Origin of the sequence: Amycolatopsis acidicola (assembly GCF_007713735.2) — a bacterium.
GTDB classification, from domain to species: Bacteria; Actinomycetota; Actinomycetes; order Mycobacteriales; family Pseudonocardiaceae; genus Amycolatopsis_E; species Amycolatopsis_E acidicola.
This window is the reverse complement of sequence record NZ_VMNW02000013.1, coordinates 55,803-111,708: the sequence shown is the minus strand read 5'-3', so window position 1 is coordinate 111,708 and position 55,906 is coordinate 55,803. Positions and strand designations below refer to the sequence as shown.

The window sequence follows — 55,906 nt, the reverse complement described above, 5'->3', positions numbered from 1 at the left end:
CCGCCGAGCGTCTCGGCCTGCCCGCCGACAACTGCGTCTTCGTGGACGACTCGCGCGGCAACGTCGCGGGCGCCGTGGCGGCGGGTATGACGGGGGTGCACCACACGTCCGTCGAGGCCACGCTGGCGGAGCTCAGCGCTTTGTTCCCCGCCTGACCAGCTCGAAGCACAGCACGGCCGCGGCGGCCGAAACGTTGAGCGATTCGACGTCGCCGGGCATCGGGATGGACACCCAGCCGGTCAGGTACTCCTCGACGTCCGGGGAGATCCCCGCCGTCTCGCCGCCCAGCACGAAAGCCGCCCGCTCCGGCAGCTCGGCGTCGAAGAGCCCTTCGCCACCGGTCGCGCCGAGGCCGTAGAGGCGGTAGCCCGCATCGCTCAGCAGGCCGGCGGCCTCGGCGGCCGTCGCGCAGCGCAGCACGGGAGCGCGGAACGCGACCCCGGCGGAAGCCTTGACCACCAAGGGATCCAGGGCCGCCACACCCCGCCGCGGCACCACGATGCCGCCGACCCCGGCGGCCGTCGCGCTGCGCAGGATCATGCCCACGTTCGCCGGCGTGGTGATGCCGTCCAGCACCAGCACGCGCTCCGGCAGCGGCGCCGACGACAGTGCCGCGGTGAGCGGGCGCATCCTCGGCGCGACCACGTCGGCCAGTACGCCCTGGTCCTGTTTTCCGTTGCCCGCCAGCACTTTCACCCGATGCGCGCTCGCCCGCCGCACCTGCACTCCGGCGGCCTTCGCGGCACGCTGGATCTCCGCCGCGCCCGGCCCGCGCGCGGTGTCGGCGAGGATCACCTTGTCGACCCGCAGCTCCGGATCGTCCAGCGCTTCCAGTACCGGCTTACGGCCGTAGACGGTCAGGAAACGATCTTTGGGGGACACCGTGGTGTTGCTTTCGTGCACGGGCTTAGTACACCAGGGTGTGCAACGGGCCGGCCGCTTCCCCACCGCCACCCTCAACGGAGACGCGTTCGCGCCGCTAGATTGACCCATATGCCCGACCGCCTTTCCGCGCTGGACGCCTCCTTCCTGTACCTGGAAGACGCCGTGACGCCCATGCACGTCGGCGGGGTGGCGGTCTTCGAGAGACCACGTGACGGCTTCGACTACGAGCAGCTGCTCTACCTGGTTTCCCAGCGTCTCGGCTACCTCCCGCGCTACCGCCAGCGCGTGCTGAACGTGCCGGGACACCTGGCAAGGCCGGTGTGGGTGGACGACGCCGACTTCGACCTGAACTACCACGTCCGCCGCTCCGCGCTGCCCGGCCCCGGCACCGACGAGCAGCTGTTCGACCTGGTCGCGCGGCTGATGGCCCGCCCGATGGACCACGAGCGCCCGCTGTGGGAGGCGTACTTCGTGGAGGGGCTGGAGCACGGCCGGGTGGCGCTGGTGACCAAGACGCACCAGGCCATGGTCGACGGGATCGGCACCGTCGAGCTGGGGCAGCTGATCCTCGAGGCGACGCCGCAGATCTGCGAGCCCTACGAGGACACCTGGAGCGCGCGGCGGGCCCCGTCGACGAGCCAGCTGGTGCTCGACGCGATCAGCGAAACCGTGCAGCAGCCCGGCGCGCTGGTGGAAAACGTCCGCGCCGTGCTGGGCGACGCGGCCGCGACGGCGGACAAGGTAGCGGACGCGGTGGGCGGGGTGGTTTCCGCCCTGCGCACGATCGTCAAACCCGCCCCGGCGGGCCCGCTGAACACGCACGTGTCCGGCGGCCGGGTGTTCGCGGTGGTCCGTACGAAGCTGGAGGACTACCGCAAGATCCGGGCCGAACAGGGCGGCACGATCAACGACATCGTGCTGGCGGCCATCACCGGCGCGCTGCGGGAGTGGCTGCTTTCGCGCGGCGTCGCGATGCACGCCGGCGAAACCGTGCGCGCGCTGGTGCCGATGGCGGTGCTGGAGCCCGACACCTTCGAGTTCTCCACTGCCGGCCTGGTGAACAACCAGGTCGAGGCCCATCTCGTCGAGTTGCCGGTCGGCGAGCCCAACCCGACCCTGCGGCTCCAGCACATCAGCCACGGCATGCGCGCCCACACCGATCCGAACCGTTCGGTCGCCGCCCGTGCCATGCTGAAGGTCGGAGGGTTCGCGCCCGCCACGATGCACTCGCTGGCGGCGCGGGCCGCCGGGTCGTTCTCCGGCCGCATCTTCAACCTGGTGATCACGAACTCGCCGGGGCCGCAGGTGCCGTTGTACGCGGGGCAGGCGAGGATGACGGAGATGTACCCGGTGATTCCGCTGGCTCGCAACCAGGCGCTGGCCATCGGGGTCACGTCGTACCACGGGAACGTCTACTTCGGACTGAACGGGGACCGCAAGGCCGTGTCCGACGTCGGCAACCTCGCCATCATGGTCGAGGAAGCACTGGAAGAACTGAAGGGTGCGCACTGGTGAGGGTTTATCTGCCTGCGACGATCGACATGCTGCGCAAGCTGGTCTCCGATGGCAAGCTGCAGCCGATCGGTGGCACGGGGTTCGCGCTCACCCCCGCGCTGCGGGAGTCCTACGTCAGCGGGGACACCGAGGAGCTGGAGTACGCCGCGCTGCTCGACGCCGCGCGGGCGTCACTGCGGCTGCTGGGCGCGGACGAGAAGGAGCGCCCGCGCCGGGTCGTCATCTCGGTGGACACCGAGCACGCCACGGTCCGGCCGGACCTCGACGCGGCCGCGGTGAAGGTGTCCGGCCCGATCCTGCTGGACGACATCGCGGCGGTGCACGTCGACGCCGAGGAGGCCGAGGACGCCGTCCGCGCGGCCGCGGAGATCATCGACGCCGCCGATCTCGGCGATCTGGACGCCGAGTTCACCCTCGGGGAGGCCGAGGACCACGAACTCGCCTGGTACGCCCCGCAGGAGCTGCCGTTCCTGCTTGAGCTGCTCTAACTTGGGTAGACAGGCCACAAGCCCGTCGCTCAGGGAGGTAGCCCGATGGATGCCATTACCAGCGTGCCCGCGCCCCGCAATGAGCCGGTCCGGGGTTATGTGCCTGGGAGTCCCGAACGGGAGTCGCTGCAACGCCGGATAGCCGAGCTGGCGGGGACCAAACACGAGCTGCCGCAGACCATCGGCGGCCGGAAACGGCTCGGTGGCGGGGATTCCTTCGACGTGGTGCAGCCGCACGAGCACGCGCACGTACTCGGCGTCGCCGCGCAGGCGAGCCGGGAGGACGTGGCGGACGCGGTTTCGGCGGCGAAGCAGGCCGCGCCCGCCTGGCGTGACCTGCCCTTCGACGAGCGCGCCGCGATCTTCCTGCGCGCCGCGGACCTGATCGCCGGCCCGTACCGGGACACGCTGAACGCGGCCACCATGCTCGGCCAGTCGAAATCCGTGCAGCAGGCCGAGATCGACGCCGCCTGCGAGCTGATCGACTTCCTGCGGTTCAACGTCCACTACGCGCGGCGCATCCTCGCCGAGCAGCCGAACTCGGTGCCGGGCGCGTGGAACAGGATGGAGTACCGCCCGCTGGACGGGTTCGTCGTGGCGATCACCCCGTTCAACTTCACCGCGATAGCCGGGAACCTGCCGACGGCACCGGCGATGCTGGGCAACACGGTGGTGTGGAAGCCGACGCCGACGCAGCAGCTCGCGGCGCATTTCACCCTGCAGGCGCTGGAAGAGGCGGGCCTGCCACCCGGCGTGGTCAACCTGGTCACCGGTGACGGGCAGGCGGTCAGCGAGGTCGCGCTGGCCGACCCTGGCTTCGCCGGACTGCATTTCACCGGTTCCACGGCCACGTTCAAGTTCCTGTGGCGGCGTATCGCGGAGAACCTGGACCACTACGGCAGCTATCCGCGCATCGTCGGCGAGACCGGCGGCAAGGACTTCGTGGTCGCGCATTCCTCGGCGAACCGGGAAAAGCTCGCGGCGGCCCTGGTGCGCGGTGCTTTCGAGTACCAGGGCCAGAAGTGCTCGGCGGCGTCACGGGCGTACCTGCCGCGCTCGCTGTGGGAAAGCGGTTTCCGTGACGAGCTGGCGGACCTGACCCGCACCGTGAAATACGGTGACATCTCGGACTTCTCGCTGTTCGGCGGCGCGGTGATCGACGCACGCGCGTTCGCCAAGCACGACCGCCTGTTGTCCGGTGTGGACGGTGACCCGGCGCTGGAAACGTTGGTGGGCGGGCATTGTGACGATTCGATCGGTTACTTCGTGGAGCCGACCGTGCTGCTGTCGGAGGATCCGCGCCACGAGGTGTTCAGCACCGAGTACTTCGGCCCGATCCTCGCCGTGCACGTCTACGAAGACAGCGAGTACCAGCAGATCCTCGAGACAGTGGACAGCACGGCGCCGTACGCGCTGACCGGCGCGGTGTTCGCCGACGACCGCCATGCGGTGCGGCAGGCGCACCACGCGCTGCGGTTCACGGCCGGCAACTTCTACGTCAACGACAAGCCGACCGGGTCGATCGTCGGCCAGCAGCCGTTCGGCGGCTCGCGTGCCTCGGGCACGAACGACAAGGCGGGCTCGCTGTTCAACCTGATGCGCTGGGCCAGCCCGCGTTCGATCAAGGAAACCTTCGACGCGCCAACGGGAATCGGCTACCCGCACATGGGCTGAGCCGCCGGGCGCCCGCGCGGGACGCCCGGCTGGGAGTGCTCAGCCGGGGAGCTTGAGCTCGCCGACCTGGTCCGCGGGCGGAGCCTGCACGTCGACCGGGGTGCCCCAGTCGCTGTACTTCATGGTCAGCGTGGCAGGCCCGGTGCCGCCGCCCGCCGCCTTCATGACCTCGGTCAGGTTCTCGGTGAACTGCATCGGCAGCTGGTCCTTGTCCAGCCACACCTCGACCGGGATCGTGCTGACCTTGCCCTTCAGCTGCGCGATCGCCGCCTGCGACAGGCTGCCCTCGGCCAGCTTGTCCGCGACCTTCGCGAGGTCCATGTCGATCCAGTAGTGCGTGGCCTGCTGCCCGTCGAGGGTGGTCTCCTCGCTGCGCTTGATGGTGCCCGCTTCCTGGATCTGCTGGAGCGTCTGGCTCGGGTCGTTCTGCTGCGCCTGCGCCGCGCCCATCTCCTTGCCCAGCGCGCTGTCCGGGTCGACCTTGCCCCAGGGCTTGCCCCCGGTCATCCGCGCCCGGGTCTGCTCCGGGAGCTGGATGTACATGGTCTTGTCCACGTACCGGATCTCTTCGTCGACCGTGGCCACGTGCATGGTCATCCGCATCGCCGTGTTCTCGCCGTCGAACCGGCCCGCGCCCTGGCCGTTCATGTCCAAGCCCGCGATCGAGGACTCCATCGAGAACTTCGCGGACTTCGCCTTCTCGGTGCCGTTCGTGGCGGCGCGGACCAGCTCCTGCGCATTGCCGAACAACTGCGGGTCCGTGCTCGCCGTGCCGTTGATGGCGTGCGCGCCGCAGCCGCTGAGCGAGATCACCAATGCGGCCGCGCCCGTGGCGAGAGCCGTTTTCTTCATCCTGCAGCCCCTGTCTACTGAATGTGACAGAGGATCATGTTTCCAGACCGGCCCGCGACGCAAGCAATCTCCGCAAAGATCGCAGCCGTTTGTTTTCCCCGACCTCGTCGAGCATGCAGTCAGGGTCCTCCGGCGCACCCAGATGGCCACAACCCGGCGGGCATTCCTCGGCGGCTTCGGCGAATTCCGGAAACGCGGAGACGATGTCGTCGGCCGTGATGTGGGCCAGCCCGAAACTGCGCACGCCGGGGGTGTCGACCACCCAGCCGCCGCCGGGCAGCGGCAGCGCGACGGCCGCGACCGAGGTGTGCCGCCCCTTGCCGACCGCGCTGACTTCCCCCGTCGCCAGTTCCGCGTCCGGCACGAGGCGGTTCACCAACGTCGATTTGCCCACCCCGGAATGACCGACCAGCGCCGACACCCGGTCCCGCACGGTTTCGGTCAGTGGCAAGGAATCCTCGTCGAACCGGGTGACCAGCGTCGGCACGTCGAGATCGGCGTACAGCTCGAGCAGCTCGTCCGGCGAGGCGAGATCGGCCTTGGTCAGGCACAGCACGGGGCGCAGGCCACCGGCGTAGCAGGCGACCAGGCAGCGGTCGATGAACCCCGTGCGCGGCGGCGGATCGGCGAGCGCGGTGACGATCAGCAGCTGCTCGGCGTTCGCCACCACGATCCGCTCATACGGGTCGGTGTCGTCGGCCGTGCGGCGCAGCACGCTGGTGCGCTCCTCGACGCGGACGATGCGGGCCAGCGTGTCCGGCTTGCCGCTCACGTCGCCGACCAGGCCCACCTGATCGCCCACGACGACCGGGGTGCGGCCCAGCTCGCGGGCTCGCATCGCCGTCACGATCCGGCCGGGATCGTCCTCGACCGCGCACGTCCATCGGCCGCGGTCGACCGCGGTGACCAGGGCGCGGACGGCGTCGGCGTGCTCCGGACGGCGCTTGCTCCTCGGCCGCGTGCCGCGCCCGGGGCGCACCCGGACGTCGCTTTCGTCGAGCTTGCGCCAGTCCCTGCCGCCCAAACCGTCACCTCTTCCCGGCGAGTATGTCCGCAACGATGATCCCGCATCTGTGTCACGATGGTTTTCCGAGCACCTGCGAGAAGGAGATGGGCGGATGTGCGGTCGCTATTCGGCGACGAAGAATCCCGCGGCCCTGGTCCAGGAGTTCGACGCGGTGGACGAGACCGGCGGGAAGGCGCGCGACGAGGACTACAACGTCGCCCCTACCAAGAACGTGGTCACCGTGGTGCAGCGCCACCCGCGTGACGCCGAGGGCAACGTGCTGGACGAGGAGCCCGCGGTCCGCAGCCTGCGGGTGATGCGCTGGGGCCTGGTGCCGTTCTGGGCGAAGGACCCGTCGGTCGGCAACCGGATGATCAACACCCGGGCCGAGACGGCGACGGAGAAACCGGCGTTCAAACGCGCGCTCGCCAAGCGGCGGTGCCTGGTGCCCGCCGACGGCTGGTACGAATGGCGCCGGGCCGGCAAGCAGAAGGAACCGTTCTTCATGACGGGCGAGGACCTCGCCTTCGCCGGGATCTGGGAGAGCTGGCGCGACAAGAAGGACGCCGACGCCGAGCCGCTGATCACGTTCTCGATCATCACCACCGACGCGATCGGCAGGCTCACCGACATCCACGACCGGATGCCGCTGCTGATGACCAAGGACCGCTGGAGCACCTGGCTCGACCCCGACCGCGACGACGTCGGCGAGCTGCTCACCCCGCCCGCCGACTTGGTGGACAAGCTCGAGCTGCGGCCGGTCTCGGACAGGGTGAACAACGTGCGCAACAACGGCCCCGAGCTCGTCGAGCGGGTCGAAGCCGGGCAGGCCGACCTCGACGCGCCCCTGTTCGATCTGCCGAAATGACCCGGATCGACATCGAGACGCCGCACGGGCCCGCCCGCGCCGAACTGCACTGCGCGGAAGAAGGCGCGGCGGTGCTGATGCTCGGACACGGTGCCGGCGGCGGGATCGAAGCCAAGGACCTGGTCGCTGTCACGCGTGCCGCGCAGGCGGCCGGCGCGCACGTCGCGCTGGTGGAGCAGCCGTATCGCGTCGCGGGCAGGCGCGCGCCGGCGCCCGCGAAGCAGCTCGACGCGGCGTGGCTCGCGGTGGCCGAGGACCTGGCGAAGCGGTTCGACGGGCTCCCGCAGGTGTTCGGCGGGCGCTCGTCGGGCGCCCGTGTTGCCTGCCGGACGGCGGGCGACGGCCAGGCGGCGGCGGTGCTGTGCCTGGCGTTCCCGGAACATCCGCCGGGCAAGCCGGAGAAGTCGCGTCAGCCCGAGCTGGACGCGGTGACCGTGCCGACGCTCGTCGTGCAGGGGGAGACGGATCCGTTCGGGCGCCCGGAAGCGGGGCCACACCACGAAGTCGTGGTCATCCCCGGCACGCACGCGCTGGACAAGGATCTCGACGGGCTTTCGCGGACCGTCTCGGAGTGGCTCTCGCGGGTGTTGCGCCCGCTCAGCTGACCGCGATCGACGCGACGGTCGCCGAGGCCAGGTCGATCAGGTCTGTCGGCGCGAGCTCGATTTCCAGGCCGCGCCGCCCGCCCGAACAGAAGATCGTTTCGAAGTCCTTCGCGGACTCGTCGATCACGACGGGCAGCCGGGTGCGCTGGCCGAGCGGGGAAATCCCGCCGAGCACATAGCCGGTGGCGCGCTGGGCCGCGGCCGCTTCGGCCATCTTCGCGCGTTTCCCGCCGGCCGCGGCGGCCAGCGCCTTGAGGTCGAGCGAGCCGGTGACCGGGACCACCCCGACGGTCAGCCTGCCGTCGACGTCCGCGACCAGGGTCTTGAACACCCTCGCGGGTTCGACGCCCAGCGCCTCCGCGGCTTCGAGCCCGTAGGACTCGTGCTTCGGGTCGTGGTCGTAGGTGTGCAGCGTGTGCGCGATCTTCCGCTTCGCGAGCGCCGCCGTCGCCGGAGTTCCCTTGCCTGCCATGGGAGCCGACCATATGCCGGGACGTCGCCGGTGAGGGGAATGCACCCGGCCGTGTCTTCGTTATGGAGATCGTGATGACGAAACTGGCTCATCCCAGCGACCGGCTCGGGGTGTTTCCCCTCACCGGTCGGCCTGCCGTGCCCGGCCAGGTCAAACGGTCCCGCGTATCCTCGGAGGCGTCCTACGCGCACGGGGAAGGGAAAGGTTTGCCGAGCACGCCGAACGACGAGACATCGGGCTCCGACCAGGAGCGCCCCGAGGAGCGCGCCGAGCGTTTCGAGCGGGACGCGATGCCGTTGCTGGACCAGTTGTACTCGGCCGCCATGCGGATGACACGCAACCCCGCCGACGCCGAGGACCTGGTGCAGGAGACCTACCTCAAGGCCTATGGGGCGTTCAACTCCTTCAAGGAGGGGACGAACCTCAAGGCCTGGATGTACCGCATCCTGACCAACACCTACATCAACGGCTACCGGAAGCGCCAGCGCCAGCCGGTGCAGCAGCCCACCGAGGAGATTTCCGACTGGCAGATCGCCCAGGCGGAGAGCCACACCTCGAGCGGGCTCCGGTCGGCCGAGGTGGAGGCGATGGACCGTCTCCCGGACAGCGACGTCAAGGCGGCTTTGCAACAGCTGCCCGAAGAGTTCCGGCTGGCGGTGTACCTTGCCGACGTCGAGGGATTCGCCTACAAGGAAATCGCCGAGATCATGGACACACCGATCGGCACCGTGATGTCGCGGCTGCACCGCGGCCGCGCCCAGCTGCGCAACCTGCTCGCTGACGTCGCGCGGGAGCGTGGCTTCATCCGTGGTCAGCAGCAGGAGGTGGCGCGATGAACGCCCCGGAGCCCGCGAAGGACACGGTCCACTGCGAGGAAGCGCTCGCGGAGATCTACCTGCTCCTGGATCGTGAATGCAGCCCGGAGCGGGACGCGGAGCTGCGCAGGCACATCGACGACTGCCCGCCGTGCCTCGAGGAGTACGGCATCGACGAGCAGCTCAAGCAGCTGCTGGCGCGTAAGTGCGGGGGCGAGCACGCCCCGGCCGAGCTGAAGCACAAGCTGCGCGCGTCGATCAGGCAGACGGTGGAGCGCCGCGGTGGGGTCACCGTCGAGCGCACCGAGGTGCGGGTCGAGCGGCAGGACTGAGGGCTTCGACGAGAAAGGCCCCGGCGGGATCGCCGGGGCCTTCTTCTTGCCCGGAACGCCTCAGGCGTTGGGCTTCTTGCCGTGGTTCGCGCCGTTCTTCTTGCGGTCGCGACGCTTACGGGCACGCTTCGACATGAGCACTCCTCGGTCTGACTTGCACCGTCCAGTGTGGCAGGCGGCGCCCGGCGAGTGCCCGGGTGGTCGGCCCACTGGTTAAATTGGGGCGACATCCCTCGCCGTAGTGGAGACTTTCTTGTCCACCCTTTCCGACCTGCTGGCCGAGAACACGGGCCTGCCAGGTGAGGCAGCCGACCACCTGCAGGCCGTGGTCGCCGAATGGCAGCTGCTCGCGGACCTGTCCTTCGCCGATTTCCTGATGTGGGTGCCGGTCTCGCCGGAGCTCAACGCACAGGGCGGCGACTTCGTGTGCGTCGCGCAGGCCAGGCCCACCACCGCGCCCACCGCGCACCCCGAGGACGTGGTCGGCACCCGCTTCACCGTCGAGGAGCATCCGCAGCTGGCGCGGGCGATGCGAGAGGTGCGGATCTGCCGCGAGGAGGATCCGCACTGGTACCGGGACCTGCCGATGCGGCGGGAGGCGATCCCGGTGGTGTTCGGCGGGAACGTGATCGCGGTGCTCAGCCGCGAGACGAACCTCGCGGCGCCACGCGTGCCGAGCCCGCTCGAAGTGGCGTACCTGGGTAGCGCGGGCGACCTGTGCCAGATGATCGTCGACGGCACCTTCCCCAGCCCGGATTCGCAGAGCGACGTGCACACGAGCCCCCGCGTCGGGGACGGGCTGATCCGCTTGGATGCGACCGGCAACGTGGTGTTCGTGAGCCCCAACGGGCTCTCGGCGTACCACCGGATGGGCCACGAGTCGGATCTGGTGGGCACGCGGCTGGCCCCGGTCACGCGGTCATTGATCCGCGACCCGTTCGACGCGACGGAGGTCGCGCACCGGATCCTGGACGCGCTCGACGGCAAACCGGGCAGCCGCACGGAGGCCGACTCGCGTCGTGGCGCCGTCGTGCTCTTCCGGGCGCTGCCGCTGCGCCCGCACGGCCAGCCGGCGGGCGCGCTCGTGCTGGTGCGCGATGTCACGGAGGTCAAGCGGCGGGACAGGGCGCTACTGTCCAAGGACGCGACCATCCGGGAGATCCATCACCGGGTGAAGAACAACCTGCAGACGGTGGCTGCCTTGCTGCGCCTGCAATCCCGGCGCACGGCGAGCGCGGAGGCGAAGCAGGCATTGACGGAGTCCGTCCGCCGCGTCGCGTCCATCGCGATGGTGCACGAGGCCCTTTCGGTGTCGGTGGACGAGCGGGTCGAGCTGGATGAGTTGCTGGACAAGGTGCTGCCGATGGTCGGCGAGGTGGCCACCGCCGAGTCGCGTGTGAGCATCCGGAGGTCTGGCTCGTTCGGGGTGGTCGTCGCGGAGATCGCGACGCCGCTCGTGATGGTGCTGGCGGAGCTGGTGCAGAACGCCGTGGAACACGCCTTCCCCGATGGCCGTCCCGGCACGGTCGAGATCGCGGTGACGCGTTCGGCGCGGTGGCTGGACGTGCTCATCCGGGACAACGGCCGTGGCCTGCCCGCGGGCTTCTCCCTGGAGCGGGCCGATGGGCTCGGGCTGCAGATCGTGCGCACCCTCATCGAGTCGGAACTGCGTGGCTCCCTCTCGATCCGCAAACTGCGCGACGCCGACACCAAAGGCACCGAAGCCGCCCTACGGATCCCCCTAAGCCGACGCCTCTAGCCGGCCGTCCGGTGGCTCGACCGCTCGCGCGGCCCAGGGCGCTGACCCGCTGACCGCCCCCACCGAGCCGCGGACGGCCGACGGCCAACTCACGCGCGCTCGGTCAGTCGCCAACACACACGCGCCGGGTGCCAACACGCCAGCGCCGCGGGCCAACACGCCAGCGCCGGGGGCCAACACGCCAGCGCCGGGGGCCAACACGCCAGCGTGAGCGGCCAACAAAACCCCACAACGCCGAAAGGGCTGGTACCCACCTAGGTACCAGCCCTTTGAGCTGTGTCCGGACTTTCAGTCAGTCCGGGTTCCGGACCTCGAGCGGTCCGGTTTGCGGGCTTCGGACGGGCCGGTGCAAGGCCGCGTCGTGCCGCGCCGTATCGTTGTGTTCAGGCGTTGCTGCGCATGCCGATGTGAGCGCGACGGCGCTTGAGGGCGCGCCGCTCGTCCTCGCTCATACCGCCCCACACACCGGCGTCCTGTCCGCTGGCCAGAGCCCAGGCCAGGCAGTCGGAGGCGACGGTGCAGCGGTGGCATACGGTCTTCGCCTCGGCGATCTGCGAGAGGGCGGGACCGCTGTTTCCCACGGGGAAGAACAGTTCCGGGTCCTCGTCTCGGCAGGCCGCGTCGTGGCGCCAGTCCATTTCTGTGAGCTCCTTCTAAGGGCGCAAGCGTGTTGCGCCACAGTCGTCATGGCGGTCGTTTTTTGGGGTGCTTGTGAATGCTTTCACGAAGCACCGCGTTCGACAAGGGTTTTTTGCAGATCGGTGAGTCAGCTCACCTGGTCGAGCGACTCGCTGACCTGCGGTTTCTCTCCGAAACGGTGTTCCGGGGGGAAGAGGCGTGCGGTGAACGGGGGCCTGGAGTCGACGAGCGGCAAGTTGCACTTTGCCGCCCCTGATCACCGGAAACGGCTCGGTGGCGGGCGCCGGTCATACCAGCACGGTCAGCGCGCCGGGCACGCTGGTGAACTCGACCCTGGTCCGCGGGCCCACCGGGTCCCCGTCCACCTGGAAGTTCACCGGCTCCTCGGCCTCGACGCGGAGTTTCGCGAGGTCGTCGTGGCGGACCAGGCGGCGGCCGCGATGCTTGGCCTCCGTGCGCAGCGCCTGCCGCACGTGCCGGTAAACGGTCGGCAGGCCCAGCGTGCGCGGCGCGAACAGGCCGAGTCCGCCGTCGAACGAGGTGCCGGTGTTGAGGTGCACCGGGCGCGGGCCGAGGTAGCTCCACGGGTCGGTGTTGGAGACGAAGGCCGTGCGCACCTCGACCGGCTCTTCGCCGGGGATGTGCACGGTGAGCGGCGTTTTGCCGCGGGGCGGGTGGAAGTAGCAGCTGACGGCGGCGCGCATGTACAACAGCGCGTTGGTCTGCTTGCCGCGGCGGTCGGCGACGGTGGCGACCACGTCCGCGTCCCAGCCGAGGCCGGCGTTGAAGGTGAACCACTGCTTGTCCGCGAGGCCCAGCCCCACCGTCCGGCTCTGGCCGCCCTCGATGGCGCGCAGCAGCTGGTGGGTGGCCTCCATCGGATCCCGCGAAATGCCCAGCGCACGCGCGAACACGTTGGCCGAGCCGCCCGGCACGACGCCGAGCGCCGGCACGTCACCGGGCCCGTCCGTGAGGAGCCCGTTGACCACCTCGTTCACCGTGCCGTCCCCGCCGTGCGCCACGACGAGGTCGATGCCCTCCCGCGCGGCGCCGCGTGCCACCGCCAGCGCGTGGCCGCGGTAGTCCGTCTCGACCACCTCGAGCTTCACCTGGCTGGCGAGGGCGTGCGCGAGCACGTCCCGCCCGCCGGCGGTGGTCGAGGTGGCCTGAGGATTGACGACGAGAATCGCGCGCACCACCGCAGGGTAGGTCAAGAACCGGTCCGCGGGCGGGCCCCGGAGTGCGAAGTCACTGCGGAGCCACGGGCACGCGAGCGGCCCGGTGGCGGCGAAGTCACGGTAACCGTTGCGAGTGCCGGGAGGACCTCCGATCGCCGGTGCCGAACCGCTCGTCGTGACAAGTGCACCCGGACCGACCGCCCGCTCGTCGACGACACCCCGATCTTCGCCCGGGCGGCGGCGGTTCGAAAACGGCCGACCGGGTGGCATACCATCGAAAGCGCTTACGCAAGGTCACAGCCGCAGGTGGAAGGCCCGTTTCCGTGTCGATCTCAGACAAGATCCGTCCGGCGCCCCGTGAGGTCCGGCTGGCCGGGCTGGTCACCGCGCTGCCGGGGCTGGGGCTGCTGGTGTTCGGCATCGTGGTGCTCGCCGCGTCGGGCAGCGCCGGCACGCCGAAGAACAACGTGTGGGCCGAGGGCGCGTTCTACATCCTCTTCGCGCTGGCGGTGCTGGGGTGCGCCGTGGGACTGGGGCTCGGGCACACCTGGGCGCGCTCGCCGGGCGTCGTGATGGCGCTGATCACCGTGGGCATCGGCTGGTACATGGCCGCGCCTTCGGGACACCCGGGGCCGGGGGTGCCGATCATCCTCGTCGGCCTGCTGATCCTGGTGTTGCTGTTCCGTCAGCCTTCGCGCGCGTGGGCGCTGGGGCAGCAGGAGGGCGAGACCGAGGAGGAGGCCGCCGAGCGGGGCGGCCTCGAAGGCCGCGCCGCCAGGCGGGAGAAGGAGCAGGACAAGCCGTAGGGCTTCAGGCCGATTTGGCGAGCTTCTCCAGCGACGTGTCGGTGAGCCGGTACACGGTCCACTCGTCCATCGGGATCGCGCCGAGCGATTTGTAGAAGCCGGTGGCCGGGTTCCAGTCCAGCACCGACCATTCGAGCCGCTGGTAGCCGTTCCGCACGCACTCGTCGGCGAGTGTGGCCAGTAGTTTCTTGCCGAGCCCGGTCCCGCGCATCTCCGGGCGCACGTACAGGTCCTCCAGGTAGATGCCGTGCACCCCGCGCCACGTGGAGAAGTTCAGGAACCACAACATGAATCCGACGATCTCGCCATCGGACTCGGCGACGTGCCCGAACACCGCGGGGCGCTCGCCGAACAGCGCGACGCGCAGTTTTTCGGCGTCGAGGCGGCATTCCGCCGGGGCCTTCTCGTAGGTGGCCAGATCGTGCACCAGCTGCACGACAGTGTCTACATCGGACTCTTCGACGCGGCGGATCTGGACCAAGGGGGACCTACCTAGGACGGGGGGATGTTCAGGTTCTCGATCTTGGGTTCGCCCCGTTCGTCGCCGAGTACCGTGACCCCGGCCGGGTCCAGTCCGAAGTGGACACCCGCGGTGGCTGGCAGGCCGATCCAGCGGGCGACCAGCACCCGGCTGAAATGTCCGTGCCCGATCAGGATCACCTCTGTCTCGGCGAGAGCGGCGCGCACCCGCGCGAGGAGCTTATCGGCACGGGCGCTCACTTCGTCACTGGTTTCTCCGCCCGGCATCGTGCCGGTCCAGACCGTCCAGTCCGGGACCGTTTCCCGGATCTTGGCCGTGGTGATGCCCTCGTAGTCGCCGTAGTCCCATTCGGCGAGGTCCTCGGTGGTCTCGTTCACCACCAGCCCGGCGAGCTCCGCCGTGCGTACCGCGCGTTGGCGCGGGCTCGAAAGCACCAGCGCGTCACCGCTGCGCAACCCGTTCAGCGTCAGCCCGGCCGACCGGGCCTGGCTTTCGCCTGCCGCGGTCAGCGGAACGTCGGTGCGACCGGTGTGCCGTCCGTTGACGGACCACTCGGTCTGGCCATGGCGGAGGAGGAAGAGCTCGTGGTCCACGCTTGCGAATATAGCCACAGGTCTGCTTTGCTACCGACGAGTAACAAGGCGGTGTGAGATGTCTCGAACGTTCACCATGTGGCGTGGACTGGCGAAGGTGCCGGGCGGCAGGCAGCTTTTCTCGACGGCAATGTGCCTGCGTGTGCCGTATTTCCGCACTGTGCTGCCGAGTGTGCGCGAACTGCGGGCCGGGCACTGCGAGGTGACCGCGCCGCTGTGGTGGGGTGTGCGCAACCACATAGGCACTTTTCACGCGATCGCGGCATGCAACCTCGCGGAGATCGCGATGGGGATGCTGGCCGAGGCGACGGTGCCGAACACGCATCGCTGGCTGCCGAAGGGGATGACGGTCTCCTACGTCGCCAAGGCGAAGACCGGTTTACGTGCCGTCGCCGACCTTCCGGAGATCCCGGAGTTCGGGGACGAGGGTTTCGATCTCGACGTACCGGTGACGATCACGGACAACGTGGGGCAACCGGTCGTGACCGCCGTGATCACGATCTGGATTACCGCAAAGAAATAGGACCACCGGAAAGACGCATGACTACCGGAAAGAAGTAGTGTCTCGTGATCTTGTGGTCCTTACGCGCGGGTGTGTTTGCCCGCCAGGGCGCCGAGTTGGCCCCTGGCGTCGCCGAGTTGGCTCGGGGCGTGGCCGAGTTGGCCGACCGCTGCCGCCGTGGGCAAACTCAGCGACCGGACCGGCAAAATCAGTGACGCAGCGGGCAAACTCACCGACCGCAGGGGCAAACACGGCAACGTAAACCGGACAGGGTCACGAAACACTAGGACGGCGCCGATTGTTAGCGATCCGACCACAGCCACGGCGGAGACGGGTGTCGGCGGGTGGGGCGGCTGCGGACCGTATCCGCCTCCTTTCGGGTCGGATCGCTAAACGCCGTTTACAGGCGAGCTGAACGCGAATATTGTTCGCGTCATGTCCCTCTCCTTGTCTCGTAGGCGTTTTCTCGGTGTGGCCGCGCTGAACTCGGCGGCGGCGTTGGGTCTGTCCTCGATTTCCCTGCCTGGTACCGCCTCGGCCGCGCAGGCCGCGGACTACTCCCCGGCGGTGATCATCGGCACCGGCTACGGCGCCGCCGTCACCGCGCTTCGCCTTGGCGCGGCGGGGATTCCGGTCGTCATGCTGGAAATGGGGCAGCTGTGGAACACCCCCGGCAGCGACGGCAAGATCTTCGCGAACATGCTCAGCCCCGACAAGCGCTCGATGTGGTTCAAGAAGCGCACCGAGGCGCCGCTGGCTTCCTTCCTGTGGCTGGACTTCGCCAACCACGACATCGACCCGTACGCCGGCGTGCTCGATCGTGTCCACTTTGGAGACATGTCGGTGTTCGTCGGCCGCGGCGTCGGCGGTGGTTCCCTGGTCAACGGGGCGATGGCGGTGGTGCCGAAGCGTTCGTACTTCGAGCAGATCCTGCCCGAGGTCGATGCCGACGAGATGTACGGCACCTATTATCCGCGCGCCAATGCGGGCCTCGGCGTGAACAACGTCGACCCGGCCTGGTTCGAAAGTTGCGATTCCTACCAGTTCGCCCGTGTTTCGCGCAAAGCCGCGCACAATGCGGGACTGACGACCACGTTCGTGCCCAGTGTTTATGACTTCGGTTATCTGCAGCGGGAAGAGGCGAACGAGGTGCCGCGCTCGGCGCTGGCGTCGGAAGTGATCTACGGGAACAACTACGGAAAGCGCTCGCTGGACAAGACCTACCTCGCCGCCGCGCTGGGCACCGGCAACGTCACCATCCGGACGCTGCACGAAGTCCGGGACATCGCGCAGCAGCCGGACGGCACGTACCTGCTGACGGTGCGCCAGAGCGACGTCGACGGGAATGTCCTGGCCACCAAGCAGATCGGCGCGAAGTACCTGTTCCTCGGCGCCGGCAGCCTCGGGTCGACCGAACTGCTCGTGCGGGCGCGCGAGACCGGCAAGCTCCCCGCGCTGAACGACGCGGTCGGCCAGGGTTGGGGCACCAACGGCAACGTGATGCTGGGGCGTGCCAACCACATCTGGGATCCGGTCGGCTCGCTGGAGTCCGGGATGCCAGCGCTGGGTATCGACGCGTGGGACGACCCGCAGTACCCGGTGTTCGCCGAGATCGCGCCCGTGCCCGCCGGGCTCGAAACGTGGGCGAGTCTGTACCTCGCGATCACGCGCAACCCCGAGCGCGGCTACTTCAGCTACGACGCCGCAAGCGATTCAGCCCGGCTGCAGTGGGAGATCTCGCAGGGCCAGCCGTCCATCGACGCGGCGAAGCACCTGTTCGACAAGGTCAACTCGGCGAACGGCACGATCTACCGCTACGACCTGTTCGGCGACACGCGCGCCTTCGAGAACCGGTTCACCTATCACCCGCTGGGCGGCCTGGTGCTGGGCGAGGCGACCGACCTCTACGGCCGCGTGAAGGGGTACTCGAACCTGTACGTGACCGACGGTTCGCTGATCCCCGGCAGCACCGGGGTGAACCCCTTCGTCACCATCACGGCGCTGGCCGAGCGGAACATCGAGCGGATCATCGCGCAGGACGTCAGGTGACGTTCTCGCCCAAGGCCTTGTAGTACGTGACGCAGGCGTGGTAGTCCGGCAGCAGGCCGGACTCCCGCGCCTGCGCGAGCGTCGGGGCCGCAGTGTCCTTTTCGGACAGAATCGGGCGCACGTCCTCGGGCCAGGGCAGCGCGAGCTCCGGGTCCAGTGGCGTGATCCCGTGCTCCGCCCCGGGGTTGTAGCCCGTGGAGCAGAGGTACGCCATCGCGGTGTCTTCCTCCAGCGCGACGAAGGCGTGCCCGAGGCCCTCGGCCACGTAAACCGCGTGGAACTCGACGGAGTCGAGCCGGACCGCGTCCCATTTGCCGAACGTGGGTGAGCCCACGCGCAGGTCGACGATCACGTCCAGCAGCGCGCCGCGCGGGCAGTACACGTACTTCGCCTGCCCTGGCGGAGTGTCGGCGAAGTGCACGCCGCGGATGGTGCCGCGCCGGGAAACGCTGTGGTTGGTCTGGCCGAGACGCAATCGGTGCCCGATCGTTTCGGTGACCGCTTTTTCCTGGAACGGGGCGACGAACAGCCCGCGGTGGTCGGGGAACTTGGGCGGGGAGAACTCGTAGGCGTCCAGGACGGCCAGCTCGCGGACCTGCATGCGGTTCACCTTATCCATGGACAACCAAGCCGGACGGACGTCTTGCTAACAGGCGCCTGACCTGCCCTTTTTTGTGATGTGAGCCGCACCTGAGGATCACAACCCATGGCGGGCCTGCCACACTGGTGGGACCGCCGCGTCCGCGGCCGTCGCCTCACCAAGGGCTGGGACGGCCGAGCCGGACGCCTGGCCGGTAGGCGGCGCCACCGCGCCGGGCTGCCGAGCAGCAGGAGCAAGAGCTTTTCACGGGGATCGGGGAGGTCCCCGCTCGCAGTCCCGGGAGGGATTTTTCATGACTTCGACGACAGGGAAAGTGATGCAGGACCAGGACACGTCGCCGGTCACCGACGACGAGATCTTCGGCGGGCACGAGGGCGGCAAGCTCTCCGTGGCCGCCGCCAGGCCGATCTCGCGACCGCGCGACCTGTCCATCGCCTACACGCCCGGCGTGGCCAAGGTCAGCCGCGCCATCGCCGAGCAGGCCTCGCTCGCCCAGCGCTACACGTGGGCGGACAGGCTGGTGGTCGTGGTCAGTGACGGCACCGCCGTGCTGGGCCTCGGCGACATCGGCGCGAGCGCGTCGCTGCCCGTCATGGAGGGCAAGTCGGTGCTGTTCAAGACGTTCGGCGGGCTCGACTCGATCCCGCTGGTGCTGGACACCACCGACGTGGACGAGATCGTCGAGACGCTGGTGCGGCTGCGCCCGTCGTACGGCGCGGTGAACCTCGAGGACATCTCCGCCCCGCGCTGCTTCGAGCTGGAGGACAAGCTCAAGCAGGTGCTGGACTGCCCGGTCATGCACGACGACCAGCACGGCACGGCGATCGTCACGCTCGCCGCGCTGCGCGGCGCGAACCTGGTGCTGGGGCGCGACATCGCGGATCAGCGCGTGGTGATCTCCGGTGCGGGCGCGGCCGGCGTCGCCTGCGCGCGGATCCTGCAGGAGGCCGGCATCGGGGACGTCACGCTGCTGGACTCGAAGGGCATCATCCACCGCGGCCGCGCGGGGCTGAACCCGATCAAGGAGCAGCTGGCGGCGAGCACGAACGCGGCCGGGCTGCAGGGCGGTCTCGCCGAGGCGCTGCGTGGTGCCGACGTGTTCCTCGGGCTGTCCGGTTCCACCATCGAGGCCGAGCTGCTGGGCGAGATGGCGGAGGACCCGATCGTCTTCGCGCTGTCGAACCCGGATCCCGAGGTGCACCCGGACGACGCGGCCAAGCACGCGGCGATCGTGGCCACCGGGCGCAGCGACTTCCCCAACCAGATCAACAACGTGCTGGCGTTCCCCGGGGTTTTCCGCGGCGCGCTGGACGCCGGGGCGCGCGCGATCACCGAGGGCATGAAGCTCGCCGCCGCGGAGGCGATCGTCGCCGTCGCGCAGGATGATCTCGGCCCGGACCGGATCGTGCCCAGCCCGCTGGACCCGCGGGTGGCCCCCGAGGTCGCGGCCGCGGTGGCGAAGGCCGCTGTGGAGGATGGAGTAGCAGGCTAGTGTGAAGCCGATGGCTGTGATGAACGGCCGGTCTCCCTCGGGAGACCGGCCGTTTTCCGCAAACAGGAGGCTGGCGTGGGGATCGAGTTCCGGGGCGTCACCAAGCAGTACCCCGGCGGCACCGTCGCGGTCGACGACCTGAGCCTGACCGTCGAGGACGGCACGATCACGGTGTTCGTCGGCCCTTCCGGCTGCGGCAAGACCACGTCGCTGCGGATGATCAACCGGATGGTCGAGCCGACCGGCGGCTCGGTGCTGCTTGACGGCAAGGACGTGCGGGAGTCCGACCCGCCGGTGCTGCGGCGCGGTATCGGTTACGTGATCCAGAACGCCGGTCTCTTCCCGCACCGCACGGTGCTCGACAACGTGGCCACCGTGCCGCTGCTGTCGGGCTGGGGCAAGCGCAAGGCGCGCGAACGGGCGGCCGAGCTGCTGGACACCGTCGGCCTGCCCGCCGAGCTCGCAAAGCGTTATCCCGCACAGCTTTCCGGCGGCCAGCAGCAGCGCGTCGGGGTGGCCCGCGCGCTCGCCGCGGACTCGCCGGTGCTGCTGATGGACGAGCCGTTCTCGGCCGTCGACCCGATCGTCCGGGAGGGCCTGCAGGACGAGCTGCTGCGCGTGCAGTCGCAGCTGGGCAAGACGATCGTGTTCGTCACGCACGACATCGACGAGGCCGTGCGGCTGGGTGACAAGGTGGCCGTGATGCGGGTGGGCGGCAAGCTCGCGCAGTACGGCACGCCCGCGGACGTGCTGCGGCATCCGGTGGACGACTTCGTGGCCTCGTTCGTCGGCAGGGACCGGGGCTACCGTGGTCTGTCCTTTGTGGATTCCACCGGGGTCGAGGTGAAGGACCTCGCCACCGTGGAGCTCGGGGAGCAGGTCTCCGGGCCGGTGCAGGACTGGCTGCTCGCCGTCAACGCCGAGCGCCAGCCGCGTGGCTGGCTCGCCCCGGAGTCCACTGTGGAGGGTGAGCTCGCCGAGGCCGATCTCGTCGCGGGCGGTTCGCTGTACCAGCAGGGCACGGCGATCCGCGGCGCGCTGGACGCCGCACTCTCGTCGCCCGCCGGGCTGGGCGTGGTCGTGGACGACGACGGCCGTGTTGTTGGCGCGGTGACGGCACGGCAGATCCTCGACGTGCTGGAAACCCGCCCCTGATCCTTCGCCCTACTTTCGGGTGGGGCTGTTCGAGTGCTGCCCCTTCCGGGGCGGGAATGTCGCTTTTACGCTCGGCTTCGCATTCACCACATGAATGCTTTTCACCCCTTGCGGTCCGGTATGCCTCTGCCGGGCCGGCCCTGCCAAGGAGGAACGGACCGTGCGCAAACCCACTCGCAGCAAGCGCAGATCCCTCGCCACGTTCGGCCTGGCGTCCGCCGTGGCCGTGGTCGCGGCCGTCGCCACGAGCGCGCCCGCGATGGCGAAGGAAGGTTCCATCGTCGGTGCCGACGGCATCGGCGCGATCAAGGACAGCTACATCGTGGTGTTCAAGGACGGCTCCTCGGCCGTCGACGCGCTCGCCGGGAAGCTCGGCGGCGTGGTGCACCAGAAGTTTTCCACGGCACTGCACGGATACTCGGCCACGATGTCCGAGGCGCAGGCCAAACGCGCCGCGGCAGACCCTGCGGTGGCCTACGTCGAGCAGGACCACGTGTTCAGCATCGCCGCCACCCAGACCAACCCGCCGTCGTGGGGGCTGGACCGGGTGGACCAGCGTTCACTCCCGCTGGACAGCTCGTACACGTACTCGACGACGGCTTCCAACGTGCACGCTTACATCATCGACACCGGGATCAACCTGACCCACACCGATTTCGGTGGGCGGGCGAAGTCGGGTTATGACTTCGTCGACAACGACAGCAACGCCACCGACTGCAACGGCCACGGCACGCACGTCGCCGGGACCGTCGGCGGCAGTACTTACGGCCTCGCGAAGGGCGTGCAGCTGACCGCGGTGCGCGTGCTCGACTGCTCCGGCTCGGGCTCGTACGCCGGGGTCATCGCCGGGATCGACTGGGTGGCGCAGAACGCCGTCAAACCGGCCGTCGCGAACATGTCGCTCGGCGGCAGCGCCTCGACGTCGGTGGACAACGCGGTGAAGAGCGCCATCGCCGCGGGCGTCACCTTCGCCGTCGCGGGTGGCAACGAAAGCACCAGCGCGTGCAACAGTTCCCCGGCACGTACGGCCGAAGCGATCACCGTGGGCGCCACCACGAGTACCGATGCCAGGGCCAGCTACTCCAACTACGGGAGCTGCCTGGACATCTTCGCGCCGGGCAGCAGCATCAAGTCGGACTGGATCGGCAGCACCACCGCCACGAACACGATCAGCGGCACGTCCATGGCGACGCCGCATGTGACGGGCGCGGCGGCGCTCTATCTAGCTACGCACACCACCGCGACGCCGGCGACGGTCCGGAACGCGCTGGTGGCAGCCGGAACCACGGGCAAGGTGACCAGCGCCGGCTCGGGTTCGCCGAACGTGCTGCTCTACACCGGGAGTTAAGGGGGGAGACCTGTGGCCCGTCCGTGCGCATGCGCGGACGGGCCGCGGTGTTTTTTGAGGGGGCGGGCCGCGCCAGCGGACCGCCCCTTCTCCCCAGCCACGCCGAAAACCGCCGCCCGAGCTACGAAACCCCTGTCCATCCTTGAGCTTGCCCGTCCGGCGAGGACAATCTCTTAATCTTTTCCCCTCGGCTTTTTGCGTCCTCGACTTGAGACAGCAACGGACGCGCGTAGCGCGCGCTGTGTGCACCCCACCCCCGCCCCGATCGCGCAGTGTTCAACGGTCGCCGCACCGCGTCAAGGCGGGAAAGATGCCTTGACCCGGCACACCGACCGCTGAAGAGCGCTGGGGATCGGAACGATGGTGGGGTGTGGTCGTGGGGCGGCTCGCTTCGCGTTGCCGGGTCCCGGAGCGAAGCGGAGGGGGTGCGTAAAAGAAAAAGCCCTTCCCTGAATGTTCGGGGAAGGGCTTTTTCTGGTGGGGTCGTCAGGCCTTCATTCGGCGCTGGCGCGGGTCGAAGGCGTCCCGCAGACCGTCACCGATGAAGTTGATCGACAAGGAAATCAGCACCAGCACCACGAACGGCCCGAAGAACAGCCACGGCCGGTTCTGCACCTGCGCGTAGTTCTCCAGGATGATCCGGCCGAGCGAGGTGTCCGGTGGTTGCACACCGAGGCCGATGAAGCTCAGCGCGGCCTCGACCAGCACCGCCTGCGCCACGGCCAGGGTGGCGTTCACCGTGATGCTGCCGACCATGTTGGGCACCAGGTGGCGGAAGATGATCCGCCCGGTACCCGCGCCCGCCGCCCGCGCGGCTTCGACGAACTCGCGCTGGGACAAGGCCATCGCCTCGGCCCGGGTGATCCGCGCGATCGGCATCCACGCGAACAGCGCCAGCACCATCGCGACGACGAACCAGCTGCCGTGGCCGAAGACCTTCGCCATGATGGCCGCGGCCGCGATCTGCGGGATGATCAGGAACAGGTCGGTCAGCCGGGACAGCGACGAGTCGGTGAACCCGCGCAGATATCCGGCCAGCGCACCGAAAATCACGCCGATGAAGGTGGCCACGATCGACACGATGACCGCGATCAGCAACGAGAACTGGGTGCCGCGCAACACCTGCGACACCATGTCCTTGCCGACCTGGGTGGTGCCCAGCGGGAAGTCCCCGCTCGGCGACGCGAACGACGGGAAGCTCGCGTCCTCGTAATTGTGCTTCCAGAATATCGGCATCAGCAGCGCGATCAGCACGATGAGCAGGAGCACCACCGTGCTGACCATGGCCAGCTTGTGCCGCAGGAACTTGCGCAGGACCAGTTTGCCCTGGCTGACCGGTTCCGGAAGTGCCTCGGGAGGCAGGGTGCCTTCGCGCTGGGCGGCCGAGGCCGCCTCGCCGGCAACCAAAGAGTTCATGTCAGCCAACGCGAATCCTCGGGTCCATGATGCCGTACAGCAGATCTGCGATCAGGTTCGCGGCCACCACCATCACGGCGACGACCACCAGCCAGCCCATCAACGTGTTCGGGTCGTTGTGCGACACCGATTGGACGAGCAGCGTGCCCATCCCGTGCCAGTTGAACACGGTCTCGGTGATGATCGCGCCGGTCAGCACCTGGCCGAAGTTCACCGAGAAGAGCGTGGCCACCGGAATCAGCGCGTTACGGAATGCGTGCCGGAACACGACACGGGAGCCGGAAAGCCCCTTTGCCCGCGCTGTCCGCACATAATCCATGTTGAGCGTTTCCAGCATCGAAGCACGCTGGAAACGGCTGTACGCGGCGAAACTGATCGCCATGATGGACAAAGTCGGCAAAAGATACGCGCCCGTGTATTTCGCCAGGAAATCGCCGAATCCGGTGGAACTCAGCGTTTCCGGACTCGTCGTGCGCAACCATGGATTACCGAGCAGATCGGTCAGCCCGAGGTCACGAATCCAGACGTTGATCTGGATGGCGTAGGTCTTGAGCACGATCGCGACGCAGAAGATCGGCATCGAGAACAGGAAGAACGCCAGCGTGGTCGCGACGTAGTCGACGATCGAGTACTGCTTGACCGCCGCCAGCACCCCGACGGCCACCCCGACGATGAGCGCCAGGATCTCGGCGCCGACCACCAGTTTGATCGTGACGTCGAAGGCGCCCATGACCTTCGGGAACACCGGCTGCATGGCATTGCCCTGCGCGACCGAAACGCCCCAGTCACCGGTCAGGAAGTGCCCGAGCCAGTAGAAGTAGCGTTCGATGATCGGCTTGTCCAGACCAAGCTGGCGGGCCGTTTCCGCGATGGCTTCCGGGTTGATGTTCGGCCTGCCCCGGAGCTCCGCCAGCGGGTCCCCGGCTGCCGCGACCATCATGAACACCAGAAAGGTCCCCACCAGCAGGACGGGGATCGATATCGCCAGACGGCGAAGAATATAGATAACCAGGTTCAACGAGAATGCTCCTCATCCGGGCCTGGCCGGAAGTATGCAGCCGCGCCCGGTGTCCACCGTAGCGGGGGTTGCCCAACGGTCGACAGCTACTTCCGGAGGAAGTCCGGGGGCCGGGTTCGTGACCCGGCCCCCGGACTCCACCAGGGTTCTGCCTAGAGCCGCAGCTTACTTCTGCGCCCACTCACCGGCGTTCCACAGCGCACCGAGGTACGACTGCATGTACACCCTGTCGATGCCCTGGAAGGCCCACATCGACGGCACCGCGTAGAGCGGCAGCGACGCGTAGTCCTGGGCGATCTGCGAGTCGGCCTGCTGGTACAGCTTCGTCGCGGTGGCTTCGTCCGTGGCGACCACGGCCTGCTTGAAGGTGTCGTCCACCTTCGGGTCGCTGAAGTTCTGCCAGTTCTGGTTACCGCCCGTGGAGTAGAGCGGCTGCGACTGCGACTTGAACGGCGGCTGCGACCACGCGAAGAGCGCGATGTCGTAGTTACCCGTGCTGACCCGGCCACCGGAGAGGAAGTTCGGGTCGTTGTCGTTCTTGACCTCGATGCCCGCGGCCTTGGCCTGGGACTGGATCAGCTCGACCGTCTGGTCACGACGCGCGTTGTTGTTGTGCGAGATCGTGACCGAGAACCGCTGCCCGTTCTTCTGGTAGATGCCGTCCGCGCCGAGCGTCCAGCCGTCGGCCTCGAGGGTCTTCTTGGCCTCGGCCGCGCCCTTGCCCGCCTTGTCGCTGTAGACGTCCTGGTACCCCTGGTCCGTCGGCAGGTAGATCAGGCTGTTCATCGGGGTGATGTCCGACTGGACTTCCTTGAGCAGCTTGTCCGTGATCGCCGACCGGTCGATCACCTGGAACAGGGCCTTGCGTGCGGCCTCGTCCTTCAGGATCGGGTTCTTGTACTGCATGTCCAGGTGCTCGTACGACAGCTGCGGCGCCGAACCGTAGGTGACGCCCTGCGCCGAGAGGCCCTTGAGGGTGTCGGCCGCGGTCGCGTCGGGCTGCGTCGAAGCGACGACCTGGATCTCACCGTTCTGCAGCGCGGTGGCCATCGCCTTGGTGTCGGAGAACGACTTGACGATGATCTTGTTCGGGCCGCCCTTGGCGCCGATCCAGTTCGGGTTCTTCTCCAAGGTCACCGCGCCCTGGTTCTGGTCGAAAGCGGTGATCATGTACGGCCCGGAGGCCGGCATGATGTCCTTGTTGAAGCCCTTCCACTCATTGGTCCAGAAGTCGCCGGCCTTCTTGAGCAGTGCCGGGTCGCTGTTCGGGTTCAGCTGAGTGATGTCCGGGATGCCGGTCTTCGCCTCGAGGACGTGCGCCGGCAGCATGGCCGCGCCGTCGAACAGGCCCTTGTAGTCGATGTAGGGCTGCTTGTACGTGGTGACGAAGGTCTGGTCGTCGGTGCACTTGGCGCTGTCGATCAGGTCATAGCCCGCCGTCGCCGCCGCGTTGAACCCGGTGGTGCCCCGGTTCGCCAGGTACGCGAGGTAGTAGTCCTTGCAGTTCCACGGCGCGCCGTCGGACCACTTGACACCCGGCTTGATCTTGTAGGTGACGGTGTACGGGCTGGTGGAGGTCACGTCCCACGAGTCCAGCACGTCGGTGTTGAGCAGGGGCTTGTTGTTGCCGTCGAGCATGTTCGAACCGGCAAGGACAGCAACGATCACGTAGTAGTTGTACGAGGTGTTGGTGTCCGGAGTCTGGTTGTTGTACGCCGAGTAGGCGTCATCGATCCCGACCGTGACAGGGCCGTCCCACGAGGGAGCGTCGCCCAGTTTGAACGTGCCGGCTTGGGCGTTTTCCGCCTTGCCGACAGCCATGCTCTTGACGTCGGTGCTCGAACCGTTCTGGTCCGTGCTCCCGTTGTCGCCGCCTCCGCCGCAAGCGCTCAGCACGAGCGCTGCAGTCACGGCCATCGTTAAGGCCGAGGCTGCTTTCCATCTGCTCATTTACGTGTGCCCTCCTAGCACTGGACCCATGGTCCACACCACTCCGGCGTTAGGCCGGAGCTTATGTCACACCGGATGCACGCGTCCGGCGCACTGCCGGAGAACGCTAGAAAGATGTGCACACCGAGTCACCACTCTCAGAGTGATTGTGACCAAAGGGTGACTTCCAGATAACATGAGGACATACGTTGGTTACTTGCCGCCACGTGTCCAATTCACGGCTGACCCGAACGGCCCAACCATCGCCGGTCCCGGCGTCACGCCGGAAATGCCTGAACCAATCGCCAGCGTGTCGGCGAGCTGGAAGAGCGGGAGCACCGTGTGCTGCGCCCACAGCTTCGGTTCCACTTCGGACAGTGCCTCGGCCATCGTCTTGGTACCGGCGAGCGCGGCGTCGATGGTCGGCTGAAGTTCGGCGTCGCACACCGCGGCCGGGTTCGCCGGGGTCACCGTCGCCGTGGAGGAAGTGGTGTCCTGCCCGGGACGGCAGCCGAACTCCGAGGCCAGCACCGTCGCCGGGTCGCCGCCGACCGCCGTCGGGACCACCGCGATGTCGACACCGACCGTGCCGGAGCCGTCGGTGGTGGTCTGCCCGTTCTTGGTGACCGGCATGGCCAGCAGGTTCGAGAAGAGGTCGCGCGGCTGCGGGTTGATCACGCTGACCTGCACCCCGGCCGCGGTCAGCTCGGTGGACAGCTCCTTCGCGATGCTCGCGTACGGCTCCTGCGTGCCGGGCGAGGCGATGACGAGCGTCAGCGGTTTGCCGTCCTTGCGCCAGGTGCCGGCTTCCTTGGTGTAGCCCGCGCTCTTCAGCAGCGCCTCCGCCGCGGCCGGGTCCGGCGCCGACGCGTTGGCCGGAATCGTTGCGGTGTAACCGGATTCGGACGGCGGGAGCACCTGGGCGTCGGCGCGGAGACCGGCCGAGGGGCCCCCGTTGGTGCCTTCGTCGATCAGCTTGTTGCGGTCGATGAGCGCGGCCACGCCGGCACGCACGTCGTTGTCCACCAACGGTCCGTTGGCCGGGCGCAGCAGCACGCTCGCGACGCGCGGGCTCGCGACGGTGCTCAGCTGGACCGAGCTGCCCAACGCCTGCAGCTGCTGGAGGCCGACGCTGTCGGTACGGGACATCACGAACTGGTCGTTACCGCTGCGCAGCGCCGTGGCGAGCCCGGCCTGGTCGGACCGGCGCAGCACGATCTGGTCCACCGCCGCCGGCTTGTCCCAGTAGCGCTCGTTGCGTTCCAGGATGATCTCGCCGCGCGCGTTGTCCAGCTGCTTGATGGAGAACGGTCCGCCATAGGCCGGAAAACTGCCCTGCAGAGCCCCCTGCCAGCCACCTGGAGCGTCTTTCAGCAGATGCTGGGGCAGGAGGTTCGAGAACAGCGTCCGCCAGCCGGGATAGGCCTGTGAGAACGTGACCTGGACCTTCTTGCCGCCCTCGCCGGGCTGGATGTTCGAGATGAGCCGGTAGCCGGCGGGCTCGACCACGCCGGGCTGGTCGCGCATCGCGTCGGCGAGGTAGACGAAGTCCTCCACCGCGATCGGGGCGCCGTCCGACCAGGACGCGTCCTGGCGGATCTCGTAGGTGACCGTGAACGGCTCCTGCGAGGTGACCTCGGCCGAGCGCATCAGCGTGGTGTCGAGCTGATACTGGCCGTCGTCGGACTGGCGGAACACCGAAGGCAGCAGCAGCTGCGAGAGCGCCGTGGTGATCGTGGACTGGTCCGCGAGGTTGTGCGGGTTGTAGCCGCCCGCGATGTCGTCCATGCCGATCACGATCTGTGACGGGCTGGGTGTGGTGGATGTGGTGGACTGCGCGACCGGCGAAGTGACGATCGGCGCCGGCGGGGTGTTCGTGCAAGCGGCGAGCACGGCAGCCAGCAGCAGGATCAACGCTGCCGCTTTGCCTTTCCGCACACTGCCTCCCCTGGCGCTGAGCCCACGATGGTGCCACAAGCCCTGTTGGCGTGGTACCGAGATTGCCAGACAGCTGTCCGGTGCTCCGCACCGGATCAGGTACCGCCAAAAGGTGGACGTTCGCGGCCTGCCCGGGGTTCCCCCCACTTGCCGGAACCCGGCCTACCAGGCTGGACAACCGTGACTGACGGTCGGATCGGCAAACCGTGGGTACAGTACGGCCCGGCGTGTGGCCGGGCCGTAAAGAAGGATCAACCCTGGTCGCGGCTCTTCGCGCGGGAGCGCTCCTTGGCGCGCTGGGAGATGTCGAGCGTCACCTTGCGCACGCGCACGACGTCCGGCGCCACCTCGACGCATTCGTCGACGGCGCAGAACTCCAGCGCTTCCTCCAGGCCCAGCTTGCGCGGGCGGGCGAGGCGCTCGAGCTCGTCACCGGTGGACGAGCGCATGTTGGTGAGCTTCTTCTCCTTGGTGATGTTGATGTCGAGGTCCTCGGCGCGCGGGTTCTCGCCGACGACCATGCCCTCGTACACCTCGGCGCCGGGCTCGACGAAGAACGTGCCGCGGTCGGCGAGCTGGATCATCGCGTACGCGGTGATCGGGCCGGACCGGTCGGCGACCAGCGAACCGCTGTGCCGGGTGCGGATCTCGCCCGCCCACGGGAAGTAGCCCTCGAACACGTGGTTCGCGATGCCGGTGCCGCGGGTCTCGGTGAGGAAGTCGGTGCGGAAGCCGATCAGCCCGCGTGCGGGCAGCACGTACTCCATCCGGATCCGGCCGGTGCCGTTGCCGCCCATGTGTTCCATGCGGCCCTTGCGCGCGGCCATCAGCTGCGTGATCGAGCCGAGGTGCTCCTCCGGCGAGTCGATCGTCAGCCGCTCGAACGGCTCGTGCAGCTTGCCGTCGATGGTGCGGGTGACCACCTGCGGCTTGCCGACGGTCAGCTCGAAGCCCTCGCGGCGCATCTGCTCGACGAGGATGGCCAGCGCCAGCTCACCGCGGCCCTGCACCTCCCAGGTGTCCGGACGCTCGGTGGGCAGCACCTTGATGCTCACGTTGCCGACCAGTTCCTGGTCCAGCCGCGCCTTCACCAGGCGGGCGGTGACCTTGTCGCCGCCGTTGCGCCCGGCCAGCGGCGAGGTGTTCACGCCGATGGTCATCGAGATGGCAGGCTCGTCCACGGTGATCCGCGGCAGCGCCTCCGGGTCCTCCACGTCGGCGAGGGTGTCGCCGATCGTGATGTCCGGGATTCCCGCGATGGCAACGAGATCGCCCGCTTCGGCCTCCTGCGCGGGGACGCGCTCGAGCGCCTCGGTGACCAGCAGCTCGGAGATGCGCACGTTGTGCACCGAGCCGTCGGCGCGCAGCCACGCCACGGTCTGGCCCTTGCGGAGCTTGCCGGAGTGGATGCGGATCAGCGCGATGCGGCCGAGGAAGTTCGACGCGTCGAGGTTGGTGACCAGCGCGCGCAGCGGGCCGTCGACGTCCGCCTGCGGCGGCGGCACGTGGCGCAGCAGGGTCTCGAAGAGCGGGTCGAGGTTTTCACTGTCCGGCAGTGCGCCGTCGGCGGGCCGCTCCAGGCTGGCCTTGCCGGCGCGCGCGGAGGCGTAGACGACCGGCAGGTCGAGCACCGCGTCCAGGTCGGCGTCCTCGATGTCGCCGGCCAGATCGAGCAGGAGGTCGTGGGTTTCCTCGACGACCTCGGCGATCCGGGCGTCGGGGCGGTCGACCTTGTTGACCACCAGCACGACCGGCAGGCCGGCCTCAAGGGTCTTGCGGAGCACGAACCGCGTCTGCGGCAGCGGGCCCTCGCTGGCGTCCACCAGCAGCACCACTCCGTCGACCATCGCGAGCCCGCGCTCGACCTCGCCACCGAAGTCGGCGTGGCCGGGGGTGTCGATCACGTTGATGGTGACCGCGCCGTCCGGGGTCTTGCGGTGGATGGCCGTGTTCTTGGCCAGGATCGTGATGCCCTTTTCCCGCTCCAGCTCGCCGGAGTCCATCACGCGGTCGACGAGCTCGGCCCGCTCGGCGAACGCGCCGGACTGCCTGAGCATGGCGTCGACCAGGGTGGTCTTGCCGTGGTCGACGTGCGCCACGATGGCCACATTGCGGAGGTCGGTGCGGACCTTCTCGGCGGTTGCTGCGGGCACGCGAGGGCTCCTGTACTAAAAGGGGTGAAGGTGGAGAACGCCCCGGCCGGCTTTGGCCATAGGCGGTCGCCCCTCAGGATACCCTGCGGCCTGCTGTGACCATCGCCACGCCGCGATCAAGGTTAGGTTCACCTACCCTAACCCTCGTGGGCAAGAAGGACGCGGACCCCAAGGCTGTAGTCCGCAAACTGATGAAATCCGGCAAGGTCAAGAAGAAGTGCTGCCGGTCGAAGCCCCGCTGCCGCAAGTGTCCCGTGCTCGCGCTGCAGCAGGCGAAGACGGGTGTGAAGAAGGCAGCCTGAGGCGGGATGTTCACCCCGGCTGGAGCGAACATCCCCTGCTGACGCTCAGGCGCTCTGCGCGATCGCCTCGTTGAGCAGACGCACCTCCGGCGCGGTCCGCGTCGCGGCGAACTCGACCACCTCGTAGGAAGCGAGGTGCCCGACCGAGAACGGATCGGTGGCGAGGATGGCGTCCAGCTTCCCGCGCGCCATCGGGCGCGTGATGATCACGCCCCCGTTCCGCGGGTTCCGGCGTCCGGCGGCGAGGAACTCCCCCGCCTGGAAATGCTTTTCGAGCCACTTCGCGTGGTCCGGCAGCGCGAGATCGACTTCTTCCAATGGCGCGGTGTAAGTGAGCAGGACGACGTACATACCTCGACGGTAACCCCGCGCGGCGCCCGTGACAGCTGTTAACCGCGGCGTGCCGTAGCTGGTTCGTCACCTCGGCAAAGCCCAGGTAAAGAGGGGTGCGGCGAGGTTCTCGCTCCGGCTAAGGTGGACCCATGCGCAGCTTCGCGGGACTGTGGTGGCCGCCCCCGGCGGCCGTCGTTCCCGTGCGCTGAATTCCAGTGTCCGAAGGCCGCCCGCGTGGCGGCCTTCGTCGTTTCCCGCGGGTGGCGAGAACCCCGAGGGAAAGATCATGAAGTTCTCCGGAATCACCCCGTCCGGCCACACCCAGCTCGGCAACCACCTCGGCGCGGTCAGCCGCTGGGTCGCCGACGGTGGCGAGGAGGACCTGTACTTCATCGCCGACCTGCACGCGATGACCACCACGCACAACCCGGCCGGCCTGCGCGGCCGCGCAGCCGAGATGCTGGCCGTGCTCGTCGCCGCCGGGATCCCGCCCGAGCGGGTCTTCGTGCAGTCCGACCTCGCCCGCGAGCTCGGGGCACTGACCTGGATCCTCGAATGCACCTGCTCCTACGGCGAGGCCGCGCGGATGATCCAGTTCAAGGAGAAGGCGGACGGCCAGGCAGGCGTGCGGCTGAGCCTGCTGACGTACCCGGTGCTGATGGCGGCGGACATCCTGTTGCAGGGCGCTTCCGAGGTACCGGTCGGGGAAGACCAGCGCCAGCACGTCGAACTGGCCAGGGCGCTCGCGCGGCGGTTCAACGCCACCTACGGCGAGGTGTTCACCGTGCCCGAGGCCGTGCTGCCGCTCACCGGTGCGCGGGTGCGCGACCTCGCGGACCCCACCCGCAAGATGTCGAAGTCCACACGGGACTCCGCCGGGGTGGTGTTCGTGCTCGACGAGCCGGACCTGATCCGCCGCAAGTTCCGCAAGGCGGTCACCGACGGCGAAACGGTGCCGGCCTACGAGCCGGAAACACGGCCAGGGGTGTCGAACCTGCTGGAGATCCTGGCCGCCTGCACCGGGACCACGCCGAAGGAAGTGGCCACCCGGTATTCATCGTATGGACGGCTGAAGGACGCCACGGCGGACGCGGTGATCGAGACGCTGCGGCCGATCCGGGAGCGCACGATCGAGCTGCTCTCCGATCCCGGGGAGCTCGCACGCATCCGCAAAGCGGGCGCGGCGCGAGCGGCCGAACGAGGCGAGCACCGGCTTTCGTCGGCGCTGCGGCTCATCGGGGCTTCGTGACGCCTTCCAGCAGCTCGCGCAGCGCGGGCAGCAGTTCGAGATCGGCGGGCAGCCACGGCAGATCATCCAAAGTGGACGGATCGATCCAGCGGAGCCCCTTGTGTTCCAAGGCTTTCGGCTCCGCGGCGAGATCCGCCAGCGTGGCGGCGTAGGCACGGAGCACGAGGCCGGGCCGCAACTGCACGTCGGCGCCGACCCTGGCGCCGACGTGCACCTCGACGCCCAGCTCCTCGACGCATTCCCGGCGCAACGCCTCGGGCTCGGATTCGCCGGCTTCCACGCGACCGCCCGGCAGCTCCCACCGCCCCGCGACCTCGGCGGGGTAGGCCCGTTGCTGGGCGAGCAGGGCGCCACCCCGCACGATGGCAGCTCCGACGATCACTCTCACGAAGCGGAGACGTTACCGGCCCGGCGCCAGGTCACCTGGAAGCGGGCACCGCCTTCGGGTGACTCTCCGACGGTGACCCGGCCCCCGCGCCGCCGCACGGCTTCGGCGACCATCGCGAGCCCGAGCCCGGTGCCGCCGGAGGAGCGTGACCGGTCGTCGGCGACCCGGTAGAACCGGTCGAAGACGCGCTCGCGGTGCTCCGGCGGGACCCCGGGCCCGTCGTCGTCCACGACCAGCCGGACCATCGCGCGCCCGGCCAGCACGGACACCACGATCTGCGAGCGCGCGTACCGGCAGGCGTTGCGCAGCAGGTTGTTCAGCACCAGTTCGACTTCGGAATGCGCGGCGTGCGCCCAGACCTGGCCGCCGGATCCGCTCACCCGCGCCGTCGGCGAACCGGCCGGGAGCCGGTGCACCGCGGCGCGCGCTTCGGTGACCAGTTCGACGGGCTCGGCCGGGGGCAGTTCGCCCGCATCGGACCGGGCGAGCGCGAGCAGGCTGTCCAGCAACGTGGACAGGCGCTCGGACTCCGCGAGGACGTCGGCGAGAGTTTCCTGTGCCAGCTCCGGATCCGGATTCGCCACGGCGACCTCGGCCTGCACCCGGATGGACGCGACCGGTGAGCGGAGCTCGTGCGCGGCATCGCCGGTGAACCGGCGCAACCGCAGGCTCGCCTCCTCCTGTCTGGCCAGCAGTGCGTTGAAATCCTCGGCCAGCGCGCGAAGTTCGTCGTGTGCCTCGGGAATCGGCAGGCGTTGTCCCGGCGGCAGCGCGCGCACCGAACGCCGCATCCGGCCGACCGGGCGCAGGGCGAGCCGCACCACGAGCCACGTCGCGGCAGCGGCCACGATCACGCCGATCGACGCGGCCGCCAGCAGCCAGTGCGAGCCCGTGCGCGCCGACGCGGTCAGCCCGACGAGCCCGGTGCCCGCCACCACGAGCCGCATCTGCCCGTCCGGCGCCGTCACCACCGCGGCGCGCCAGCGTTGCGAGGCCGGGTCGCCCGTGTTGATCGATTCCCCGGCTTTCAGGGCGCGCACCACGCCGGGCGTGAGATCCGCGATCGGCGGGGCACCGTCGACCGGCGCGCCCGTGGTGTCCAGCACCCGCACCGTGAGGCCGTCGACCGGCGCCGGCAGCTGCCCCGCCGACACCGCGGCGGAAGCGGGCCCGAGCGCGTGCCCCAGTTCGGTGTCGACCGCGTGTAACCGCAACGGCCCCAGCCCGCGCCCGGCGATCACCGCGAGACCGAGCAGGACGGCCAGGGTGACTACGGCCGCGGGCACGGTGATCCGCAGCCACATCGGCCAGCGTGAGATCACCCGGGCAGTACCTCGTCCAGCGCCGCGTCGGAGGCCAGGTACCCGTGCCCGCGCACGGTGCGCACCAGCGCGCCCGCGCCCACCGCGTCGAGCTTGCGCCGCACGTACCCGACGTACACCTCGACGACGTTGCGCGTGGCCGCCTGCTCGTCGCCCCAGACCGCGCGCAGCAGCTCGTCCTTCGTGACGACCGTGCCCGCGCGCCCGACAAGTACTTCCAGCAGGCCGAACTCGCGCGGGCTCAACGCCACCGGGTCGTCGTGCCAGCGCACTTCGCGCGTGGCGCGGTCGACCACGAGCCCGCCGATCCGCAACGGCCCGCGCGCGCCCTCCGACGACGCGCGGCGAAGCACCGCGCGCACCTGCGCTACGAGCACGACGAACGAGAACGGCTTCACGAGGTAGCCGTCGGCGCCGAGATCGAGCCCGTCGGCCTGGTCCACCTCGCCGTCCTTCGCGGAGATCATCAGTACCGGCGTGGAGATCCCTTGCCCGCGCAGCTGCTGCAACACCCGGTAGCCCGACAGCCCGGGCAGCATGATGTCCAGCAGCAGCACGTCGAACGACCCGGTCTGCGCCAGCCGCAGGCCGCTCGGCCCGTCCGCCGCCGTGACCACGTCCATGCCCTCCGCGCGCAGCCCGCGGTGCAGCGCCTTGCGCACACCCGGCTCGTCGTCGACCACCAGCACCCGAGGCTTCACGCTGCCTAGAATGCACGGTTTTCGCTGGCCTCGCCCCCGTTCTCAGCGACCTCTCAGCGTCTCAGGCCCATCTCAGTGCCGAAGCGGGAGCGTCTTCGGCGGGGACGGAGCACACTGGTGCTCGCCACGGACAGGGAGATGAGTTCGATGCAACCGAAGACGAAGGCCATCACCGCCGCGGTCACCGGGTCGGCGCTCGGGGTCGCCGGCCTGGCGTGGCTGGCGATGCCCGCGACCGCGGGCGAAGCTCCGCAGCTGCCGTCGATCAGCGCCGAGGAACTGGTGCAGTCCGTGCTGTCCACCAAGACGCCCGCGCTGGACGGGACGGTGAAGGTGGACAACAACCTCGGCCTGCCGACGAGCGTGCTGCCCGGCGGGACGAGCCTGAGCCTCGACGCGGCACGCGTCTACAACGACGGCAACGGCAACAGCAAGCTGTCCATCGAGCAGGGCCAGTCGGACACCACCGTGGTGCACAACGGAAACACGGTCTGGACATACACCTCGAAGGACAACACCGCGAAGAAGGTGACGGTGCCCGCCGACGTCGCCCGCGGCCAGACGGGCGACGGCCAGGTGTCCGACCCCGCGGCCGCGGCCACGCAGCTGCTGGCGAAGGTGCGCGAGAGCAGCACGGTCAGCGTCGAAGGCACCGCGCGCGTAGCCGGGCGCGCCGCGTACGAGCTGGTGCTGACGCCGAAATCGACCGAGCGCACGCTGCTGCGCGAAGTCCGCGTGGCGGTGGATTCCGAGACGCGGACGCCGCTGCGGCTCGCGGTGATGACCTACGGCACCGCCGACCCCGCGCTGCAGATCGCGTTCAGCGACGTCGAATTCACCGCGCAGCCCGCCAGCGAGTTCCAGTTCACCCCGCCGCAGGGCGCGAAGGTGACCGAGGAGCAGGCGAAGGTGCCGGACATGACGACGCAGGAGAAGGACACCAAGGTCGTCGGCGAGGGCTGGGACAGCGTCGTGGTCGGCACCGTCCCGGCGGACGCGCTCAAGCAGCGGACGGGCGAGGACGGCCAGTCCGTGGACCCGAAGAAGCTGCTCAGCCAGTTCGGCAAGCCGGTCAGCGGTGCGTTCGGCTCCGGCTACGTGATCACCACGAAGGTCGGCACGGCGCTGATCACCGACGACGGCCGCTTCGCCGCGGGCGCGGTGCCCGAGCAGGTGCTGGTCGACGCGCTGGGGACGAAGTGACGACCTCCTTCGAGGTGCGGGACGGGGTGGCGGACGAGTCGTCGGCCACCCCGGCTCCGGCGCTCGCGGCGCGGACCAGGGGGCTGCGCAAGGTGTACCGGAGCACCGTCGCGGTGGACCAGGTCGATCTGGACGTGCCCGAGGGCGCGGTGCTGGGCATGCTGGGCCCCAACGGTTCCGGCAAGACCACCACGATCCGGATGCTGCTCGGCCTGGTCCGCCCGACCGAAGGCGAAGTCGAGCTCCTCGGCCACGCCATGCCGGACGGCGCGCGGCACGCGCTGCCCGATGTCGGCGCGCTGGTCGAGGGGCCGGGCTTCCACCCGTTCCTGTCGGGCCGGGACAACCTGCACCGGATGGCGGCGGCCGAGCCCCGGCTGCGCGCGTCCGCGATCGAGCAGGCCGTCGAGGACGCGCTGGAGCGCGTCGGCCTGTCGGCGGCGGCGCATCGCCGGTACCGGGCGTACTCGCTGGGCATGAAGCAGCGTCTCGGCCTGGCCGGCGCGCTGCTGGTGCCGCGGCGGATGGTGGTGCTGGACGAGCCGACGAACGGGCTGGATCCCTCCGGCACCAGGGAAATCCGCAAGATCATCGCCGAGCTGCACGCGGACGGCGTGACCGTGGTGGTGTCCTCGCACCTGCTGGCCGAGGTGGAGGCCACCTGCACGCACGTGGCGGTGCTGCACGACGGGACAGTGGTCGCGCAGGGCGGGCTGAACGAGCTGCTGGAGTCCGGAAGTCCTGGCCTTCTGGTGTCCACTCCGGACGGTGACAAGGCGCTGGATGCGTTGCGGGAAAACCGGATCCCGGCCCGGCTGACGCCGGAAGGAGTCCGCGCGGACCTCACAACGGCGCTGGCGCCGAAGGTGGTGGAGACGCTCGTGCACGCCGGGGTGGAGGTGCACGAGGTCCGCCGCGAGCGCACCGACCTCGAAGACCTGTTCGCCCGGCTGACCCAGGGCGAGAGCGAACCGGACGGACTGTCCTCAGTAGACGCTGGAGGAGCGGCATGACAGCGGCGACCATCACCGCGGGTGTCGCGGCCGGCCCGGAACGCGTCGGGCTGGCCCGGCTCTACCGCGCCGAGCTGCGCTGGATCTTCCGCCGCCCGCGCACGCTGGTCGTGCTCGGGCTGCTGGCGCTCGTCCCGGCGGTGATCGGGATCGGGCTGGCCGTGGCGAACTCCTCCGGCTTCGGGCCGAGCGACGGCACACAGGCGGGCGACGGCGGCAACGGCCTGCTCTCGTCCGCCGCGGGCAACGCGCTGGTACTGCCGATCGCCGCGCTCGCGGTGACGCTGAACCTGTTGCTGCCGTTGACAACGGCGATGTCCGCCGGAGACGCGCTCGCGGGCGAATCGGCGAACGGCACGCTGCGCGGCTGGCTGCTCGCGCCGGTCAGCCGTGGCCGTCTGCTGCTGGTGAAGTCGCTCGGCGTGGCCACGTTCACGCTCGCCGCCACGGTGCTGATGGCGGTGGTCGGGGTGATCACCGGGCTGATCATCAACGGCACCGGGTCGCTGTTCACGCTGACCGGCACCACGCTGTCGTTCGGCGAGGCGCTGGGCAAGATCGCGGTGGCGGCGGCGTGGGTGACGCTGCAGCTGTGGGCGGTCGGCGCGGTCGCGCTGGCGATCTCGGCCTGCACCGAACACCCGATGCTGGTCGTGGTTTCGGTGCTGGCAGGGACGATCGTCTCGGCCGTGCTGCTCCTGCTGTCCGCGGTGGACTGGCTGCACCCGTTCCTGCTCCCGCGGTCCTGGGATTCGATCACCGACATACTGCGGGATCCGATGCCCACCACCGGCCTGGCCGAGGGCGCGCTCCGCGCCGCTTGCTATGTCGTGATCGGGCTTTCCCTGGCGTACGCGCGTATCACGACGAAGGACGGCTGACCACCACAACGCCCTCGGCGTCGACGGCGAGCGCGACCTCGTCACCGGGTTTGACGTCGGCGTCCACGGGCGTTGTGGCGTCCACCGTGTACTGATCGACGCGCACGCGAAGCCGTGCATGCTCGCGCCTGTGTACCTTGCTCAGCACCTCGCCGGTGACGCCCTCGTCCGCGACGTGCAGCGCGTTGGGCCGGAGCCCGAGCCGAACCGGGCCGTCCGCTTCGGGCAAGGCGACCTCACCGAGCGCGAAGCGGGCGATGCCGTCCTGCGCGGTCCCGTCGAAAAAGCTTGTCACGCCAAGGAAAGTGGCGACGTCGTCATCGGCGGGACGGCGCCAGACTTCACGCACGTCACCGATCTGCCGGACCTCCCCGGCCCGCAGCACGGCGACTCGGTCGGCCAGCGTGAAAGCTTCCTCCTGGTCGTGCGTGACCAGCAGCGCGGTGATCTTCGCGCTGCGCAACACTTCGGCGAGGTCGACAGCCAGCTGCTCCCGGAGTCCGGCGTCCAAACCGGACAGTGGCTCGTCCAGCAACAGCAGGCGCGGTTCCGGGGCGAGCGCCCGCGCGAGCGCGACCCGCTGGGCCTCGCCACCGGACAGCTCGGTGACCCGGCGCGACCCGTAACCGGCCAGGCCCACCAGTTCCAGCAACTGCTCCACGCGGCGTTCCCGTTCGCGCGCGGGCATTCTCCGCATCCGCAGCCCGAAGGCGATGTTGCCGGCGACGTCGCGGTGCGGGAACAGCTGACCGTCCTGGAACACCAGGCCGAACTCGCGTTCGTGCACGGGAACGCGCGCGAGGTCGTCCCCGTCCCAGCGGACCGTGCCCGCGGCCAGCGGCTCGAGCCCGGTGATCGCGCGCAGGAGGGTCGACTTCCCCGAGCCGGACGGGCCCAGCAACGCGAGCACCTCACCGTCGGCGATGTCCAGCGCCGCCTCGCGAACGGCGGTGAACGAGCCGTATCGGACGGTCAGGTCCTGCACGGAAAGGGACATCTCAGAACTCTCCCACCCGGCCGGCCGCCAGCCGGTCGATCACGATCACGGCGGCGACGGTCACCAGCATCAGCAGCGCGCACGCCGCGTAGGCCATCTGGTTGTTCAGCTGGCCGGGCCGCCCGATGAGCGCGGCGATCGCCACCGGCAGCGTGGGTTCCTGCGGGCGGGCAAGGAAACTCGTCGCGCCGAACTCGCCGAGCGCCACCACGTACCCGAACCCGGCGGCGGCCACCACGGACCGGATGGTCAACGGCACGTCGATCTCCCGCCACACCCGCAGCGGCCCGGCGCCGAGCGTCGCGGCGGCCTGCCGCAACCGGTCGTCGACCGAACGCAGCACCGGGAGCACGGTGCGCACGATGAGCGGGATGATCACCAGCGCCTGCGCGAGCGGCACGAGCAGCGGCGAGCGCCGCAGGTCCCCGGGCAGTGCGTCGAGCGTGATCAGGTACCCGAAGCCGACCGTGACGGCGGAGACGCCGAGCGGCAGCATCAGCGCCGCGTCCATGCTTTCGGCCAGGCCGTGGGAAATCCGGCCCGGCGTGCGCCGCAGCGTCACCACGAGGACGGCTGCGGAGACGCCGATGATCAGCGCCAGCATCGTCGCGTCGGTGGCGGTGCGCAGCGAGGTCAGCGCCGCCTCCCAGCCGGAGACCTGCAGCGTGCCATCGTTGCCGGTGCTGGAGAGCGCACGGTAACCGGCGAGACTCCAACCGTCCTCAGTGGACACCGACCGGGCGAGCAGCGCGACGATCGGCGTGAGCAGGAGGCCCAGCACGGCGACCGCGGCGGCGACCACCCACCACTCGCCCCGCACCGGCCGTCGCGCGATCTCCCGGCGTGACCGCAGGCGCAGCGCGGTTTCCCGCCGACGCCGTGCGGCCGCGCCCAGGAACAACACGGCGAGCACGGCGGCGATCTGCACCAGGGACAGCGCGGCGGCCCCGCTGAGGTCGAGCAGGTTCTCGGTGCGGAGGTAGATCTCGGTTTCCAGAGTGCGGAACCGGGCGCCGCCGAGTACCAGCACCACGCCGAAACTGGTGGCGCAGAACAAAAAGACCACTGCTGCCGCCGACAAGACGGCGGGGAGCAACGCGGGCAGCGTGACCGAGCGGAAGGCCCGCCACCGCGAAGCGCCCAGCGCACGCGCGGCGTCCTCCGCCCGCGAGTCCAGATGCCCCCACAACCCGGCGACAGTGCGCGCGATGACCGCGACGTTGAAGAACGCGTTGGCCAGCACGATCGACAGCACCCCGCCGTCCGGCCACAACGCCCGGAACGCCAGCCCGACGACGACGGTCGGCAGCACGAACGGGATCAGCACGAGGGTGCGGATCAAAGCCACGCCCGGCAGCCGCACCCTGGCGAGCACGAACGCCAACGGCATCCCGCCCAGCACGGCGAGGACTGTCGAACCGGCGGCCTGAGCCACGGTGAACGCGAGAAGCCGCCACGTCTCGCCCTCGGCGAGCGCGGTGAGCACGTCGTCCCCGACGAAGCCGCGCTTGAGGATCGCGACGACCGGCCACGCGAAGAAGACGACGAGGAACGCGAGCGGGACCAGGGCGAGCAGCCCCAGCCCCGCGCGGCTCACTGGCCGAGCAGCGAACGCCATTGCCCGATCCACTGTTCACGGCCTGCCTGCACCTGGTCGCCGGGCAGGCTCGCCGGGTTCGTCGGCAACGGCGCGGCCGTGGTCCAGGCCTTCGGCAGCTCGACGCCCTGGCGCGTCGGGTACACGTACATGTTGTCCGCGACCGTGGTCTGGAACTGTTGGGACAGCAGGAAGTCCACGACCTTCCGCGCCTTCTCCGGCTGCTTCGTCCCAGCCAGCACGCCCGCGTACTCGACCTGGCGGTAACAGGTGTCGAGCAGCGCCTTCGTGCGCGGCTTGCCGTCGTCGCCGATCTCGGCGGCAGGCGACGAGGCGTAGGAGACGACGATCGGGCGCGGGCCCTTGCCCGACGAGCCGGAGAAGTCCTGGCTGTACGCCTCTTCCCAGCCGCTCACGGTCTGCACGCCGTTGTCCTTGAGCTTCGTCCAGTACGCCTGCCAGCCCTGCTCGCCGTAATGCGCGACTGTGCCGAGCAGGAAGGCCAGCCCGGGCGAAGACGTCGCGGGGTTCTCGACGACGAGAAGGTTCTTGTAGCGCGGGTCGGTCAGGTCGTCGTAGCTCGTGGGCGCCGGGACACCGTTCGCGGCGAACCAGTTCGTGTCGACGTTCAGGCACACGTCGCCGAGGTCCACCGCCGACATCCGGTGCTCGCTGTCGACCGCGTAACGCTGAGGCCCGCGATCCGCCTCCGGGCTCGTGTAGGAGTCGAAGACGCCTTCACTGAGCGCGCGCGAGGCGAAGGTGGAGTCCACGCCGTACGCGACGTCGCCGAGCGGGTTGGCCTTCGTCAGCACGAGCGAGTTGGTCAGCGCGCCGGCGTCACCCTTCTTCAGGATGTCCAGCTTGATGCCCGTTTGTTGCTGGAAGGCGTCGATCACCTGCTGCGGCGCGGCCCACGAATCGTGCGTGACGAGGGTGACCGTGGATTCGTCGTTCTCGTCGTTGCCGCCGATCAGGCTGCAGCCCGCGGTCAGGACCCCGACCAGCCCGAGCACCAGGCCCGCGCCCCACTTGCCTTTCATGGCCCTCCTCGCCGCGCACCGGGCAGGAGAGGATCGAGTGGCCTCCCTGCGCCGGCATTATCCGGATCAGGTGCGAACGGTCGCGGGCTCTTCGGCCCGCCTCTCAGCCCGGTCAGGTACCGGACTCCCGTGGCAACCGTGCAGCGTACCCGTCCGCGTACCACCATGGGACACATGGCAGACCTGTGGACGGACGAACAGATTGCAGCCGGCCTCGGCAAGCTCGCGGGCTGGGCGCGCAGCGGTGAGTCGATCGAGCGGACGGCCGAGCTGGCGAACTTCCCGACGGCGATCCAGGTGGTGAACCGGGTGGCCGAGATCGCGGAGAGCGTCAACCACCACCCGGACATCGACATCCGTTGGCGCAAACTGACTTTCCGGCTCAGCACCCATTCGGCCGGCGGGCTGACGGAGAAGGACTTCTCGTTGGCGGAGCAGATCGACGGCGTGATCGACGCGGTGTGATCTGCCTCGCCCCGGCAACATGAACCGGGTGCCGGTGCGTTGCTCCAGTGGAGGGACGCACCATGTCGAAAATCATCACCCGGGTCGCGGGGTTCGTGGCCGTGTTCATGTTGTTGTTCGCCGGGGTCGCCGAAGCGGCCACGGCGCCGAGTAGCGCGGTGACGCCGAGCGCCGCGGCCGGGGGCGCGACGGCCAAGACGCCGGAGACGGACGCCGCGTCGTCCACCGGCGAGACGCGCGCGGTAGTGGTCGGCGGGCTGGCTTTCGTGTTGATGGTCGGTGCGGCCGGTGCCGTGCTGTGGCACACCGCACGAACCCGTAAATCAACCGATTGACCAGCACCGGAGCAGGGCGGGGTGAATTAGCTCACACACGGCGGACAGTGGTAACACTCACCGTGATCCACGCGCTGTCACCCGAGGAAGAGTCGTACTAGCCCCTCGGGACCAGTCATGAACAGCACCGCCCCTGTCCTGTCCGCCGCCCAGCGCGCCTGGGTCTCCGCTATCGCCACCACGATCACGCTGCTGGCCGTGATCGTGCTCGGCGCCGCCGGCTGAGTTTTCGGCCGCCGGCCGGGTTGTAGCTCCGGGTTTTCGCCCGGGGCTCGCCCTTTGCTCCCGGGTTTTCGCCCGGGGCTCGGCCCATTGCTTCGGGGTTTCGCCCGGGGCTCGCCGTTTCGCTTCGGGTTCCTCGCCCGAAGATCACCTTTCCGGGTGCCGTCCCGGCGGCCGGGTCTCCGGATCCGGCCGCCGGGTCTTCGGTGTTCGCTTCTCTCGGCCGATGATTTTCGCCGCCGCTCGCGGTCTGTATGTCCTGGAGACGTGTCCGCGATCCGTGGAGGAGATCCGTTGATCGACCTGAAACCGGCCTGCGACCGGATGAGCGAGCTGCTGATGGGGCTGACCGATGATCAGCTCACCAACCCCACTCCGTGCACCGAGTACGACGTGGCGGCCCTGATCCACCACGTCGACGACGGGTGTCTGCGGTTCACCGCGCTAGCCCAGCAAGACACGGGCTCGGTTTCCGCCTCCGCCGTGGAACCGAACGCGACGACGCCCGGCTGGCGAGACGAGATGGCCCAGCATCTGCGCACCCAGGGCAAGGCCTGGGACGAGCCCGCCGCCTGGCAAGGCAGCACGGATGTTGCCGGCCTGGAGTTGCCCAACGAGCGGTGGGGAAAAATCTCGCTCACCGAGCTGGTCGTGCATGGCTGGGACATCGCCCGGGCGACCGGGCTGCCGTTCGACCTGCCGGAGCGCACCTTGCAGGCGTGTCTGGCGCACGTGGCGGAGTTCGTGCCCCAGGCTCCGCTGCCGAGTTTGTGGGCTCCCCCGGTGGACGTCGCACCGGACGCACCCTTGCTGGCCCGCATCGTGGCCATCACCGGCCGGGTGCCGTAGCCGCACAGGACATCGGCTATCGGCTGAGATCCAGACATTTGGCCGCCTGGGTGCCGTAGCCGCACAAGGACATCGGCTATCGGCTGAGATCCAGACATTTGGCCGCCTGGGTGCCATAGCCGCACAAGGACATCAGCTATCGGCTGAGATCCAGACATTTGGCCGCCTGGGTGCCATAGCCGCACAAGGACATCAGCTATCGGCTGGGATCAGACGTTTTCCCGGCCGGGTGCCGACGCCACACAAGAACATCAACTATCGGCTGGGATCCAGACAGTCCGCAGCCGTCTGCGTCGCCGTGGGCTCGGGACCGGCATCGACCCTGCCGCCCGCCGCGGCCGCCAACCCGGGGCACGTGCAAGCCCCGACAGCCACCGGCCCGCGCCAGACCTTGCCAGCCCGTCTGCCGTCGCCGTGGGCTGGGCTCAGACGTTGAAGCGGAACTCGACCACGTCGCCGTCCGCCATGACGTAGTCCTTGCCTTCCATCCGCACCTTGCCCGCGGACCGCGCGGCCGCCATCGAGCCGGCCTCCATCAGGTCGTCGTAGGAGACGATCTCCGCCTTGATGAACCCGCGCTCGAAGTCGGTATGGATCACGCCAGCGGCCTGCGGCGCCGTCGCCCCCTTGGGGATGGTCCAGGCGCGCGATTCCTTCGGCCCCGCGGTCAGGTAGGTCTGCAGACCCAGCGTGTGGAAACCCGCGCGAGCCAAGGCGTTCAGCCCTGGCTCGGGCTGGCCGACCGACTCCAGCAGCTCGCGGACGGACTCTTCGTCGTCCAGCTCGAGCAGCTCCGCCTCGATCTTGGCGTCCAGGAACACCGCGTCGGCGGGCGCGACGAGCTTGCTCAGCTCTTCGCGCTTCGCCTCGTCGGTCAGGATGCCTTCGTCGGCGTTGAACACGTAGAGGAACGGCTTCGTCGTGAGCAGGCTCAGCTCCCGCAGCAACGCACCGTCGACCTCTTTCTGGGCGGAGAAAAGCGTCCGGCCGCTGTCGAGGATCTCCTTGGCCTGCTGCGCCGCTTCCAGCGCCGGCCGGTTCTCCTTCTTGGTGCGCGCCTCTTTTTCCAGCCGCGGCAACGCCTTCTCGAGCGTCTGCAGGTCGGCGAGGATCAGCTCCGTGTTGATCGTCTCGATGTCGGACGACGGGTCGATCCGGCCGTCGACGTGCACCACGTCGGGGTCGTCGAACACGCGGATGACCTGGCAGATCGCGTTGGCCTCACGGATGTTGGCCAGGAACTTGTTGCCGAGCCCCGCCCCCTCGGACGCGCCCTTCACGATGCCCGCGATGTCCACAAAGGACACCGTCGCCGGGACGACCTTCTCCGAGTGGAACAGCTCGGCGAGCTTGTCCAGCCGCGGGTCCGGCAGCGGCACGACGCCGACGTTCGGCTCGATCGTGGCGAACGGGTAGTTCGCGGCGAGCACGTCGTTGCGGGTCAGCGCGTTGAAGAGGGTGGACTTGCCGACGTTGGGCAGCCCGACGATGCCGAGGGTGAGACTCACGGGCGTCGAGTCTACGTGCGGCCCCGCGCGCGGCCGCCTGCCACCCCGCCGCCCTGGCCGCCCATCCTCGTGTCGGATTCCCGCCAGTCAACTCGCTGACCTGCTGGCAGGATCGAGGTATGACAGCCGTAGCCACCCCCGCCGAGCAGGCGGTTTGGCGCGACGCGGAGCGTTGCTACCGCGCCGTCGCGTCCCGGGACGCCCGCTTCGACGGCCAGTTCATCGTGGCCGTGAAGACCACGGGCATCTACTGCCGGCCGTCCTGCCCGGCGCTCACGCCGAAGGCAGTCAACGTGCGCTTCTACCCGACTTCGGCGGCCGCGCAGGCCAGCGGCTTCCGCGCCTGCCGCCGGTGCCTGCCCGACGCGGTGCCCGGTTCGCCGGAGTGGAACCTGCGCGCCGACCTCGCCTCCAGGGCGATGCGGCTCATCGCCGACGGCGTCGTCGAGCGCGACGGCGTGCCCGGCCTGGCCCGGCGCCTCGGGTATTCGGAGCGCCAGCTCGGCCGGGTGCTCACGACGGAGCTCGGCGCCGGGCCGCTCGCGCTGGCCCGCGCCCACCGCGCGCACTCCGCGCGGCTGCTCATAGAGCTGTCCGAGCTGCCGCTCGCCGACGTCGCCTTCGCGTCCGGGTTTTCCAGCGTGCGCCAGTTCAACGACACCATCCGCGAGGTCTTCGCGCGCACGCCGTCGCAGCTGAGGGCTTCCGCCACCACCGCACGCCGGAAGGCGAACGGCGCGCGGCAAGAGCCCGCGCCCGCCACCGGCACGAAGCTCAGCCTCCGCCTGCCCTACCGGAAGCCTTTCGACGCCGCCGGCGTCTTCGGCTTCCTGGCGGCCAGGACCGTCACCGGCGTCGAATGGGCAACCGACGGCGGCTACGGACGCACGCTCCGACTGCCCCACGGCCCGGCGACCATTTGGCTCGGGCCGCAGGACGGCCACGTCCGCTGCGAGCTCCAGCTCGCCGACGTGCGCGACCTCGGCAGCGCCGTGGCCCGCGCCCGCCGCCTGCTCGACCTCGACGCGGACCCGGAAGCCGTGCTGCGCGTACTGCGAGCCGACCCCGCGCTCGCGCCCGTCGTCGAGGAAGCACCGGGCATCCGGGTACCCGGCGCCGTCGACGGACCTGAGCTGCTGCTGCGCACCATGCTCGGCCAGCAGGTCTCGGTCGCGGCGGCACGCACGGCCGCGGGCACGCTCGCCGAAGCGCTCGGCGAACCGATGCCGTGGCCCGGCGGCACGCTGTTCCCGAGGCCCGATGCCATCGCCGAACGCGGCCAGGAGGTCCTTCGCGGACCCGAGCGCCGGACCACCGCGATCCGCGCGGTCGCCGAAGCACTCGCCTCCGGCACCATCGACGTGCACGTCGGCCGCGACGCCGACGAGCTCCGTGCCGAGCTGCTCACCCTGCCCGGCGTAGGCCCGTGGACAGCCGACTACGTGCTGATGCGCGTACTCGGCAGCCCCGACGTCCTGCTCACGGACGACCTGGTGCTGCGCAAGAGCGCGGCAGCCCTCGGCCTCGACGACCTCACCGGACACGCCCAGGCTTGGCGGCCCTGGCGCTCCTACGCCGGCATGTACCTCTGGCGCAGCGCACACCCCACCGCCGCCTGACCCGCCGACACGACAACCACATCCAAGGAGACCGCCATGAGCATCGCCCACTGGTCCACAATGGACACACCCATCGGCCCCTTCACGGCCGTCGTCGCCTCGGACGGGGCCGTCCTGGCCTCGGGCTGGACCGCCGACGTCACCGAGCTGACCCCGCTCATCGCCCCTTCGCTCGCGCCGAGCGAGCTGCGGGAGAAACGGGACCTCGGCAAGGTCACGGCCGCGATCCGCGGCTACCACGCAGGCGAGCTGGACGTGATCAACGACGTGCCCGTCCGGCAGCGTTCCGGCGAGTTCCGCCAACACGCGTGGGACGTGCTGCGCACGGTGCCCGCCGGAAAACCGGTCAGCTACGGCGAGTACGCCGCGCTCGCCGGCAGGCCCACGGCCATCCGGGCGGCCGCGTCCGCGTGTTCACGCAACCCGACGGCGTTGTTCGTACCCTGTCACCGGGTGCTGCGCACCGGCGGCGCCATGGGCGGCTTCCGCTGGGGGCTCGACGTGAAGCGCTGGCTGCTCACGCACGAATCCCCGGAGCGGGTCGCCGGGCTCGGCTGAAGGTCACATCTGGACCTCCAATGTCGAACCGGTCCGCGCCTTGCGCACCCGCAACCGGGTAGGGATGCGCTGGCGCAGTTCCTCGACGTGCGAGACGAGTCCGACCACTCGCCCACCGGCACGGAGCTCGTCGAGGATGTCCATCACGACGTCGAGGGTTTCGGCATCGAGCGTGCCGAAACCCTCGTCGACGAAGAGTGTGTCCAGCAGCGCGCCACCGGTCTCGGCGGCGACGACATCCGCCAGGCCGAGCGCGAGCGAAAGCGAGGCCAGGAAGGACTCGCCGCCGGACAGGGTTTTGGCCGGGCGGATCGTGCCGGAGTAGTCGTCCAGCACGTCGAGGCCGAGGCCGCCTTTCGTGCCGCGCGCGCCCTTCGCGTCGGAGTGCACGAACGAATACCGGCCTTGGCTCATCGTCCGCAGCCGGGCTGTCGCGGCGACGGCGACCTCTTCCAGCCGGGCCGCCAGCACGTACGAACGCAGCGACATCCTGCGCGCGTTCTGACCGCGGCCGTTGACCACGTCGGTGAGCGCGTCCAGCTCGGCGAACTCGGCTTCGAGCGGACGGATCGCCCGCTCCTCGGCTTCGAGCCGTTCGGCGATCGAATCCAGGTCCTTCGCCCGGCTCGCCGCCGCACGCGTTGCCGCGACCGCCGTCTCGGCCTCCGTTCGAGCCGCCTTCGCCGCTGTGGCCGCCGATTCGAGGTCCACTTCGTCACGCGGGGAGATTCCGGCGAGCTCCGGTTCGGCCAGCACGCTCCGCGCGGCGGCTTCCTCCTTCGCGGCGTCGGACAGCTTCTTTTCCAGCCTCGACACGGTTTTCTCGGGCCGAACGGCGTCCCGCAGCTCATCGACCGACGAGAAACCCGCCCGCTCCAAGGCTTCCCGCAGCTCCGCCTGCCGCCGCGAGAGCTGATCCTCCGCCGTCACCCGCCGGAGCCTCGCCTCCGCGAGCGCGTCCAACGCACGCACCACCCCGGTCAGATGGGCGCGGCGGGAACTCACGTCCGCGTGTTCACCGCGAGCGGCTTCGAGCCGCCGGCCGCGTTCCTCGATGTGCACGGCGAGCGTCCGGCGCTGGGTTTCAGCTTCTGTCACGGCGTTTTCGGCCGCCAGCCGCTTCTCTTGGAGCGACGCCGACTCGGCCTCCGCCTCCTTGGTGCCGGCAACCAGTTCGGCCTTCCGCTTCGCCAGCGCCGACGCCCTGGCCAGCTCGACCCGAACCTGGTCCAGTTCGGTGCTCAGCTCGGCTTCGGTGCGGCCACGCAAACGTTCGCGCAAAGCGGTCAGCGCTGTTTCGGCCCGATGCCGCGCATTCTCCGCCGCTGTCCGCGACTGCTCCGCCCGGCGCTCGGCCGCCTCCGCGGTGGCTTCCTGCTCGCGGTCGACCAATCCCTTCGTGGCCTGCGCCAGCACCGGGTGATCACCGGAACCGCAGACCGGGCAGGGTGCACCGTCGACGAGGCGGGCAGCGAGCTCCGCCGCCATGCCGTCGAGGCGCAACGCCCGCAACTCGAGGCGATGTTCCCTGGCTTCCAGGTGATGCTCCGTCGCAGCCCGGACCTCGTCCTCCGCGCGGCGCAACGCTGCTTCGGCGGCCGGCAGCCCGGTGGCGTCGCGCACCCCGGCAACCAGCTCGGTTTCCTTGGCGCGCAAAGCTTCCAGCTGGACCTCGGCCGCGTTGGCCGCCTCGAGACCCGCGCGGAGCTTCGCCAGTTTCTCCGGCAGGCCGGTCAGTTTCGCGGACAGCACAGCCGTTCGTTCGCGTGCTTCCGAAGCCACCTCGCCGAGCCGCTTCAACTCTCGCTCGTCACGGCGTTGCTGCTCGGCTTCCGCGACCAGTCCGGCAAGCGCACCCGCCTCTTCACGCAGCTCCCCGGCCAACCGCCGCAGCTCCGGGACCTCCGCGTCCGCCGGGCCGTGTTCGCCCAGTTCGTGAGCCTGGCGCTGCTCCCCCTGCCGCGCCTGCTCCAACTCCTGCGCACAACGTTCGGCCTGCGTGGCCACACCGGCGACCGTCGCCGCGCGGTGAGCTGCCTCGACCTCGGCCGACCAGCGCTTCAGCTCAGGCTGCTGCTCTTCCAGGGCCGCCAGTTTGCGATGGGCGGCCCGGACCCGGTGCAACCGCTCCGCCGCCGTCCGGCGCTCGGCCAGCACCGTCTCGGCCTTCTCCTGCACGGACCGCGCCCGCGCCTCCACCGCTTCGGCTTCGCGAACGCTCTCCGCCGCACGCTCCCGGATACCGGCCACCCAGTCGGGCAAGCCCTCCTCCGGCGCCTCTTCGCGCGCCACTTGCGCGAAGCGGGCAACCCATTCCCGCGCTCCCTGCCGCCGACGGTCCAGCTCCTGCCTGCGCTCCAGGCGGAGGTTGCGGAACCACGCCTCCACATCGGCGAATCGCTTGGTACCGAACAACTTTTCCAGCAACCGCTCGCGCTCGTCGGTGTCCGCGCGGAGGAAACGCGCGAACTCGCCCTGCGGCAACAGGACGACCTGGAAGAACTGGTCGGCGCTCATCCCGAGCAGCCCCTGCACGGTGCGACCGACCTCGTCGATCCTGGTCAGCCCCTCCGCCGGGTATCCGGCCGGAACGCCGTCGAGCCAGGTCAGCGAGGCCCTGGCCTGCTGCTTCGTCGTCCCGTCACCACGGCGCTTGGGCCGTTCGTACTCCGGGGAGCGCACCAACTTCATCCGCTGGCCCTGCACTGTCAGCTCCAGCGCGATCTCCGTGGAGTCCTCCGGCGCTGCCGAATCACACCGCAGCTGCTTGACCTCGCCGCGCGCGCCCGGCACCACACCGAACAACGCGAACGCCACCGCGTCCAGCAACGTCGTCTTGCCCGCGCCCGTTTCCCCGTGCAGCAGGAACAACCCGTCGGAACCGAGCGCGTCGAAATCCACCACTTCGCGCCCGCGGTACGGGCCGAACGCGGCGACCTCCAGCCGGTGCAGCCTCATGACTCACCCCTGCCCGCGGTCTCCAGGGCGCGGCGCAACAACTTCTGCTCGCTCTCGCTCGGGGGCGCGCCCCGGCAGTCATCGAGGAAGTTCCGCGCGATCTCCGTGTCCGACCGCCCGCTCACCGCCTCCGCGTAGCGCAGGTTCGCCGTGGTGTTGCCGTTCTCCGGTTGCCAGTCGAGGTGCACGGCGTACGGAAAGCGCTGCCGCAGCTTGCGCATCGCGTCGACCGGGCGGACGGAATCGGTCAGTGTCACCGAAAGGTACGACTCCACGAGATCCTCGTGCTCCGGCGCCTCGATCAGCTCCTCCAGATAGCCGCGGAGCTTCGCCAGCGTCCGGGGAACCGGCAGCTCGTGCCGGCGGACCCCGGCGAGCCCGTTCCCGTCGACGTCCACCAGCCACACCGATTTCCGTTGCTGCGCCTCGGAAAACGAGTAGGCCACCGGACTTCCCGAATAGCGGAGGTGTTCGGCCAGCGTCTGCGGCCCGTGCAGATGCCCGAGCGCGACGTAGTCCACCCCGTCGAAGACCTCGGCGCCGACCTGCTCCACGCCGCCGACCGCGATGGTCCGCTCGGAATCGGTGCCCTGCCCGCCGGTGACGAAAGCATGCGCGAGCACGACCGACCGGGCGCCTTCCCTGCGCGAAAGGTCGGCGCGTATGCGCCGCATCGCCTCACGCAGGACTCCGTTGTGTCCCTTGGCATCCGGCACCCCGAGTGCATGCCTCGCCGGTTCCGGTTCGAGGTACGGGATGCCGTAGACGGCCACCGCGCCGTGCTCGTCCTCGAACAGGACCGGGTCGTCGATGCGGTCGATCGTGGTGCGCAGATGAAGACCGCCGGCGGCCGCGAAATCCCCGAACGCGCCGAGCCGGGGCGCGGAATCGTGGTTGCCCGACGTGAGCACCAGCCGCGCGCCGGCCTGCCTCAACCGCAGCATCGCCTTGTTCGCGATCTGCACCGCCTCGGCGGAAGGCACCGCGCGGTCGTAGATGTCCCCGGACACCAGCACGACGTCCACCGCCTCGGCGGACACCAGCTCCGCGAGGTGGGCGAGCACGGCGTCCTGCTCGGCGAGCAGGTCCGCGCCGTGGAACGTGCGTCCGACGTGCCAGTCGGAGGTGTGCAGGAATCTCACAGCGCCCAAGCTAAGGCCGGGTACCGACAAAAACCCGGAGACATGCCGCGGGAGTTCACCCGATCAGGCGGCGATCACAGTTCTGTTCGCTTTTGCGACCGGTCGTCGTCGACGAGCGTTCCACTGTGCAGGATCCCGTTCAGCACGCGTGGCCGCCACGCGGCGGCCGAGTCGTACAACGGCGCATCCGTGTCCACGCTGGAAACGAGCACGCCTGTCCGGTTCCTGGGCAGCCTGCCCGTCGTGACACCGCCCGCCCGCACGAAGAACGAGCCCCAAAGGCTCTCGCGCGCCGACGAATTCGGGCAGCTGATCCACACTTGGTTCGCGGCGGCCGACCTGGTCGCGAACCCACGTCGACGGGTGCGCGGAGTGGAAGGAATGGAAGACCAGCTGGACGTCTTTTCTCTTGTACTCCCGGTAAAGCTCGGGAAAGCGGAAGTCGTAACAGATGAGCGCACCACAGCGGACGCCGTTGATCGTCCACGTCATGGCATGGTTCCCGGGCGTGTAATGGGCGAGATCTCCGGAATCTTCGTCAGCCCCGCCGGCACAGAACCGCTTGTCGTACCGGTCGACGAGCCGCCCGCCGTCGTCGATCAGGTAAAGACTGTTGTGTGGCTTGTGTTCGCCGCGCAGCGGGTGGCTGGAGCCGAGCACCACCCAGATGCCCAGTTCACCGGCCAGCGCCATGATCCGCCGCGTCAGTGACTTCAACATGGACCAGTCGAATCCCCGGTAGTCCGCGAAATCCGAACCCGCGTAACCGGAACGCACGACATCCAGTATTCAACTCACTCACGGCCGTGCGCCAGCCGATTAGACCGGAAGCGGCGGACGCCAGTCAGCGACACTGCGAAACGCGCGCAGTGACACGCTTTCCGGCGTTACACGAACCAACGTGTTCCGAAACGTCGTGAGCGCCCGGCCGGACAACGCCGCCACGACGCCGGCGGTATGGGATCGCTTCGCGAGACGGTGGACGCGGGGCAGGCGGGAGCGTTCGTAGTCGCGCAACCCGGTCACGACCGGCGCGGATCCATCGAGCGCGGCGGCGAGTTCGACTGCGTCTTCGAGCGCAAGGCAAGCTCCTTGACCGAGATTGGGTGTCATCGCGTGGGCCGCGTCGCCGGCCAGCGCGACCTGACCGCGGACGAGCGTGTCCAACGGGGGCAGTTCGAACAGTTCATGACACAGGAACCGATCGGGCTCCGCCGCGTCGAGGAGTTGCGGGAGCGGATAGTGCCAGTTCGCGAATTTCCGTTGCCACCATGGCAAAGCGTCTTGCGGAGCGGCCAGCGCTTCGGCGGTACGACGGGTGGCGTAGTAGGCGTATAGGGAGCCCTCCGGCAACGGAGCCACACCCGCGTAATCCCCGCGTCCCCAGGTTTCCCCGTTGCCTGGCTCGCGTGAGTCATCGAGCCGGCCGATCAACCTCGCGGCGACGATCCCGGTGGAACGTACCTTGGCCTGCGGCCACAGGGCACGGCGGACGGCGCTGTTAATGCCGTCGGCCCCGATTACGACGTCGCCGCAAATCTGTTCGCCAGAAGCGCAATCGACCACTCCTCGCGCATCAACGCCGACGACGGTCACGCCAGTCCGGACCGCCACGCCCTCGTCACCGGCGACCGCGTCCTGCAATGCGCCGAGCAGGCGCCGACGTTCGAGCACCAGGATGCCGTCTCCGCCCAGCTCGCCCATATCGGTGCGGTTGAGCCATTTCCCTCGCGGATCACGCATCCCGCCACCGGCCGGAACGACCCCCAGGGACCGGACGTCCCCCAGACCGAGTGCGTCCAGAGCGCGCAATGCGTTGGGCCACAACGTGATCCCCGCGCCGATCTCACTGAGCGAAGGGTGCCGTTCCAGCACGGTGACCTGCCACGACCCGCGCCGCAGCGCGACGGCGACCGCCAACCCGCCGATACCCCCGCCGACGATCACGGCCTGCCGATCCGAAGCCATCCCGATCACCTTCCTCTACACCTGTAGAGCCATGGTACTACAGATGTAGAGACCCAGGGAGCGGAACGATGACCGACCGGAAGAACCTGATCGGCGACACGGCGATAAGGCTGCTCGCGGAACGCGGGATGCGCGGGCTGACCCATCGCGCGGTGGACGAAACTTCCGGCCTGCCAACGGGTTCCACCTCGTATTACGCGCGGACCCGCGAAGCGCTGCTCGAGCTGGCGGTCACTCGTCTGCTCGAACTCGATCGAGCCGACGCCGAGAACGCACCGCTGCCCACGGACGCGATCACCGTCGCCGAGCTGACCGGACTCGTCACGCGCTTGCTGACCCACCTGCTCGATGCCGGCCGCGAACGAACGGTCGCCCGCTACGAGATCGCGCTGGAAGCGACCCGACGCCCGGCGTTGCGCGCCCACTACGACCGCGCCGGGGCGACACTTCGCCGCCAAGCCGCGGAACTGCTGTCACGAAACGGTTCCCGCGATCCCGAACGACACGCGCGGGCCCTGGTCGCGTGGTGCGACGGCATCCTGTTCGACTCTCTGGCGGGTGCCGGCGGCGCCTGGTCGACGGGGCGCCCCGCGCCGGAGGAACTGCGTCGCGACACAGCCGAGCTGCTCACCGGGATGCTCGGTCAGCCACAAAATTTCTGACGACCATCCGCCGAAGGAGAAAGTCCTTTCCCCACAACGGAAACGCCCGCCGCGGTTCACCCGATAGAGAAGCCACCCGGACGCGATCGCGGCCCTGCCGTACCCGGTTTTGTCGGTGGCCTGCGCCATGATGCGGGCAAGTGATCCGAACAGGAAGGAGGCGGGCTGGTGTCCACCGTGATCAGCACCGCGGCCATCGTCATCGCATTGGCACTGGTGGTGGCGATCGCCTTGCTGTGGCGCCTCTACAACGACAGCATGCGTCGCGCGGACGCCGCGGCGCGACAGGTCGATGCAGAGCGTTCACGGGTGGATGCGCAGCAGGCAGCCCTGCGCCGGTACGAGGTCGCGTTCGCCTCGATCAGCGGCCGGGGCGAGCTGGGTGAACAGGTTCTGGTGGAAACGGCGCGCGCGCTCGGGCTGCGAGAGGGGCTGCATTTCACCCTGCAGACCGATCTCGCGGGCGGCGGCGCGGCGAAGCCTGACCTGGTGCTGCGGGTCGGTGGCGATCGCATGGTTCCGGTCGATGCCAAGGCGAGCATGGCCTGCTGGGCGGAGGCGGTCGAGACGAACGACGCCGACGAACGGCTGGACGCGTTGCGGGTGCATGTCCGCAATCTGCGCTCGCGGGCGGCGGAACTGGCGGGGAAGGGCTACCAGCGCTGGGCGGACGGCATCTACGGCACGGTGATGTTCGTCCCGTCCGACGCGGCGGTGGTGGCCGCGCTCGACACCGACCCGGAACTGCTGCGGTGGATGCTCGACCGCCGTGTCTTCCTGTGCGGACCCACGGGGTTCGCGGTATTGGCTTCAGCGGCGTTGTTCGCGGCGAGCGACCGGGCGGTCGCCGCGGACATCGAACGCGTCCGGAGCGGGGCCGCGGCCGCGCACCGGGCGGCGTCCAGCGCCGCGGAAGCGGTCAACCTGTCCAGCACACATCTACAGCGGTTCCTTTCGGCACGAAGGCGCGAGCTGGACGCGCTGGAAAGCTTCCGGACCGCCGTGTCGCCGTTGACCGAAGCCGCCGCGAGCCCCTCCGAGGTACCGGCGATCCGGAAGGGGGACGAGCTAGCCGCAAGCTGACGCGTACCGGTCCGTGGCGGAACCGGCGGAAAAGTCCGTTCCTGCCTCGGCCACCCGATTCACGGCTCGATCGTTCGGTACCGGAGCCGTGGGCCGGGGTGGCAGGACACCGGCTCCCGGGAGCGCGCTGCCCCAAAGCAACGCGCGAGGCGCCTCACACGGCCTCACCTGCCGACCGTCATGGACCAGTACGTAACAAACAGGTTGCCAGTACGCCTGATATTCGGGAACTCGCTGGTCAGCGTGGTCCGAATGGACACGAGGCAGGCTACTGCCGGGACAACCACGCGGAGTGGGAGGCGGTTGGCGTCTTCCACGAGTTACGGTGTTGCCCTGTGACCGCCATTCGCGATCGGCAGAGCGCCCCTGACGCCGACGAGGTAGCCGTTCCGTGGGACGAGCGTCCCGTCGTCGGTGATCGCCGTGGGCTGCCGTGGTGGGGCGCCATACTCTCGGCGTTCGGCCTGGCCCTCGTCAGCGCGATCGTCGACATGCAGGTGGGCGATTCGCTGGGCTGGTTGTTCTACACGTGCTACGTCATCGGCTCGCTGGGCGCGGTCTGCGCGGTTCAGCGGCGCAGCCTGTTCGGGCCGATGGTGCAGCCGCCGTTGATCCTGGCGGTCACCGTGCCGAGCGTCGTGCTCCTGGTTTCGGGGCTGCCCGCCAGCAGCGACACACTGGCGAAGGCGCTGGCGGTGGGCACGCCGCTGATCAACGCGTTCCCCACGATGGCGATCACGACCGGTTTCACGCTGGCGATCGGGATCTTCCGGATCTATCGCGAGCGGGACCCGAAGGCTCCGCTGAAGGGCGCGAAGGCCGATGCGGCGATGAGGAAACGTCCGCCGGTCAAGGCGCCTGGCCGTGATGGTGCTTCGCGTCCCGGTCGTCCGGGCCGCGAAGGTGCCCGCGGCCGGGAAGGTGCCCGCGGCCGGGAAG

General features: G+C 69.4%; 54 protein-coding genes, 1 pseudogene and 1 riboswitch (2 of these 56 only partly in view). Of the genes and pseudogenes, 28 read left to right on the top strand and 27 right to left on the bottom strand.

From position 1 onward, the window contains the following. On the top strand, positions 1-155 hold the end of the coding sequence (locus tag FPZ12_RS12085; RefSeq protein WP_144748935.1) for an HAD-IA family hydrolase. The gene continues 229 nt to the left of window position 1, outside the view; the window shows 155 of its 384 coding nt (coding positions 230-384); its start codon lies off the left edge, out of view; it ends in the stop codon at positions 153-155. On the opposite strand, the gene FPZ12_RS12080 is transcribed toward FPZ12_RS12085, so the two are convergent. Continuing rightward, the gene (locus tag FPZ12_RS12080) at positions 133-903 is read right to left on the bottom strand and encodes a TrmH family RNA methyltransferase (protein WP_243769803.1); all 771 of its coding nucleotides are present in this window, start codon (positions 901-903) and stop codon (positions 133-135) included. The genes FPZ12_RS12085 and FPZ12_RS12080 overlap by 23 nt on opposite strands. Before the next feature lie 90 nt (positions 904-993). On the opposite strand from FPZ12_RS12080, the gene FPZ12_RS12075 reads away from it, so the two are divergent. Genes FPZ12_RS12075 through pruA form a run of 3 tightly spaced genes read left to right on the top strand, consistent with a single transcriptional unit; the run spans position 994 to position 4,562 of the window. After that, complete coding sequence (locus tag FPZ12_RS12075) at positions 994-2,400, top strand: WS/DGAT/MGAT family O-acyltransferase (RefSeq protein WP_144748933.1); 1,407 nt, start codon at positions 994-996, stop codon at positions 2,398-2,400. Further along, on the top strand, positions 2,397-2,888 hold the full coding sequence (locus FPZ12_RS12070; protein ID WP_144748932.1) for a DUF6912 family protein: 492 nt from the start codon (positions 2,397-2,399) through the stop codon (positions 2,886-2,888). Before FPZ12_RS12075 ends, FPZ12_RS12070 begins: the two co-directional genes overlap by 4 nt. A gap of 45 nt (positions 2,889-2,933) precedes the next feature. Further along, positions 2,934-4,562 carry an L-glutamate gamma-semialdehyde dehydrogenase gene (pruA, locus tag FPZ12_RS12065; RefSeq protein WP_144748931.1) on the top strand — a complete coding sequence of 543 codons (1,629 nt, stop codon included), beginning with the start codon at positions 2,934-2,936 and terminating at the stop codon, positions 4,560-4,562. Positions 4,563-4,601: 39 nt separating this feature from the next. On the opposite strand, the gene FPZ12_RS12060 is transcribed toward pruA, so the two are convergent. Beyond that, the gene (locus FPZ12_RS12060) at positions 4,602-5,414 is read right to left on the bottom strand and encodes an SCO4651 family lipoprotein (protein WP_144748930.1); all 813 of its coding nucleotides are present in this window, start codon (positions 5,412-5,414) and stop codon (positions 4,602-4,604) included. Between the two features lie 34 nt (positions 5,415-5,448). Next, the gene (gene rsgA / locus FPZ12_RS12055; RefSeq protein WP_144748929.1) at positions 5,449-6,438 is read right to left on the bottom strand and encodes a ribosome small subunit-dependent GTPase A; all 990 of its coding nucleotides are present in this window, start codon (positions 6,436-6,438) and stop codon (positions 5,449-5,451) included. Between the two features lie 94 nt (positions 6,439-6,532). On the opposite strand from rsgA, the gene FPZ12_RS12050 reads away from it, so the two are divergent. Both FPZ12_RS12050 and FPZ12_RS12045 read left to right on the top strand, forming a co-directional pair. Then, on the top strand, positions 6,533-7,288 hold the full coding sequence (locus FPZ12_RS12050) for an SOS response-associated peptidase (RefSeq protein ID WP_144748928.1): 756 nt from the start codon (positions 6,533-6,535) through the stop codon (positions 7,286-7,288). Continuing rightward, positions 7,285-7,893 (top strand): alpha/beta hydrolase family protein, encoded by a 609-nt coding sequence (locus FPZ12_RS12045; RefSeq protein WP_144748927.1) that lies wholly within the window; start codon positions 7,285-7,287, stop codon positions 7,891-7,893. The genes FPZ12_RS12050 and FPZ12_RS12045 overlap by 4 nt, the downstream gene beginning before the upstream one ends. Here the strand turns inward: FPZ12_RS12045 and ybaK are convergent. Then, positions 7,886-8,365, bottom strand: coding sequence for a Cys-tRNA(Pro) deacylase (ybaK, locus tag FPZ12_RS12040; protein WP_144748926.1), 480 nt, complete (start codon positions 8,363-8,365; stop codon positions 7,886-7,888). The genes FPZ12_RS12045 and ybaK overlap by 8 nt on opposite strands. 74 nt (positions 8,366-8,439) lie before the next feature. Between ybaK and FPZ12_RS12035 the strand changes: the two genes are divergently transcribed. Both FPZ12_RS12035 and rsrA read left to right on the top strand, forming a co-directional pair. Continuing rightward, positions 8,440-9,201, top strand: a complete 762-nt coding sequence (locus FPZ12_RS12035) for a sigma-70 family RNA polymerase sigma factor (RefSeq protein WP_243769802.1) — start codon at positions 8,440-8,442, stop codon at positions 9,199-9,201. After that, on the top strand, positions 9,198-9,512 hold the full coding sequence (rsrA, locus tag FPZ12_RS12030; protein WP_144748925.1) for a mycothiol system anti-sigma-R factor: 315 nt from the start codon (positions 9,198-9,200) through the stop codon (positions 9,510-9,512). Before FPZ12_RS12035 ends, rsrA begins: the two co-directional genes overlap by 4 nt. Positions 9,513-9,572: 60 nt before the next feature. On the opposite strand, the gene FPZ12_RS47080 is transcribed toward rsrA, so the two are convergent. Next, positions 9,573-9,647 (bottom strand): 50S ribosomal protein bL37, encoded by a 75-nt coding sequence (locus FPZ12_RS47080; RefSeq protein WP_098515123.1) that lies wholly within the window; start codon positions 9,645-9,647, stop codon positions 9,573-9,575. 118 nt (positions 9,648-9,765) lie between these two features. On the opposite strand from FPZ12_RS47080, the gene FPZ12_RS12025 reads away from it, so the two are divergent. Further along, on the top strand, positions 9,766-11,271 hold the full coding sequence (locus tag FPZ12_RS12025; RefSeq protein WP_144748924.1) for a sensor histidine kinase: 1,506 nt from the start codon (positions 9,766-9,768) through the stop codon (positions 11,269-11,271). Positions 11,272-11,654: 383 nt separating this feature from the next. Here FPZ12_RS12025 and FPZ12_RS12020 read toward each other — a convergent pair whose 3' ends face one another. After that, positions 11,655-11,909, bottom strand: coding sequence for a WhiB family transcriptional regulator (locus FPZ12_RS12020; RefSeq protein ID WP_144748923.1), 255 nt, complete (start codon positions 11,907-11,909; stop codon positions 11,655-11,657). A gap of 288 nt (positions 11,910-12,197) precedes the next feature. Next, positions 12,198-13,106 (bottom strand): diacylglycerol/lipid kinase family protein, encoded by a 909-nt coding sequence (locus FPZ12_RS12015; RefSeq protein WP_144748961.1) that lies wholly within the window; start codon positions 13,104-13,106, stop codon positions 12,198-12,200. A gap of 305 nt (positions 13,107-13,411) precedes the next feature. Between FPZ12_RS12015 and FPZ12_RS12010 the strand changes: the two genes are divergently transcribed. Continuing rightward, positions 13,412-13,894 carry a hypothetical protein gene (locus tag FPZ12_RS12010; RefSeq protein ID WP_144748922.1) on the top strand — a complete coding sequence of 161 codons (483 nt, stop codon included), beginning with the start codon at positions 13,412-13,414 and terminating at the stop codon, positions 13,892-13,894. A gap of 4 nt (positions 13,895-13,898) precedes the next feature. Here the strand turns inward: FPZ12_RS12010 and FPZ12_RS12005 are convergent, their stop codons facing one another. Both FPZ12_RS12005 and FPZ12_RS12000 read right to left on the bottom strand, forming a co-directional pair. Continuing rightward, a complete protein-coding gene (locus tag FPZ12_RS12005) occupies positions 13,899-14,375 on the bottom strand; it encodes a GNAT family N-acetyltransferase (RefSeq protein ID WP_144748921.1) in 477 nt (158 codons plus the stop codon). An 11-nt stretch (positions 14,376-14,386) separates the two neighbouring features. Further along, on the bottom strand, positions 14,387-14,968 hold the full coding sequence (locus FPZ12_RS12000) for an acid phosphatase (protein ID WP_144748920.1): 582 nt from the start codon (positions 14,966-14,968) through the stop codon (positions 14,387-14,389). A gap of 58 nt (positions 14,969-15,026) precedes the next feature. Here FPZ12_RS12000 and FPZ12_RS11995 point away from each other — a divergent pair, with 58 nt between their 5' ends. Next, positions 15,027-15,491 (top strand): hotdog fold domain-containing protein, encoded by a 465-nt coding sequence (locus tag FPZ12_RS11995; RefSeq protein WP_144748919.1) that lies wholly within the window; start codon positions 15,027-15,029, stop codon positions 15,489-15,491. Positions 15,492-15,905: 414 nt separating this feature from the next. Further along, on the top strand, positions 15,906-17,519 hold the full coding sequence (locus FPZ12_RS11990; protein ID WP_144748918.1) for a GMC oxidoreductase: 1,614 nt from the start codon (positions 15,906-15,908) through the stop codon (positions 17,517-17,519). On the opposite strand, the gene FPZ12_RS11985 is transcribed toward FPZ12_RS11990, so the two are convergent. After that, positions 17,512-18,120: a dTDP-4-dehydrorhamnose 3,5-epimerase family protein gene (locus FPZ12_RS11985; RefSeq protein WP_144748917.1), complete on the bottom strand. Its 609-nt coding sequence runs from the start codon at positions 18,118-18,120 to the stop codon at positions 17,512-17,514. The two genes, FPZ12_RS11990 and FPZ12_RS11985, sit on opposite strands and share 8 nt — an antisense overlap. A gap of 292 nt (positions 18,121-18,412) precedes the next feature. Here FPZ12_RS11985 and FPZ12_RS11980 point away from each other — a divergent pair, with 292 nt between their 5' ends. From FPZ12_RS11980 to FPZ12_RS11970, 3 genes and pseudogenes are all read left to right on the top strand, one after another. Then, entirely contained in the window at positions 18,413-19,612 is a 1,200-nt protein-coding gene (locus tag FPZ12_RS11980; protein WP_166462701.1) for an NAD(P)-dependent malic enzyme, read from the top strand. Positions 19,613-19,687: 75 nt separating this feature from the next. Further along, positions 19,688-20,767, top strand: coding sequence for an ABC transporter ATP-binding protein (locus FPZ12_RS11975; RefSeq protein ID WP_144748916.1), 1,080 nt, complete (start codon positions 19,688-19,690; stop codon positions 20,765-20,767). Positions 20,768-20,927: 160 nt separating this feature from the next. Beyond that, positions 20,928-22,112 (top strand): annotated as a pseudogene (locus tag FPZ12_RS11970) (S8 family peptidase); the annotation flags it as partial. Between the two features lie 489 nt (positions 22,113-22,601). Here the strand turns inward: FPZ12_RS11970 and FPZ12_RS11965 are convergent. The 5 genes from FPZ12_RS11965 to typA form a co-directional block, all read right to left on the bottom strand. After that, positions 22,602-23,531 carry an ABC transporter permease gene (locus FPZ12_RS11965; RefSeq protein WP_144747922.1) on the bottom strand — a complete coding sequence of 310 codons (930 nt, stop codon included), beginning with the start codon at positions 23,529-23,531 and terminating at the stop codon, positions 22,602-22,604. Position 23,532: 1 nt separating this feature from the next. Next, positions 23,533-24,549 (bottom strand): ABC transporter permease, encoded by a 1,017-nt coding sequence (locus FPZ12_RS11960; protein WP_144747923.1) that lies wholly within the window; start codon positions 24,547-24,549, stop codon positions 23,533-23,535. 165 nt (positions 24,550-24,714) lie between these two features. Further along, entirely contained in the window at positions 24,715-26,499 is a 1,785-nt protein-coding gene (locus tag FPZ12_RS11955) for an ABC transporter family substrate-binding protein (RefSeq protein ID WP_144747924.1), read from the bottom strand. Positions 26,500-26,691: 192 nt separating this feature from the next. Continuing rightward, positions 26,692-28,416 carry an ABC transporter family substrate-binding protein gene (locus FPZ12_RS11950; RefSeq protein ID WP_243769801.1) on the bottom strand — a complete coding sequence of 575 codons (1,725 nt, stop codon included), beginning with the start codon at positions 28,414-28,416 and terminating at the stop codon, positions 26,692-26,694. A gap of 251 nt (positions 28,417-28,667) precedes the next feature. Beyond that, on the bottom strand, positions 28,668-30,569 hold the full coding sequence (gene typA / locus FPZ12_RS11945) for a translational GTPase TypA (RefSeq protein WP_144747925.1): 1,902 nt from the start codon (positions 30,567-30,569) through the stop codon (positions 28,668-28,670). A gap of 146 nt (positions 30,570-30,715) precedes the next feature. Between typA and FPZ12_RS45540 the strand changes: the two genes are divergently transcribed. Continuing rightward, a complete protein-coding gene (locus tag FPZ12_RS45540) occupies positions 30,716-30,871 on the top strand; it encodes a hypothetical protein (RefSeq protein ID WP_166462700.1) in 156 nt (51 codons plus the stop codon). A 45-nt stretch (positions 30,872-30,916) separates the two neighbouring features. On the opposite strand, the gene FPZ12_RS11940 is transcribed toward FPZ12_RS45540, so the two are convergent. Next, the gene (locus FPZ12_RS11940) at positions 30,917-31,222 is read right to left on the bottom strand and encodes a YciI family protein (RefSeq protein WP_144747926.1); all 306 of its coding nucleotides are present in this window, start codon (positions 31,220-31,222) and stop codon (positions 30,917-30,919) included. A 265-nt stretch (positions 31,223-31,487) separates the two neighbouring features. Between FPZ12_RS11940 and trpS the strand changes: the two genes are divergently transcribed. Then, positions 31,488-32,453: a tryptophan--tRNA ligase gene (gene trpS / locus FPZ12_RS11935; protein ID WP_144747978.1), complete on the top strand. Its 966-nt coding sequence runs from the start codon at positions 31,488-31,490 to the stop codon at positions 32,451-32,453. On the opposite strand, the gene FPZ12_RS11930 is transcribed toward trpS, so the two are convergent. The 3 genes from FPZ12_RS11930 to FPZ12_RS11920 are packed head-to-tail and all read right to left on the bottom strand — an operon-like array spanning position 32,437 to position 34,864. Next, a complete protein-coding gene (locus FPZ12_RS11930; RefSeq protein ID WP_144747927.1) occupies positions 32,437-32,841 on the bottom strand; it encodes a (deoxy)nucleoside triphosphate pyrophosphohydrolase in 405 nt (134 codons plus the stop codon). The genes trpS and FPZ12_RS11930 overlap by 17 nt on opposite strands. After that, positions 32,838-34,145, bottom strand: a complete 1,308-nt coding sequence (locus tag FPZ12_RS11925) for a sensor histidine kinase (protein WP_144747979.1) — start codon at positions 34,143-34,145, stop codon at positions 32,838-32,840. The genes FPZ12_RS11930 and FPZ12_RS11925 overlap by 4 nt, the downstream gene beginning before the upstream one ends. Before the next feature lie 14 nt (positions 34,146-34,159). After that, complete coding sequence (locus FPZ12_RS11920) at positions 34,160-34,864, bottom strand: response regulator transcription factor (RefSeq protein ID WP_166462699.1); 705 nt, start codon at positions 34,862-34,864, stop codon at positions 34,160-34,162. Between the two features lie 147 nt (positions 34,865-35,011). Here FPZ12_RS11920 and FPZ12_RS11915 point away from each other — a divergent pair, with 147 nt between their 5' ends. From FPZ12_RS11915 to FPZ12_RS11905, 3 genes are read left to right on the top strand one after another with little or no spacing between them, the layout of a single operon-like run. Then, a complete protein-coding gene (locus tag FPZ12_RS11915) occupies positions 35,012-36,067 on the top strand; it encodes a LolA family protein (RefSeq protein WP_144747981.1) in 1,056 nt (351 codons plus the stop codon). Beyond that, positions 36,064-37,080 (top strand): ABC transporter ATP-binding protein, encoded by a 1,017-nt coding sequence (locus FPZ12_RS11910; RefSeq protein ID WP_144747928.1) that lies wholly within the window; start codon positions 36,064-36,066, stop codon positions 37,078-37,080. Before FPZ12_RS11915 ends, FPZ12_RS11910 begins: the two co-directional genes overlap by 4 nt. After that, positions 37,077-37,961, top strand: a complete 885-nt coding sequence (locus tag FPZ12_RS11905; RefSeq protein WP_166462698.1) for an ABC transporter permease — start codon at positions 37,077-37,079, stop codon at positions 37,959-37,961. Before FPZ12_RS11910 ends, FPZ12_RS11905 begins: the two co-directional genes overlap by 4 nt. Here the strand turns inward: FPZ12_RS11905 and FPZ12_RS11900 are convergent. From FPZ12_RS11900 to FPZ12_RS11890, 3 genes are read right to left on the bottom strand one after another with little or no spacing between them, the layout of a single operon-like run. Further along, positions 37,942-38,958 carry an ABC transporter ATP-binding protein gene (locus tag FPZ12_RS11900; protein WP_144747929.1) on the bottom strand — a complete coding sequence of 339 codons (1,017 nt, stop codon included), beginning with the start codon at positions 38,956-38,958 and terminating at the stop codon, positions 37,942-37,944. The two genes, FPZ12_RS11905 and FPZ12_RS11900, sit on opposite strands and share 20 nt — an antisense overlap. A gap of 1 nt (position 38,959) precedes the next feature. After that, entirely contained in the window at positions 38,960-40,576 is a 1,617-nt protein-coding gene (locus tag FPZ12_RS11895; protein WP_166462697.1) for an ABC transporter permease, read from the bottom strand. Then, the gene (locus FPZ12_RS11890) at positions 40,552-41,598 is read right to left on the bottom strand and encodes a thiamine ABC transporter substrate-binding protein (RefSeq protein ID WP_144747930.1); all 1,047 of its coding nucleotides are present in this window, start codon (positions 41,596-41,598) and stop codon (positions 40,552-40,554) included. Before FPZ12_RS11890 ends, FPZ12_RS11895 begins: the two co-directional genes overlap by 25 nt. 26 nt (positions 41,599-41,624) lie before the next feature. Continuing rightward, positions 41,625-41,739: riboswitch (TPP riboswitch) on the bottom strand. A 33-nt stretch (positions 41,740-41,772) separates the two neighbouring features. Here FPZ12_RS11890 and FPZ12_RS11885 point away from each other — a divergent pair. From FPZ12_RS11885 to FPZ12_RS11875, 3 genes are all read left to right on the top strand, one after another. Continuing rightward, a complete protein-coding gene (locus tag FPZ12_RS11885) occupies positions 41,773-42,063 on the top strand; it encodes a 4a-hydroxytetrahydrobiopterin dehydratase (protein ID WP_144747931.1) in 291 nt (96 codons plus the stop codon). Between the two features lie 62 nt (positions 42,064-42,125). Continuing rightward, a complete protein-coding gene (locus FPZ12_RS11880) occupies positions 42,126-42,398 on the top strand; it encodes a hypothetical protein (protein WP_144747932.1) in 273 nt (90 codons plus the stop codon). Between the two features lie 516 nt (positions 42,399-42,914). Next, positions 42,915-43,469, top strand: a complete 555-nt coding sequence (locus FPZ12_RS11875; RefSeq protein ID WP_144747933.1) for a TIGR03086 family metal-binding protein — start codon at positions 42,915-42,917, stop codon at positions 43,467-43,469. A gap of 425 nt (positions 43,470-43,894) precedes the next feature. On the opposite strand, the gene ychF is transcribed toward FPZ12_RS11875, so the two are convergent. Next, positions 43,895-44,977, bottom strand: a complete 1,083-nt coding sequence (gene ychF / locus FPZ12_RS11870) for a redox-regulated ATPase YchF (RefSeq protein ID WP_144747934.1) — start codon at positions 44,975-44,977, stop codon at positions 43,895-43,897. Between the two features lie 119 nt (positions 44,978-45,096). Between ychF and FPZ12_RS11865 the strand changes: the two genes are divergently transcribed. Both FPZ12_RS11865 and FPZ12_RS11860 read left to right on the top strand, forming a co-directional pair. Continuing rightward, positions 45,097-46,596, top strand: coding sequence for a DNA-3-methyladenine glycosylase 2 (locus FPZ12_RS11865; protein ID WP_144747935.1), 1,500 nt, complete (start codon positions 45,097-45,099; stop codon positions 46,594-46,596). 36 nt (positions 46,597-46,632) lie between these two features. Beyond that, a complete protein-coding gene (locus FPZ12_RS11860) occupies positions 46,633-47,154 on the top strand; it encodes a methylated-DNA--[protein]-cysteine S-methyltransferase (RefSeq protein ID WP_144747936.1) in 522 nt (173 codons plus the stop codon). 3 nt (positions 47,155-47,157) lie between these two features. On the opposite strand, the gene FPZ12_RS11855 is transcribed toward FPZ12_RS11860, so the two are convergent. The 4 genes from FPZ12_RS11855 to FPZ12_RS11840 form a co-directional block, all read right to left on the bottom strand. Beyond that, on the bottom strand, positions 47,158-50,112 hold the full coding sequence (locus FPZ12_RS11855; protein WP_144747937.1) for an AAA family ATPase: 2,955 nt from the start codon (positions 50,110-50,112) through the stop codon (positions 47,158-47,160). After that, the gene (locus FPZ12_RS11850) at positions 50,109-51,254 is read right to left on the bottom strand and encodes an exonuclease SbcCD subunit D (protein WP_166462696.1); all 1,146 of its coding nucleotides are present in this window, start codon (positions 51,252-51,254) and stop codon (positions 50,109-50,111) included. Before FPZ12_RS11850 ends, FPZ12_RS11855 begins: the two co-directional genes overlap by 4 nt. A 63-nt stretch (positions 51,255-51,317) precedes the next feature. Next, positions 51,318-52,031 carry a carbon-nitrogen hydrolase family protein gene (locus FPZ12_RS11845; protein WP_144747939.1) on the bottom strand — a complete coding sequence of 238 codons (714 nt, stop codon included), beginning with the start codon at positions 52,029-52,031 and terminating at the stop codon, positions 51,318-51,320. Positions 52,032-52,073: 42 nt separating this feature from the next. Further along, on the bottom strand, positions 52,074-53,222 hold the full coding sequence (locus FPZ12_RS11840; protein WP_144747940.1) for an FAD-dependent monooxygenase: 1,149 nt from the start codon (positions 53,220-53,222) through the stop codon (positions 52,074-52,076). 68 nt (positions 53,223-53,290) lie between these two features. Here FPZ12_RS11840 and FPZ12_RS11835 point away from each other — a divergent pair, with 68 nt between their 5' ends. The 3 genes from FPZ12_RS11835 to FPZ12_RS11825 all read left to right on the top strand — a co-directional run. Then, the gene (locus FPZ12_RS11835) at positions 53,291-53,884 is read left to right on the top strand and encodes a TetR/AcrR family transcriptional regulator (protein ID WP_144747941.1); all 594 of its coding nucleotides are present in this window, start codon (positions 53,291-53,293) and stop codon (positions 53,882-53,884) included. 168 nt (positions 53,885-54,052) lie between these two features. Further along, positions 54,053-54,967, top strand: coding sequence for a DNA recombination protein RmuC (rmuC, locus tag FPZ12_RS11830; protein ID WP_144747942.1), 915 nt, complete (start codon positions 54,053-54,055; stop codon positions 54,965-54,967). 335 nt (positions 54,968-55,302) lie between these two features. Continuing rightward, positions 55,303-55,906, top strand: partial view of a DUF6542 domain-containing protein gene (locus FPZ12_RS11825; protein ID WP_144747943.1) — the 5' portion only. The gene runs 467 nt beyond the window's last position; the window shows 604 of its 1,071 coding nt (coding positions 1-604); the start codon lies at positions 55,303-55,305; its stop codon lies off the right edge, out of view.

Bases quoted from the DNA above. Each gene is read 5' to 3' on its own strand.
- FPZ12_RS12075 (WP_144748933.1), top strand. From the start codon at position 994: ATGCCCGACCGCCTTTCCGCGCTGGACGCCTCCTTCCTGTACCTGGAA.
- pruA (WP_144748931.1), top strand. From the start codon at position 2,934: ATGGATGCCATTACCAGCGTGCCCGCGCCCCGCAATGAGCCGGTCCGG.
- FPZ12_RS12060 (WP_144748930.1), bottom strand. From the start codon at position 5,414: ATGAAGAAAACGGCTCTCGCCACGGGCGCGGCCGCATTGGTGATCTCG.
- FPZ12_RS12050 (WP_144748928.1), top strand. From the start codon at position 6,533: ATGTGCGGTCGCTATTCGGCGACGAAGAATCCCGCGGCCCTGGTCCAG.
- FPZ12_RS12045 (WP_144748927.1), top strand. From the start codon at position 7,285: ATGACCCGGATCGACATCGAGACGCCGCACGGGCCCGCCCGCGCCGAA.
- ybaK (WP_144748926.1), bottom strand. From the start codon at position 8,365: ATGGCAGGCAAGGGAACTCCGGCGACGGCGGCGCTCGCGAAGCGGAAG.
- FPZ12_RS12035 (WP_243769802.1), top strand. From the start codon at position 8,440: ATGACGAAACTGGCTCATCCCAGCGACCGGCTCGGGGTGTTTCCCCTC.
- rsrA (WP_144748925.1), top strand. From the start codon at position 9,198: ATGAACGCCCCGGAGCCCGCGAAGGACACGGTCCACTGCGAGGAAGCG.
- FPZ12_RS12020 (WP_144748923.1), bottom strand. From the start codon at position 11,909: ATGGACTGGCGCCACGACGCGGCCTGCCGAGACGAGGACCCGGAACTG.
- FPZ12_RS11995 (WP_144748919.1), top strand. From the start codon at position 15,027: ATGTCTCGAACGTTCACCATGTGGCGTGGACTGGCGAAGGTGCCGGGC.
- FPZ12_RS11990 (WP_144748918.1), top strand. From the start codon at position 15,906: ATGTCCCTCTCCTTGTCTCGTAGGCGTTTTCTCGGTGTGGCCGCGCTG.
- FPZ12_RS11985 (WP_144748917.1), bottom strand. From the start codon at position 18,120: ATGCAGGTCCGCGAGCTGGCCGTCCTGGACGCCTACGAGTTCTCCCCG.
- FPZ12_RS11980 (WP_166462701.1), top strand. From the start codon at position 18,413: ATGACTTCGACGACAGGGAAAGTGATGCAGGACCAGGACACGTCGCCG.
- FPZ12_RS11965 (WP_144747922.1), bottom strand. From the start codon at position 23,531: ATGAACTCTTTGGTTGCCGGCGAGGCGGCCTCGGCCGCCCAGCGCGAA.
- FPZ12_RS11955 (WP_144747924.1), bottom strand. From the start codon at position 26,499: ATGAGCAGATGGAAAGCAGCCTCGGCCTTAACGATGGCCGTGACTGCA.
- FPZ12_RS11940 (WP_144747926.1), bottom strand. From the start codon at position 31,222: ATGTACGTCGTCCTGCTCACTTACACCGCGCCATTGGAAGAAGTCGAT.
- FPZ12_RS11925 (WP_144747979.1), bottom strand. From the start codon at position 34,145: ATGTGGCTGCGGATCACCGTGCCCGCGGCCGTAGTCACCCTGGCCGTC.
- FPZ12_RS11915 (WP_144747981.1), top strand. From the start codon at position 35,012: ATGCAACCGAAGACGAAGGCCATCACCGCCGCGGTCACCGGGTCGGCG.
- FPZ12_RS11905 (WP_166462698.1), top strand. From the start codon at position 37,077: ATGACAGCGGCGACCATCACCGCGGGTGTCGCGGCCGGCCCGGAACGC.
- FPZ12_RS11900 (WP_144747929.1), bottom strand. From the start codon at position 38,958: ATGTCCCTTTCCGTGCAGGACCTGACCGTCCGATACGGCTCGTTCACC.
- FPZ12_RS11895 (WP_166462697.1), bottom strand. From the start codon at position 40,576: ATGGCGTTCGCTGCTCGGCCAGTGAGCCGCGCGGGGCTGGGGCTGCTC.
- FPZ12_RS11890 (WP_144747930.1), bottom strand. From the start codon at position 41,598: ATGAAAGGCAAGTGGGGCGCGGGCCTGGTGCTCGGGCTGGTCGGGGTC.
- FPZ12_RS11885 (WP_144747931.1), top strand. From the start codon at position 41,773: ATGGCAGACCTGTGGACGGACGAACAGATTGCAGCCGGCCTCGGCAAG.
- FPZ12_RS11880 (WP_144747932.1), top strand. From the start codon at position 42,126: ATGTCGAAAATCATCACCCGGGTCGCGGGGTTCGTGGCCGTGTTCATG.
- FPZ12_RS11865 (WP_144747935.1), top strand. From the start codon at position 45,097: ATGACAGCCGTAGCCACCCCCGCCGAGCAGGCGGTTTGGCGCGACGCG.
- FPZ12_RS11860 (WP_144747936.1), top strand. From the start codon at position 46,633: ATGAGCATCGCCCACTGGTCCACAATGGACACACCCATCGGCCCCTTC.
- FPZ12_RS11855 (WP_144747937.1), bottom strand. From the start codon at position 50,112: ATGAGGCTGCACCGGCTGGAGGTCGCCGCGTTCGGCCCGTACCGCGGG.
- FPZ12_RS11840 (WP_144747940.1), bottom strand. From the start codon at position 53,222: ATGGCTTCGGATCGGCAGGCCGTGATCGTCGGCGGGGGTATCGGCGGG.
- FPZ12_RS11835 (WP_144747941.1), top strand. From the start codon at position 53,291: ATGACCGACCGGAAGAACCTGATCGGCGACACGGCGATAAGGCTGCTC.